The sequence below is a fragment of the Micromonospora phaseoli genome (assembly GCF_900109115.1).
Taxonomy (GTDB): domain Bacteria; phylum Actinomycetota; class Actinomycetes; order Mycobacteriales; family Micromonosporaceae; genus Micromonospora; species Micromonospora phaseoli.
Genome location: NZ_FNYV01000017.1, coordinates 56,023 through 103,478 on the forward strand (window position 1 = coordinate 56,023; position 47,456 = coordinate 103,478).

The window sequence follows — 47,456 nt, forward strand, 5'->3', positions numbered from 1 at the left end:
CTACGGCGGGAGGTGCCGCCGACGCGGTCGTCCGCGCCGGCGGCGTGGGCGGGTACTCAGCTCCCGGTCTGCCGGTCGAGCCCGTTCGCCCAGTCGGCGAGGACCCGGGCCTGGTCGGCGAGGGCGTGCTCGTCGGTGCCGATCGGATCCTTGAAGAAGAACCCCAACTGCTCGATCGGGCCGACATGGCCGGCCCGGTGCGCGGCGGCAGTCAGCCGGGCCAGGTCCAGCACCAGCGGCGCGGCCAGCGTCGAGTCGACGCCGCTCCAGGTCAGCTGCATGGACATCCGTACGCCGAGGAAGCCCTCGAACGAGACGTGGTCCCAGGCGGTCTTGTGGTCGCCGAGGTCGGGCACGTTGTCGATGTGCAGCGGCGCGGTCACGTCCTCACCGAGCAACGCCGGCAGCACACCCGCCTTGGAGCTCAGTTTGCTCTTGGCGTTCGCCGGGTCCTCCAGCGTCGCCCCGTCGCCGCCACCGAGCAGGTTCACTCCCGCCCAGGAAAGGACGTGCAGCGCCCGGGAGGTGAACATTGGCGCGAGCGCCGTACGCAGCAGGGTCTCACCGGTCTTGCCGTCCGATCCGGCGAACGGTACCTGCTGCCGCTGGGCCAGCAGCTCCAGGGCGGGCATCCGGGCCCCGGTCGACGGGGTGAAGTCGACGAAGCCGCAGCCGGCCTGGAAGGCCGCGTACGCGACGACCGAACTGGGCGGGAGCGCCCGGGCCTGCGGGTCGGCCAGACTGCGGGTCAGCGCATCCAGGTCGTCGTGCTCGGGCCGGTACTCGGCTGGCGGTTCGGTCGAGGACACGTTGATCACGACGACCCGGGCCAGGCCGTGCCGGCGGCGAAATTCCTCGATGTCGCCGACCAGCCGGTCGATCACCTCGGCCTGGGGCCCGGTGTCCGAGCGCACGTCGTAGCCGGTACGCAGGTTGCGCTCCACCTCGGGCAGGCTGCCCCGGACCGCGGCGAGAACCGGTGCCGGTATCACCCCGGAGTCGACGAGCGATTCGGCCTTCTTCTCCAGCGGCGTGTCGACGATGTCGTGTCCACCGATCACCAGGTCGGTCCAGCTCGCCAGCGGCGCGTCGCGCAGCATTCCGGTGTCGGTGACGCATCCGGTGGAGCTGGCCATGCCGGCGCGCAGCGCCAACAGGCCGGTGATCGCGGTGGTGGCGACCGAGCCCCGGGCACCGTTGAGCCACAGGCCGACGGGCGCCTCCGGGGCTCGTGACGGGGACGGGCTTTGCTGATTCTCGCTGTGCGTGACGGTCACGGGAAAGGTCCCTTCTCTGGGTGCGCCAATGGGTGGCGCGGTCGAGGTCAGCGGGCGCAGATCTTGCTGATGGCACCGGCGATGTCGTGCATGTCGCGTTCGCCGCCGAGAAAGGTGCTGTGGTGGGTCTGCACCGTGTGCGCGGCGAGCCACTCGGTCTTCGGGTAGGAGCGGTCGCGGTGGATTGCGGTGAACCGCTCGGCCAGCGGGGCGAGCAGCGGTTTGGTCCACGGTTGCAACAGGCGGCTGCGGTGCAGCGGCTCGTCCGTGACGTAGAAGCGCCTGCCCAGCTCGGCGGTGAGCGCGGTGGCCACGGCGCCGTTGTCCATGGCGGCAGGCAGCTCGTCGAAGATGATCGTGCCCTCGTAGATGGAGGTGCGGGTCTGCGCCGGGGCCGGCTGCAGCAGACGTACCTCGTCGAGATCGGCGACCAGCTCGGTCAGCAACGCGTAGTTCCGGTTGCGGACATCGTGCTGCTCGTCCAGGGCAGCCAACTGCGCACAGGCGACGGCGGCGGAGAACTCGCTCATGCAGAAGTTCGCCCCCTGTACGCCGGCGCTCTCCTCCAGATCCAGCTCACCCGGGGGGGTGGCCCGGCTGCGGTAGCGGCGGGAGTCGGCCCGCAGCTCCTGAAGGACCGGCGCGAGCGTGTCGTCGTCGGTGACCACCGCCCCGCCCTCCCCGCAGCTGAGGACCTTGCCGTGCTGGAAGCTGAAGCAGCCGAGCCGCCCGAACGAGCCGGCCTGGCGGCCCTGCCAGGTGGCGCCGTGCGCCTGGGCGCAGTCCTCCACGACGGAGATTCCGTGAGGTGCGGTGACCGCGTCGAGCGCCGGGATGTCGGCCATGTTGGAGGCCCAGTGAACGGCGACGACTGCTCGCGGTTCCACCGACAGGTCGAGGTCTTCCGGCCCGACGCATCCGGTGTCGAGGTCGACGTCCACCAGCACCGGCACCAGGCCGGCGCGCAGCGCGGCGGTGGCGGACGCGGTCCAGGTCAGGGCAGGGACGAGCACGGCGTCGCCGAATCCCAGGCCCAGCGATTCGAGGGCCACCACCAGGGCGCTCGACCCGTGATCCACGGGTACGCAGTGGCGGGTGCCGACGTAGCGGGCGAAGTCGGCGGCGAACCGGCGCTCGAAGAGTGCCGTGTCGCCGTACGCAGGGCTGCTGATCGCCCACCGCCCGCCGTGCAGCACGGCGGAAAGGTTGCGCTCGGCGTTCGGGGCGGGTACCGGCCAGCGGGGCCAGGGCGTCTCCGGCGGGCGGTACGGCCGGCCGCCGTCGACGGCGAGCCGCCGGTCGAGTGGGATCGAGGTCGTCATGCCATCGACACTGGTGCCGGTCAATACATTGTCCGTACACATCGGATACTGCCGCCGCCGGTGAGCGTGTATCAGCGCTGTATCGCGCTGGTCGAACCTCGGGACATGAGCCGATCCCCGCAGACACCCCGCAGCCAACCGACCGCACCCCGCGTCGCGGAACGCGGCGTCTCCGTCGTCATCCCGGTGAAGGACCGGGTGACCGAGATGCGCCGGCAACTGGGCAGCCTCCAGAGCGCCATCCGGAACTGTCCCGAGCCGGTGGAGGTGGTGGTCGTCGACGACTCGGGCCCGGCCGCCGCCGCCGCGCACCGGGCCGCCTGCGCCGAGTACGGCGCGCGCTACGTGCGCGGTCCCCGGCACGTCGGCGCCAAGCGCAACCTGGGCGTCCAGCACTCCCGCTACGACCTGCTGCTGTTCACCGACTCCGACTGCCGGGTGCCCGCCGACCTGATCACCCGGTACGCAGCCCGACTGCGGGACAGCGGCGAGGAGGTGGCCGGGGTCACCGGACCGGTCCTGGTGGAGCCCGGCAGCAGCGCCTTCTTCCGGGTGATGAGCCGCTCGTACCTGCTGCTCGGCGACCTGACCCGGCCGCTGCACCACGAACGGGTGTCCTGGGGCGCGACGGCGAACACTGCCGTGAAACGGTCCGCGTTCACCACGGTGGGTGGGTTTCCCGAGGACTCCCCGATGCCTCTCGGCGGCGAGGATCTGCACCTTGGCCTGGTGCTGACCGACGCCGGGTACGTGCTGCTCGCCGATCCGGACGGGGTGGTCACCCATGACACCTCGGTCGCCGACACGCTGGCCGCCGTGGCGTACCGGTTCACCACGTACGGGCGCTCCGAGCAGTGGCTCTGCGTCGTCCACCCGCACCGGCGCCGGTTCGTGCTGAACACCGTCAGCACCCTCACCCTCACCGCAGCGGTCGGGCTGCTGACCGCACGGCGTACCGGTGGTCGCAGCCTGCTCGCGGTGCCGGCCGTCGCGGCGGCGCTGGTCGCCGCGAAGACCCCGGGTCGGCTGGGCGGGGATCGTGGCCCCCGGGCTGTCGCCGAGTCGGTGGCGTGCGCCGCGATCGAGACCCTCTTCGACGGGGCCGCGTTCGTCACCGCGCTCCGGATGCGCCGCCCCGACCTGCTCTTCACCGGCTTCCGCGCGCCGGACGAGGCCGACTACCAGCCGGTTGCGGAACCGGTGGCGGCGTAGGGGGTGGCCATGTCGAGCATCCTGCCGCTGGCCCCGAGCCAGCAGATGATGTGGGAGTTCATGACCGCGCTGCACCCGGCACGCCCCGGCGCCACCCGGCTGGTGGTGGTGGAGTTCCGCCGCCTGCGGGGCACGCTGGACGCGGCGGCGCTGCGCCGGGCGATGCAGGACGTGGTGGACCGGCACGACGCGCTGCGGATGCGGTTCGACCGCATCGGTACCCGACCCGCGGTGCGGATCCTGCCCCGGGTCGCCTCCCCACTGGAGTACGTCGACCTGTCCGGTGAGCCGGCGCCGGTGCAGCAGGCCCGCATCGAGCAGATCGCCTACGAGCACCGCACGGTCGAGTTCGATCCCGGCCGGGCCCCGCTGTGGCGGGCCGCGCTGATCCGGCTCTCCGAGACCGAACACGTCCTCGCGCTCTGCTTCTTCCACATGGTTTCCGACGGGTGGTCCTGCCGGGTGTTCGTGGAGGACCTGTTCCACGCGTACGCCGCCCGGCTCGGCGCAGGCGCGCCGCAACCGCCGCTGGGCGTCGACTTCAGCGGCCTCGGCGCGATCCAGGAGGCGGAGTTGACCGGCGGCGGGCCCGACGCGGCGACCCGGGCCGGATACTGGCGAGACCAGTTGCGGCCGGTCTCCCCGTACCAACTGTTCCCCGCCTCCCCGCCCGCCCCGGACGCCGATCTGAGCGCCGAGGTGGCCACCCGGTTCGCCTTCCCGGCCGAGATCAACGCGCGGCTACGGCCGGCGGCCCGGCGCGCCCGGACCAGCCCCTACGTCCTGCTGCTCGCCGCCTACCTGGTGCTGCTGTCCCATCGGGCCGGCCGGGAGCGGATCGTGCTGGGCACCACCACGCTCGGCCGGGAGAGCCCGCTCTCCCAACGCCTGATCTGCCAGTTCACCAACAACGTGTACGTGCCGGTGACCATCTCGCCGGACGCACCGATCGGCGACGTGGTCGGCGCCGCGCACGCCGCGCTGACCGCGGCCATCGACCACGTGGCGCCCTTCCACCGGGTGGCGAGCGCGGTCCGGCCGGACTTCCCACGGTTACGCCCGTGGCCGGACAGCCATCTCTTCGACGCGTGGTTCCAATCCGCCGCCTCCGCATCGCCGGTGATCCACTGCCCCGGGCTGCAGGTCGAGCCGATCGACGTGACGGCCCGCCCCACCCCCGGTACGCCCGCACCGGTGGTCGCCGCCGACGTGCCGGCCGACTGCCTGCCGACCTGGCTGAAGCGGGGCTCCCCGATCGTGGTGGTGGACGACGACCGAACCGGCGGGGTCTTCATCCGCAACCGCAGCTTCTTCGACGACGAATTGGTACGCGGGCTGATCGACGACTACGTCGCCGTCGTCTCGACGCTCGTCACCGACCCCGGCCGGTGTCCGGGGCAGTTGCGGCTTCCTGACGGCGCGTGCTTCTTCGATCACGTCGCGGGGTAGGAGGGGAGAGGGCTGCCGGAGAGGGGCGAGCACGACGATCCAGGCCGACTCGGGAGAGGTACGAGACCATGACGGACACCTCGACGAACCAGGACACCGACGATCGGGCGGCACCACCGGTGTCACGCTCCACCGTCCAGGCCCGCTACTCGGTGGTGCTGCTCTTCGTCATCATGGGCCTGGCCATCGGCGGTTGGTCCGCGCGGGTGCCGGACGTGCGGGACGCGGTCGGCCTCGGCAACACGGGCTGGGGGCTGGCGAACATCGCCACCAACGCCGGTGAGCTGATCTCACTGGTGGTGGTCGCGGTGCTGATCAGCCGGATCAACACCCGCCGCCTGGCACTGGCCGGTGCCGCGCTGATCCTGGTCAACGCGCCGCTGCTGGCCGCGTCCACCACGGTCGTGGCGCTGGTCGGTGGGCTCGCGGTCTGGGGCTTCGCCGCCAACCTGCTGGCGACGCCGATGAACGCCCAGTCGGTCGAGGTGCAGAAGCAGTACGGACGGCCGATCCTGTCCACCTTCCACGCCGGCTTCAGCGTCGGCATGTTGGTCGGCGGGCTCTGCGGCACCGCTGCGGCAGCCGCCGGCCTCTCCCCGTCCGCCCAGATGGCGATCACCAGTGTCCTGCTCGGCGTGATGCTCCTGGGTACGCAGCGGTGGCTGCCGGATACGCCCCGCCAGGAAACCAAGGACGGTGAGGCCCGGCGGCGGCTGCGTGACCGGTTCACTCCCCAACTGCTGCTGCTGGCGGCGATCGCGTTCCTGGCGGCCTTCGTGGAGATGGCCGGCGCGCAGTGGAGCGCCCTGTACGCCACCGAGGTCGCCGCTGCCGGCGCGGTGCTCGCCGCGGCGACGTACACCTGCCTCTCGCTGGCTGCCACCGTCGCCCGGTTGTTCGGCGACCGGCTCGCCGGCCGGTTCGGGCGGGTGCGATTCGTCCGGGCCTCGGCCCTGGTCGCCGCCGGTGGCCTCGCGCTGCCGTTGACGATTCCGCATCCCGCCGCCGTGATGGCCGGATTCGGGCTGCTCGGCTTCGGCCTGGCGTGCGTGACGCCGACGGTGCTCGGGATCGCCGGTGAGCAGCCCGGCCTGACCTCGGGCGAGGGCGTCTCGGTCGTGGCGATGGGTCAGTGGCCCGGGATGCTGCTGGCGGCGCCCGTCATCGGCCTGCTCGCCGGCGCGATGGACCTGCGTTCGGCGTTCGTCGTGGTGGTCGTGATGGCGCTGAGCATCGTGGCGCTGATGGGCCGGGTACGGGCCGCAGCGCTGCCCGGCGAGGCCTGAGAACGGGTCGCGCTCAGCCGCCCCGGGCGACCGGGCCGATCAGTTGACGCTCGGTGCCGGTCATGCTGAGCATCACCCACTGCACCTTGCCCTTGGTGATCAGACCGACCATCTCCGGGTGCAGCTGGGTGAACCAGTTCTGCACGCTCACCAGCCCGAGGGCGTTCGCGGCCGTGGCGGCCTCGGTGCCGGTGAGCCGCTGGAGCACCACGATGTCACTGCGTACCAGCACCTCGACGTCCCAGCCGGCCAGGTCGTCCCGCACCACCAGGGTGGCCCGCCAGGGCGCGCTGAGATTGGTGTCCGGCCCGGTCACCGGACCGGTGTCGATCACCACGAGCTGCGGCTCGGTCGGGGTGGCCGGCACCGGGGGAGCGACCCCGGGCGGGAGGAACGAGGCGATCTCCCGGCCGATGACACAGCGGCGCAGGAAGGCGTCCCACTCCTGTTCCCGAGCGGTCTGGATGAACAGTCGGGCGCCGAGCGCGAGCGACCGGAAGGCGAGCAGTTCGGCCGCGCGTACCCCGCCGGTCAACATCAGCCGGGTCGGCTCGGCCCGGAACACCCGCAGCCCCACCGGCTCCTGCTGCCGGTTGCGGCCGACCACCAGGCCGCCGCCGCCGGCGACCAGGTTCAGCCCGGCGACCGTGGCCCCGTCGGCGACGTGCAACCCCATCCGGCTGCCGGGAAAGGCGACGCTGTTCACCGCAGGAAGCCTCCGAACGGCAGGGTGGCGGCCACACCGTGGGCGTGCTCGCCGTCGAGTCGTTGCAGGCGACCACCGTGATCGCGGATCGCCTCGTACAGTGCCCGGTCGGCGGCGGCGAGTGCGGTGGCGTCGGTGCCGATGAGCCGGAACGCCACCTCCACCACGGCATCGTCGGCACCTGGACGACCGTTCTCCCGCGCGACGGAGATGGACACCACGCCGGCCGCGGCGGGTAACCCGCGCAGCAGGGGATCCACCTCCCACGCCCGGCCCGGCCAGTCGACCAGGCGGTAGCAGCTCTGCGGGGTGCCCTGGGCCGACCAGCTCCGCCAGCTCTCCCGGGCCAGCGGCCGATCTCCGCTCACCGGAGCGGCGGTTAGGTGCGTCAGGTGGGCGACGGTGGCGAGCACCTCGTCCCGGTTGAGCAGGCGGGCCGCCGCCCGGTCCTGGCGTAGCTGGCGGCGGGTCCGCCGGATCGCCGCGGTGAGCGCCGGGCGCAGGTCGTGGTCGGCGTGGAAGTCAGGAGTACGCGGGGCCTGGAGCACCACCCAGGCCTGCCGGCTGGCGGGCACGACCCCGTTGGTCAGTTCCCGGTACGCCCGGTCCACCGCCGACGCGCGGGCCCGAGGCGCCGGGGTGACCTGGATCAGCACCTGCACCGTCACTGCCGGGGTCTTCGAGTCGGCGGCCGGCAGCAGCGACATCGGCGACGGCAGGGCCTGCGGCGCACCCATGAGCAGCGCACCCTCGGTCGGGTCGACCTCCAGCACCGCACTGAGCCCGTGGCGATGGGTCAGCAGCACGGCAGGCTGGTCGTCGATCTCGACCTGATCCAGCTCGACGCTGCGCTCCAGGTGGGTCAGCAGCTGCCAGGCGCTGTCGGAGCCGGTGGCAGCGAGTTGACGGCTTCGGCCCCGGAAGGCCCACCAGACCGCCAGCCACTGGTAGAGCCATCGGTCCCGGTGCCGCAACACGGTGGGGGAGAGCAGCACCACCGCGGCGGTGCCGACGGCGATGGTCAGTGGCATGCCGTGCGGTGTGGCCGCCAGCACCGCCGCCGCGCCGGCCTGCCAGGCCACCAGCGCAGCGACGTGGATACCGGCGATCCGGGGCTGCCGTCGGTGCGGGCGTACCACCGGGGTGGTCGCCACGGCCTCGTCGGCGGGCTGCTGCGTCGCGGCGGGCCCGGCCGGTGGAGCGGGCCGGCTCTGCACCGCCGCCCGGGCAGCCGGGACCGCAGCCTGAGCCGCCGCAGCGGCCTGACTGGTGTACGCGGTGCCGGCGGTGGCCCGTCCGTGCCCGCGCTGGGCCGCCCAGCTGTGCCCCGGCCCGGCGCCGCCGAGCGTCGGTGCGGGGGCCGGCGCGCCCGCCTGCTGCTGTGCCGTCCGTTGCTGTGGTGGCGGTGCCGCCGCGCCCGGGTGATGCTGCCAACCCGGCTCGCCCGGCTGGGCCGCACCCGGATGCGTCACCGCACCTCCCTCCCTGACCAGCACGGCATCGTCAACGACCGATCGCGGCGCGTACGTCGGCGACGGCCACCGTACGCAGTTCGTCGAGAGTGGGCCGCTGGCCGGATTGTCGCAACCGCTGCGCCTGCGTCTTGCGGACACCCTCGAACAGCTTGCGGGCCTCGCGGGCGTTGCCGAAGTTCTGGTCCCGCTCGATGCTGCCGAAGTGTTCCCGGAGCACCTCGGAGACGCCGTCGGCGAGCAGGTACTCGTCGCCGCCGGCCATCCGTTCCACGATGACGACCAACTGCTCGGGTGAGTAGTTACCGAACTCCACGGTCTTGGCGAAACGGGAGGCCAGACCGGGGTTTGCGTCGAGGAACTGCAACATCTCGCCGGTGTAGCCGGCGGCGATCACCGCGACCTCGTCGCGATGGTCCTCCATCAGCTTGACCAGCGTGTCGATGGCCTCCTGACCGAAGTCGCCGCCGGTGCCGGACGAGCGGGAGAGGGTGTACGCCTCGTCGATGAAGAGCACGCCTCCGCGCGCCAACTCGAACGCCGCAGCGGTCTTCTCGGCGGTGTGGCCGATGTACTGGCCGACCAGGTCGCGCCGGGAGACCTCGCGGAACGCGCCGCCGGGCAGTGCACCCAACGCGGCCAGTAGATCGCCGTAGATGCGTGCCACGGTGGTCTTTCCGGTACCGGGCGCTCCCGCGAAGATCAGGTGGTGGCTGACCGCGCCGACCGGTAGCCCGGCGCTGCGCCGCCACTCGTTGACCTGGATCTCGTCGATGAGGGCGCGGACCTCCGCCTTCACCGACTCCAGGCCGACCATCGCCTCGAGCTCGGCCAGCAGCTTCTCCACCTTTGCGGTGTCCTGCGGCGCTACGGCGCGGGCGGCGTCGGCACCGAAGGCGGCCTTCTTGTTCGCCGTGCCCGCCACGATGGTCGGTGTGGCCCCCTCGGCGACCTCGATCGCCGGTTGGGCGGTGTTCTCGGTGGTGCAATCATCGACGGTGCCGTGGCAGCCACGGGCGAAGGAGATGGCCGGGCCGCGGGTGTCGCGGATCCGGCAGCGGCGCAGGACCGGTGCGCTCTGGTGCACCACGACCACCCCGGCGTGGCCGGTCTGGGAGATGTCGCAGGCCTCGATCGTGGGCTTGCCGTACTGGTAGACGTAGATGCCCCGGTTGCCGCAGCGGGCCACGGTGCTGGTGCGAATCGTCGGAGCGGCTCCGATCCGCACGATGATGCCGTCCTCGCTGAGGTCGGTGAACTCGCACCCCTCGACGCTGCCGTCGGAGTCCTCCACCACCAGGCCGTAGCGGCCGCCGGTCACCCGGCAGCGGGCCAGGGTGAACTCCGATCGGCCGGCGACCTGGATCGCCGCGCCGAAGCCGGCGCTCAGCTCACACCCGGTCATGGTGAGCTTCGCCCGGTCGGCCACCACGACCGGCGCATCCCCCGCCTTCAGGACGAGGTCGCGTAGCTCCAGCCGCCCCGCATTGCAGGAGACCGTCGGGTACGCGCCCGAGGAGGCGTCGATGGTGACGGTGCCCGCGCCCTGCGCGGCGACCACAGTGACCGCGCGGTCGTTGACGAACAGCGCCTCGTGGTAAGTGCCGGGGCTGACGGAGACAACAGTGTCATCACCGGCCACCGACAGCGCCTCCCCGATGGACGGGTAGGCGCCGGGCTGATCCGCGGAGACGAGAAGGGTGCGCGTCATGGCTCCGGCTCTGGATGGTGAAGAGAGGGCTGGACCGACGATATCCCAGCCGGCCCACCCCACGCGTGCCCCCGCAACCCCACCGCTGTGGTCGATGCGACGAAACCTCGTCCCACAGAACTGCCACCCGGTCGACGCTCCGATTGGCTAGGCTCGTCGGATCTCTTGCGACGCTAGGGAGGACGGATGGCGGATCTGCGGATGCTGCCGCTGGCGGCGGGTGCGCTGCTGGCCGACGGCACCGTCCACACGCACACCTCGGTACGCGGGGATGTGGCACCCGATCTGCACCCGGTGGTCCGACGTTTCCTGCACGGGCTCCCCGCCGAACAGCGCGAGCGTTTCACCGGCTGGTGCGCCGAGCCGGTGCTGATCTCAGATCGGCTGTACGCCGCCGAGGGCAGCGGTCCACCCCTCGAAGCGGCCCAGGCTCGCGCGGCGTTGTGGGGCGCGAAGATCCGGGTGGCCCGAGTGCGGGAGGAAGGCGACCCGCGCCATGGCGAGACCCAGCCGCCCTGTCGGTCCTGCGCGGCGATGCTCGACTGGTTCGGCATGCAGGCGCTGACATGACCGAACGTTTCCCACCCCTGGTGGCCGAGACGCTCACCGCCGCCGGTTGGTCGCCCGATCGCCGCGACGAGGAGAAGGGTCGTGAGTGGGGGCTACGCATCGCCGCCCACGCCGCGCCCGGCGGTCGCCAGCACACCGTGACGGCCCCGGCAGTCGAGGCGTACGCCGAATTCGGCGGGCTGCGGGTCCGCCCGCAGGGCGACGGTGAGCAGATCGCGCCGAGCGACTTCCAACTCGACCCGTTCCTGGTGCGGCACTCGGTGGAGACGCTCGCCGAGCTGGCCGAGGCGACCGGCGCCGCGCTGAGCCCGCTGGGCGAGGAGGGGGACGGCACCGGGATTCTCGCCATCGACGAGCAGGGGCGAGTTTTCGCGTTGGACCACACCGGGGACTGGTTCCTCGGCGCGAGTATCGACGAGGCCCTCACCACGCTGGTGCTCGGTCGGTCACCCCGTCGGGTACGCGGGGACGGCACCTGGTGACCGACTGGCAGCCGACCACCGCGACCGAGCGGGCGTTGATGGCCGCCACAGCGGCCGACGACCGCGAGAGCTTCCTCACCGAACTCGTCGGCGGTCCGCTGCTACTGCCCGTGTCCCCGGCGGCGGCGGCCGGCCACGAGCCGGCCGGATGGCCGACCGGCCGGCATGACGGGGTCACCCATGTGGTCGCGTACACCTCGCCGGCGGCGATCGCCGCCGGCCTGCCCGGCCAGTCGGTCAGCTACCGCGTCACGGGGTTCGCCGATGTCGCCGCCGACTGGCCCGACGACGACTGGATGCTGGCGATCGATCCCGGGCTGCCGATCGCCGTCCGACTCACCGCCGACGAACTCCGTACGCTGGCCGCGCCGACGCTCGCGGCCGAGCGGCCGTTGCGGGATGCGATCCTGCGGGAGGACCCGGACGCGTTGATGTCCGTGCTGTTCCGGGCCGAACTGGTGCTGCCGCTGCGACCGGACGGCCCGACGACGCGGGACCTGTCCGACCCGGAGTTCCCGTGGTGGACCCTCCCCGACGAGCAGGGCCGGGCCAGCCTGCCGGTGTTCACCTCCGAGGCTCGCCTGCGCCAGGCGCTCGGCGACCGTGACCTCGTGGTGGTCAGCAGCCTCCAGCTCACCGATCACTGGCCGGACCTGTCCTGGCAGCTGCTACTCAACCCGGAGACGCCGCTCGCTGCGGCCCTGCCCGGCGCGGCGCTGCTCACGCTGCGCGACTGGGTGGCTGAGCTGCGGCAGGTGGTCACCGCCGCGGCCGAGCAGGAACGACGCCGTCGCGAGACGGCCGGCTACGCCGAGCCGTCGACGATGGGCCTGCCGGTGCCGATGCCGCGATCGGCCCCGGAAACCGCCGAGGACGAGGGGCCCGACCCCGACGTGCCGCTACTGCTGCAACTGGTCATTCCACACCGCTACCTCTCGTCCTACCTGGACGATGGCTACGACCGGGCGGCCGGACTGGTGCACGCCTGGCACGGCCCGGGGCGGGACACCCCGGTCCGGCTCTACCGACGCCTGGGACTGCTCGGTGAGGGTTCGCCCTTCGAGGAGTCGGACGAGTGGGTGCCGGTGCTGCGCTGGCCACCCAGCAAGGCCACGCCCGAGCAGTGGGGCCAGGGTCCACCCCGGATGGAGTCACTGGTCGTGCCGGACGGGACCGAGCTGCGCTGCCTGCACCAGGACGGGCGCGACGAGCTGCTGGCCCGCTTCGAGGCAGCCAGCCGCCGCTGGTCGCCGGCCTGAACGCCGAGCCGGCCTGAGCGGCCCAGCCTGCCCCGAGCGACCAGCCGGCCTGACGTTGCACCGCCGAACCGCTGTCGAGCGGTGCCGGTCCTCGGGCGGTCAGCGACGACGGCCGGTGAACCAGGCGCGGGCCGGCGGACTCTTGATCAGCGCGAGTGACACGCCGGCCAGCCCACCCACGACGAGTGGGGTGACCATCGTCGGGTGGTAGCTGAGCTTGCCCTGCACGAGCAGCACGACGATGACGACGACGAAGAGCCCGAAGGTGAAGCCCGCCGGCACCGCCAGCCCCTCCGCGCTGTCGCCGACCCAGGCCATGAGCATGCCGAGCGATCCGAGCAGCACCACCAGCAGGGCGATGCCGAGCCCGCCCGCGCCGATGCACACCACCAGGAACCTGCCGAGCCCGTCGCCCTCGGAGCGCAGCATCGCCCGGAAGAAGGCGAAACCGGCGATCAACCAGGTGACGATAGACGGCACCATCAGCAGCACGGCGAGGATCACGACGACCGGGCGGCGACGCGGCGGCAGCGTGGCTGGCGGCGTCCCCCATGCCCCGGTCGGCTGTTGGGCCGGTGACGGACCGAGGATCGGCGATGACGATCCCTCGGCTGGCGGTGTCGGCATGGACGCCTCCTCGAATCAGATCAGCCGGACGGCCGTCGCCACACCCCGTCGTCGGTCGGAGTGGAGGCAGGGAGCTGCTCGCTGGGCGCGTCCGGTGCCGGCGGTCCGGGCGCCCCGCTCGTGGCGAGCGCGTTTTCCGGGGCGATGGCCCCTGCCCTGCGCCGTCGCGAGCGGCGGCGGAGCCTGACTATGGCGATCACTATGCCGGCGAGGATGCCAAGGATCACGGCCCAGACCAGCACCACGATCACGATTTCCTCGATGTCGGGGCCGTCGCTACCCGCAGCGCGGGCAGCGGCCAATGGGTCGTCCACCTCCGGCCGGCCGGTGGACGCGGTGCGGCTGGCCCGCCCGTCGGGCTCGCCGGTCAATGCTTCGCGCAGGTCGAGTGCGCCCCATCCGTAGTACTCGTCGTGGCCCGGCTCGCCGGCGTCTTCGGCGGTCTCCATCAGGCGCAGGAACAGCTGGTACGCGCTCAGGTCGGGGTACTCGGCCTTGATCAGGGCCATGGCACCGGAGACGACCGCGCTGCTGGTGCTGCTGCCGGTCGTGGTGCGGTACCGGCCGCCGGGCACGGCCACCACCATGTCCTGGCCGGGCGCGGCGATGTCGACCCGCAGGTCCAGCGTGCCCGGCACGGAGGCCGCCTTGCTGATGACTCCCTTGCGGTCGACGCCGTTGACGCCGATGCAGCCGGGATGCGCGGCCGGATTGCCGACGAGGATGTCATCGTCGTTGCCGGCGGAGGCGACCACGACCACGTTGCTCTGGTAAGCGCGCTCGACGGCCTGGTTCAGCTCGTCGTTGAAGCTGCTGGAGAGCGACACGTTGATCACGTCAGCGCCGGCGTCGACTGCCCAGCTGATGCCCGCGGCGAGCGCCGTCGGCGCGATCGGCGCATTGCCTTCCTTCTTGATGGTCACCGGCAGGATCTTGGCCTTCGGCGCGACGCCGAGGATCCCGTCCCGGCCGCCGGTGCCGTGTCCGTGACCAGCGATCAGCGACGCCACTCCGGTGCCGTGCCCGATCCGATCGACCCGACCCTTGGCGTCGTCGTCGTAGAGGTCGACGCCGGGCAGGACGTTGCCCCGCAGGTCCGGATGCGTGGGGTCCACCCCGCTGTCGACGACCGCAACGGTGACACCCTCGCCCTGCGTGATCTTGTGGAGCTCGGCCAGCTCCAGGGCCTTGACGTGCCACGAGTCGTCGCGGACGGAATCCGCCAGGGCGGGTGCGGCCGGCAGGGTGAGGGCGGCCAGGACGCTCGTGGTGGCGAGCGCGGCGGCTGCCGCTCGGGTGAGGACACGCATGCCCGTCAGCCTTCCTCTGTGGGCCGTCGTGCCGGACGGCCGGGATTGGACGGTCACCGCATGGTACGGGCCGGCAACCCAAGGTTGGGTGACCGGCCCGCCCGCGGTCAGCTCTGGCCGAGCGTCCTGCCCTGCTCACGGGGCCGGTGCTCGGCAGGGGCCTCCACCACGCCGACGGCGGACGACTCGGTGACCCACAACTCGTCGTCGCCCTCGCCGTACTCCCAGGTCTCCTGATCCCCGTCGCGCGGGGCACCCTTGCGCGGGGGTGGATTGGCCGGCCCGCCGCGCCGGCCGCCAAGCGACGGTGCCGGCCCGGTGGTCGGTGCGGGGCGCCCGGCGCCCGCGCCGGCGCGTCCGCTCAGATCGGGCCGCGCACCGCCGGTCGGCTGCCGGCCGACCGGCGGCTGGCCGGCTGCGGGCTTGCCGGTCGACGGCTGGCCCGGCCGGCCGGTCATCGGCGAACCGGCCTTGGGCGGACCGCCCGGCCCGGCACCCCGCTGGCCACCGAGGCTGGGCGGCGGCGAGGAGGGACGGCCCGGCGCGGTGCCCCGCTGGCCGGAGCCGGCGGTGGAGCCCGGCAGACGCGGGCTCGACGGTGGTGGGGGTGCCGACCCGCCCGGCCTGCCACCCAGGCCCGGTCGGCCCCGGCCACCGCCGGGTGCCCCGGTGCCGGTGTTGCCGGGCAGGGTCGGACGGTTCGGCGCGGTACCCCGCCGGCCACCGCCCGGTGCTCCGGACCCGCTGCCCGGGCCACCGGCTCCGGGAAGCGTGGGGCGGTTGGGCCCCGGCCCACGGCCACCGGGTGCGCCGGGACCGCCAGAACCCGGCAGGGTGGTCCGGGGCGCGTTCGGCCGAGCTCCCGAGTTCGATGCGGTCGGACCAGGTCCGATCGGTCGGGGCCCGGCCACCGGCGGCACCACCGGACCGGGTGTCACGGGGGCGCTCGGTGCGGTGGTGACGGGCGGGGCGGCCGGCGGTGGGGCCGGCGGCGCGGCCGCGCCGCCGGCGAGACCGACGCCCTCCGGGAGATTGGCTGGCGGCGGGGCCACCGGCCCGGCCGGCCCATCGCCCACGTCGGGTTGGGTCGGCATGCCCGGTCGGTTCGGCATGCCCGGCCGGTTCGGGGCGGCTCCGGCCACGGGCGCGCCGGGCCGGGGTGCTCCCGGAACGCCCGGTCCGGGCACGTCGGACGGATTTCTGAAGACCGCATCGGTCGGGCCTTTGAACTTTCCGCCCCGGGAGATGTTGGAGATGTAGACGTCGATGTAGAGGTCGGCCAGCGGCTTGGCGATGTTCTTGGCGCGCTGGTGGAACTCGTTCTGCACGTCCTCGTACGACTTGGCGTCGTTGCCGGTGACGCCGGGGATCCAGTCGACGAGGTCGGAAGGCTGGAAGCCCTCGTCGTTCGTCCGACGTTCTCCCTGCCGGGTCTGCTCGGCCTGGTACTCCTGCCAGAGCGTCTTCATCTCCCGCTGGGCGGTCTCGATCTTGCTGGCGAGTTGGTCCAGGCCGGTGGCGTTGTTGGTGGCCACGTCCTTCCACTCGTCGAGCGAGTGCAGGGTGGCGCCCACCCGGGACATGAAGACCCGTGCGGCGGGTGACTGCCAGCGGGCATCCAGCGAGTCGGCGTGGCGTTTGAGGTTGTCCCGGGTGGTCTGCAGCAGGCTGGCAGCCCGTCGCCACATGTCGGCGAGCGCGGTGGTGCGCTCGTCGCTCTCCTTTCGGACGTACTCCCACATCTGCTCGACGTTCACCGAGTCCCACGCCGTGGGCTCGTACGGCGTGGAGTCGGCGGCCCGCTCAGCGGCGTAGTCGTCCGACACGCCGGAATACATCGGGTAGCTGATCGGCTGCCAACCGTAGTAGTCGTCGCTCATCCCCGCTCCTCAGATCCCGCCCCGTGTCACCGTCACCGAAGATCCGACTGGTCCAGATGGAGCTCAGGGTCGTGCATGAGCTCGCCGTCGCTGGGGATCAGGTAGGCGCCGGACCCCTCGCCGACGACATCCGCCTTGGCCCACGCCGGGGTCTCCTCGCGCTGTTCCCCGGTCGGGCAGGAGTCCATGCCGGCATAGGGGTTCATCGGCGTCGGGTTCAGGGCCTCCGCGGGCACCGCGTCCGCGGGGTTCTCGCCACTCTGCTCCCACTTGCCACTGAGGGTGTCCTGGCCGTCGACGGCGGTGAACGCGTTGTAGACGTCCTCATTTGTGGCCTGGGACAGCGCATCGCCGGTCAGGTATTCCGCCGAGATGGACATGGCGGCCATGCTCAGCGAGGTGAGGCCCTTCATCACGTCGCCCATCAGGGCGGACACCGCCACCCGGCTCTCGTCGTGCCGGCCCCGGAAGAACGCCGCCTCCTTGAGCCCGCCGCCGCCGAACGGCGCCTGCACGGTGAGCATGGGGCGCAGGCCGTTGTCGAAGCTGGGCTGGAAGTTGGTCTCCATCTCCTTGCGGATGGCGTCCGCGAAGTCCTTCAGCTGCTGAATATCGACGTCGATCTGCTCGTCGACGAGCCACGCGTCGCTCATGTCCCTCCCCCGTTCGCTCACACGGTGCCGGCGCGGCTGCTCTTCACTCGGGAAGGCCGAAGTCCGTAGCCGCGCACCGTAAGTCCACTCTGGCGGACAGTAGCCTCATCGGGCAACCCCGTACCGGGTCTACGAGCGCTGCGGAAGGTGCACCAACTGCACCAGTCGGGTGCCGCCGCGCCGGGAGACCAGCCAACCTCGGCCCGGTGGCAACGGCCCGGGCCGGACGGTGCCGAGCAGCACGCCCTCGTCCCGGTTGCCGGACATCACGATGCCCGGCGTGCTGATCTCCCGAAGCCGCATCAGCACCGGCTCGTACAGCGCGCGACTGGCACCGCCCGTCCGCCGGGCGATGACCAGATGCAGGCCGATGTCCCGGGCCTGGGGCAGGAACTCCAGCAGCGGGGTCAGCGGGTTGCTGCCGGCGCCGGCGACCAGGTCGTAGTCGTCGACCAGCACGTAGAGATCCGGGCCCTTCCACCAGTCGCGGGCCCGCAACCGATCCGCGCTGATGTCGTCCGGGGGCAGCCGGTCGCGCATCACGGCCGCCACCTCCGCGACGATGTTCTCGGTGACCTGGGCCGTCGAGCCGTACCCGATCAGGTGCGGCGTGGTGATGTCGCCGAGCAGGCTGCGCCGGTAGTCGACGAGAACGAGCCGGGCCTCGGTCAGATCGTGGCGGTCGACGATCGTCTGCGCCAGGGACCGCAGGAAGGTGCTCTTCCCGGACTCGCCGTCGCCGAAGAGGATGAAGTGCGGATCGGCGGCGAAGTCCAGATGCACCGGCTGAAGGTCCACCTCGGCGATGCCGATCGGCACCCCTGGGCGTCCGGTGCTGGGCAGGCTGCCGTAGGGGACCACCGGCGGGAGGAGCCGGATCGGCGGGGCACCCGGTCCCTGCCAGGCGGCGGCCAGATCGGTGACGAGCTTGCGGGACCCCTCGGCGAGAGTCTCCGCCTCCTGCGCGCCGTCGGCGCGCGGCAGCGCGGCCAGGAACTGCTGCCCGTCCGGGGTGATACCCCGACCGGGCGACTTCTCCGGCACGTTCATCGCCGCCCGGCGATCCAGATTGGAGTCGCTGGCGTCGGAGAGGGCCAGCTCCAACCGGGTACCGAAGACGTCCCGCACGGCCGGACGCAGATCCATCCAGCGTCCGGCGGTCACGATCAGGTGGATACCGAAGGAGAGGCCCCGGTTGGCGATGTCGTTGATCGTGGACTCAAGATCCTCGAACTCTGCCCGCAGCGTCGCCCAACCGTCGATGACCAGGAAGATGTCGCCGAACGGGTCGTCGTTGTGCTGGTCGTGCCGGCGGGCCCGGCGGTACTCGGCCATCGAGTCGACGCCGCGTTCGGCGAATCGCCGTTCCCGCTCGCCCATCAGCAGTTGCAGCTCGGCGATGGTACGCCGGACCAGGCCGGCGTCGAGGCGGGTCGCCACCGAGCCGACGTGCGGCAGGTCGCGCAGCGAGGAGAGTGCGCTACTGCCCAGGTCGAGGCAGTACACCTGGGCCTCGCGGGGAGTGTGGGTCAGCGCCAGCGACGTGACGACCGTCCGCAGCAGGGTGCTCTTGCCGCTCTGCGGACCACCGACGATCACGGCGTGGCCGGCCGCGCCGGCCAGGTCGAACCAGAGCACGTCCCGGCGCTGTTCGAAGGGCTTGTCGACGATGCCGACCGCCACCTGCAACTCGCCCAGCAGTCCGGCGTGCGCCACCGTCACCCCGCGAGCGGGGTCGGCGGTCATCGGAGGCAGCAGTTGGTCCAACGTCGGCGGTTCGGCCAGCGGCGGCAGCCACACCTGATGCGCCGGTTTACCTCGACCGGCGAGCCGGCCGACGAGGATGTCCAGGACGCTCTCGCCGACACCGTCGGCCGGCTCCGGCGCCTCCTCCTGCTTCGGCGTACGGGTCACCGGCGGGGCGACGTAGGTGGTGCTGTACTCGCGTACCCGGTCCTCGCCGTCGCCGGCCGCGACCGCCGCGGCGGTCTTGCTCCGGTAGGTGCCGGAGACATAGGCGGCCTTGAACCGGATCAACGGCTCGGTGCCGAAGCGCAGGTAGCCGTGCCCCGGCGACCGGGGCAGCTCGTACGCGTCGGTGGCCCCGAGCACCACCCGGGACTCCATCGCGGAGAACGTCCGCAGACCGATCCGGTACGACAGGTGGGTGTCGAGTCCCCGCAGTCGCCCCTCCTCCAGGCGCTGGCTCGCCAGCAGCAGGTGTACCCCGAGCGACCGGCCGACCCGACCGATCTGCACGAACATGTCGATGAAGTCGGGCTTCGCGGTGAGCAGTTCGGAGAACTCGTCACAGATGATGAGCAGGCTCGGCAGCGGAGCGAGTGGGGCGCCCGCCGCCCGAGCCTTCTCGTAGTCGCGTTGTGAGGCGTAGTTGCCCGCCGCGCGCAGCAGCTCCTGTCGACGCACCAGCTCACCGTTGATGGAGTCGGTCATCCGGTCGACCAGGGGCAGTTCGTCGGCCAGGTTGGTGATCACCGCGCTGGTGTGCGGCAAACCGTCCAGCCGGGTGAACGTGGCTCCGCCCTTGAAGTCGACCAGGACGAAGTTGAGGCTCTCCGACGAGTGCGTGGCCGCCAGCGCCAGCACCAGGGTGCGGAGCAGCTCGGACTTGCCGGAACCGGTCGCACCGATGAGCAGCCCGTGCGGGCCCATGCCGTCCTGCGCCGACTCCTTCAGATCCAGCTCCACCGGGCCGCCGTCGGTACCCACGCCGATCGGCACCCGCAGCCGGTCGCGGTTCGGGCGCGGCTGCCACGCCTGGTCGACCTCGAACTCGTACGGGTCACCCAGGTCGAGCAGCTCGGCCAGGCCCAGTTCGGTGGTGAGCGGGGTGTCGCCACCACCACGGGAGGCGGCCGACAGGCGCAGCGGAGCGAGCTGCATGGCCAGCGTCTCGATCTCCGTCACCTGGCAGTCGTCGGCCCGACCGATCTCCGCCGACCCGTCCACGGTGGTGCTGTTCAAGTGGCGGTCCGAGTTCACCTCCAGCACCAGCCGCGCCCGGTCGAGCAGGCGTGGTGCCGGGGTGGACAGGTCCAGCAGAGTGACACCCTCCACCCCGCCGTCGGTCATCAGGTGGTCCGAACCGGCGGTGTCGCCGCCGTCGACGACCACCAGCACGTGCGGGCCGGCGACCTGGGGCGGACCGCCGCTGGTGTTGAACCGGGGCCGGCTGGCCAGGACGTCGTCGAGCATCGCCTCCAGCCCGGTCACCGACGGTGCGACCAGTCGCAGCTGACCGAGCGCGTCGGTACGCGACGGGTGCAGGGCGTGTGGCAGCCACTTCGTCCACTCCCACTCGGACCGCCGATCCGCTGCCACGCAGATCGCCACGAGCATGTCGTCGGGAGCGTGGAACGCGGTGGCCTGGGCGATCACCGATCGGACCATACCCCGGGCGGCGTCGGTGTCGCCGCGCAGATGCACCCGGGCGAACCCGTTCAACGCCATCGTCACCGGAAGGTCCGGCACCTCGCCGTAGGTGGTCAGGAACCGGCGCAGCGCCAACGCGCACATCGGTTCGAGCTTCTCCAAGGATGTGGCGGGTGGCGGCACCAGCGGCGTGGCCAGTTCCTGAGGGCCGAGGCCGATGCGGACGGTGGCGAAGTCCACGTCACCACGGCGACGCTCCCACAGTCGCGGGCCCAGCGGCAGGGACCAGAGGGCGTCCGGGTCCGGATGCCGGTAGAACGCGGCCTCCCGCTGCCGGCGGATCGTCTTGAGTACCCGGCGGCGCTGGCGCGACAGATGCGTCATGTACTCGCGACGCTTCTGCAGCATCTCCTGCTTGCTGGGCCCGCCGGAATTGTTGGTCAGCTGGGCGCCGAGCATGCCGATGGCGGAGAGTCCGAAGAGGCCACCGGTGACGTACGCGAAGGTGCCGCCGCCCCGGCCGGCGAACATCAGCGCCATCGCGAGCGAGCCGGCGAGCATCGGCAGCATCATCAGCATCTGCCCCCAGGCCTTGCCGCTGGGTGCCGGCACCTCAGGCGGCGCCTCCAGCAGCACCTCACCGGAGGGATACTCCGGTTCCGGCTGCCGCGCAGGTCGCTTCACCACCACCGTGCTCACGTGACAGACCTCCGTCGCCTCTCCTGGGTCTGATGCGCCGCGTTGAACCGCCCCCGCGTCATCGGCACATGGTAGGTAGCCTTTGCCCGTCAGGACAGCCGCGGGCCCGCCGGCCCGCTCCTCGTACCGAGGGGTCGTCAGTGGTCACCCAGGCCGGAACCGGACTCGCGCGCATCGCCGTCGTCGCCCCCAACCGACGGCTGGATCTCGCCCTGCCCGAGCACTTGCCGCTCGTCGGTCTGCTCCCCGCCGTGCTGCGCCAAGCCGACGAGGATCCGTCGGACGGCACCAGCCACGGCGGTTGGATGCTGCGGCGCAGCGACGGCAGCGCCGTCGACCTCACCCGTACGCTCGCGGCGCAGAGCGTCCGCGACGGCGAGACACTGCACCTGGTGCCGCGGCGTACGGACTGGCCGGAGCTGGCGTACGACGACCTGATGGAGGCGGTCGCCGACGGTGCCCGGCGGCGTGGTGTGGCCTGGAGCCCGTTCGCTACCCGGTTGACCGGCCTGATCGTGGCCGGGGTGCTGCTGCTGCTCGGCCTGGTCGTGATCGTCACCTCCGCCGAGCCCGGCTGGCTCGGTGGAGCGGTCGCCCTCGGTACGGCGGGTCTGCTGCTGGTCTGTGGAATCGTGTTGTCCCGGGCGATGGCCGATTCCCTCGCCGGCGCGGTAGTGGCCGCCGCCGGTCTGCCCTACGCCTTCGTCGGTGGAGTGCTGGTCATCGGCAGCGGGGAGTCGGTGTGGGCGCTGGGCGCCCCACATGTGCTGCTCGGTTCCGCCGTGCTGCTGCTCTCCGGCCTGCTCGGTCTGCTCGGCGTGGGCGACGCGACCCGGGTCTTCGTGGCTGCCGTCTTCGTTGGGTTCTGGGGCATGGTGGGCGGGCTCCTCGCCCTCGGCGCGATGGACGCCGCCCAGGGCACTGCGATCGTGGTGAGCGCGGTGACCCTGCTGCTGCCGGCGATGCCGCTGCTCTCCGTCCGGCTCGGGAAGATGCCGATGCCGGCGATGCCGCGTACCGCCGAGGACCTGCTGCGTGACGAGCCGCAACCGAAGCGTGCGGTCGTCTACCAGGCCACCGCCCGCGCCGACGAGGTGTTCACCGGCATGGTCTTCGGCGCGTTCGTGGTCACCATCGGCTGCCTGGTCGTGCTCACTGCGACCGGCACGCTCTCCGCGTTGCTGCTCGCCGGGGTCGTCTCGCTGGGCTACCTGCTGCGGGCCCGGCTGGTCTCGACGGTCCGGCACCGGGTGCCGATGCTCGCCGTCGGCCTGGTCGGCCTCGGCCTGCTGCCGCTGATCGGTGCGGCGGACGCGTCGACTGCGGCGCGGGTGCTGGCCGTGCTGCCGGTGGCCCTGGTCGCCGCCGCACTCTCGGCCGCCGCCGGGCTCGCCTACAGCCGCCGTGCCCCGTCGCCCAGACTGGCCCGGCTCGGCGACATGCTCGACATCCTGCTCCAGCTCGCCGTGGTGCCGGTGGCCTGCAGCGTGCTCGGCCTGTACGCGTTCATGCGGGCCATCAACGGCTGACCGGCCGGCTCACCAGTCGCGGTCGCTCGCTTCGGAGAGGTCGCCGCCGCGGATCAGCTTGACGATGGCGGAGTCGACGTCGGGACCGACGAAGAAGTCGTCGGCCCAGTGCAGCATGAAGACCCGCCCCTGTGCGTCGACGACCAGCTCGGACGGGCCGTCCTCGTTGTTGCCGAGCGGGTAGACCGGGTTGTCGTACTCCTCGGCAAAGGCCCGGGCAGCCTCGGTCACCACGCCGCCCAGGGTGGGGTGGATGTAGCTGGTGAAGCCGCCTCCCAAGTGGCCACGTCTGCCGAATTGCGGCAGGCGCAGGCCGCCGAACTCGACCAGCGCGGCCCGGGCGACCGGCGGGCAGTCGAGCCCGGCCAGCTCGTCGGCGAAGCGGACCATCCAGAGGTTGACCGAGGCGGTGCGGTCGCGGCCCGGAAACCAGCCGGCCTTGTCCAACACCTGCCGCACGTCGGGCGGGAATCGTCCCTCGGCGGCGCGGTACTGCGCGTACTTCTCGGCGACCGTTTGCCAGGGCAGCGACGGCCACTGGGACACCTCGCCGGTCTGCCCGTCGATGACCGCCCGGGGGTATCCGGTGGATGGTGGTGGAACGGGCGGCCCGTCGGTGGGCGGTGGGGCGGGAATGACACGCCAGGCCACATAGCCGAGGTCGAACTCGCGCAGGTCCACCTCCGGCGTGGGCCCTGGCTGGCCGGCGGCGGCCCACTGACGCGCGATGGTCAGGGCCTCGTCGCGACTGATCATCGAAGGACTCCTCGGTCTGCCGTCGTCGATTCCACCGGCCGACGCCGGGTGCGGGCACCGGGCGGTTCGACGCCGTGCCTATGGTAGGCACCGCGGTCCGCCAATCGTGACCGTGCCGGCGTACGCCAGGGGGAGGGTGCCATGCCGTCGCGGCGGGACCAGGTCCAGTCGTACCAGTTCTTCGTACAACGGATGACCTCGGCGCTGGTGGCGCGCGAGCCCGATCCGGAGGCGGCGCCGTTCCGCCGGCTCGGTGGCGCCGGCTTCGCCAGTGTGATGGTGGCGGTGCTCTGCCTGGCGGCGGTGGGGGTGTACGGCCTGCTCCGCCCGGGCGGTGCCACCAAATGGAAGGAAGGCGGCTCGGTCATCCTGGAGAAGGAGACCGGCACCCGGTATCTGTACCGGGAGGGTCGCCTGCATCCGGTGCTCAACTACGCCTCCGCACTGCTGGCCATGGAGTCGTCCGCACCGACGGTCTCGGTCTCGCGCAACTCGCTGGTCGGCACGCCCCGTGGCCCACGCATCGGTATCCCGTTCGCGCCGGACGCGCTGCCGCCGGCCGATCGGATCCTGGGCGGCCCGTGGACGCTGTGCACCCAGCCGGCCCGGGACGCCGCCGGCGGGGTCGTCGCCACCACCGTGCTCACCGTCGGACGGGCACCCGACGGGGGACGGGACGCGGGTGACGCCGGGCTGCTGGTCCGCGACCGTAAGACTAGCCGGTTGCATCTGGTCTGGCGGGACCACCGGTACGAGATCCGTGACGAGGAGACGGTGCTGACGGGCCTCACCATGGGTGCCGAACCGGTGGTCGAGGTCGGCGGGGCGTGGCTGAACGCGCTGCCCGCCGGTGAACCGATCGTCGCCCGCCGGGTGACCGATCGGGGCGCACTGTCCACGGCGCTGCCGAACGCCCGGGTCGGTCAGGTCTTCATGGTGGAGAGCCAGAATCGCAGTCGCCAGTACTACCTGGCGGAGCGGGCGCGGCTGGTCCCGATCACGCCCGTGCAGGCGGACGTGCTCCTGGCCGACAAGGCGACAGAGACGGCGTACCCGGACGGGGCGAAGCCGGTGCCGATCGAACTCGCCGCCGGCGACGCCGCCGCCGCTCCCAAGGCCGCGGCGCCGGACCAGGGACGTTTCCGCGCACCGGAGCAGCGGCCGGAGATCGCCCGGCTGGTCGGCAACCAGCCGGCCATCTGCGCCGCCTACCAGCCGGGCGAGGACGAGCCGACGGTGCTGCTCGACGCCCAGGTCCAGCCGGTACGGGAGCCGGTGCGTAGCGGTGAGCAGACCGGTGACGGGGTTCCGTTGGCTGACCGGGTCGTCATCGAACCCGGCTACGGCGTGCTGGTCACCGCCGTCTCCTCACCCGACCAGGAGGCCGGCACCCTGAACCTGGTCACCGACCTTGGACACCGCTATCCGCTGGCCTCCGAGGCGGTACCGGCGATGCTCGGCTACGCGGAAGTGGAGCCGGTGCGACTGCCCGCCAGCCTGGTGGTCCGGCTACCCGCCGGCCCTGCCCTGGATCCGGCGACGGCGAAACTCGCCCTCGACCCGGAGTGACCTGACCAGCCACAATGGAAGTACGGGCCGGGCAACGGTCTAGCGCAGGTTGGACATGACCCGTTACCGTTCGTATGACACTGGTGCGTGAGCGCCGACTGACAGGCCGCCTCCGGCGAAGCGGGGCGATCGAACGAGGACGGGGGTGACTTCCGCCATGTCGATGAATACCGACACCGGCTTGATGCTGAAGACCGAGGGTGACGTCGATGCCGTCGCCGACCGGCTCACCGGCAACCTGAACCAGCTTATGGACCAGCTCGCACCGCTGTACGACCAGTGGAGGGGTGCCGGCGCAGGCTCCTTCCAGCAGGTCCGTGAGCGGTTCGACCAGGACATGGCCCGGCTCAACGTCGCGCTGCGGGCGATTGCCGAGGCCGTCGGCTCGGCCGGTAAGGACTACGACGTCAGCGACGAGGAGATTCGGTCCGACATGGACAGCGCCGGTGCGACTGCCGGCCAGATCACCGCGGCGCTGAAGCTCTGACGGGGGAGGACTCGAAATGGAGATTCGCTACAACTTCGCTGGCCTGAACGCGGCGGCGGACAGCTGCGGTGGCGCTGTCAAGAATCTGACCGGCGAGCTCGACGGACTCAAGTCCGGCATCGCCCCGCTGCTGGCGACCTGGGACGGCGACGCGCGCGAGGCGTACTTCCGTCGGCAGGCCGACTGGGAGTCCGCAGCCAACGATCTGCGCGACCTGCTCGGCCGGATCGAGAGGGCGTTGCGCGAGTCGGCCGCCAAAATGCAGGCCCGCGAGGCCGCGAACCGCGCCAAGTTCGGCGACTGACCCTCCTCGACCTGAACCATTCGATGGCCCGGCCTCTGCCGGGCCATCGTCGTCACCGCTGGTCGTCGGCCGTCCTCACCGCAGCCGCCAGCGGGCCACGGTCGTCCGGGTGCCGCCGATATCGCCGTCAGCCGCGTTGCATCGAGTTCGGTACTCGGAAGAAGGCCGCCTCCGGCTCGTCGAGCTCAGGTCCGGGAGGCGGCGGCGCCGACGGTCGGGTGGGCCGCCACCGGGTCCGGCGGCCCCGGGGGAGCAGCGCCGCCAGCACCGCCACGCCGACGGCGACCATAGCCAGCGCCAGACCGATCCAGAGCCCGAGCCGGCCGAAAACCTCCCACCGTTGGGCGCGAGCCTGCGCCGCCGCGTCGTGCGGTACCTCGGGCAGCGGCGGCTGTGCCACCGGCTTCGCGCTGGTCAGCCGCTCGGTGACCGCCCGGTAAGGATTGAGCACTCCGCTGCCGTAGCCGCGCGAGGCATCCCCTCGGGCCGGGTCTGCGGTGGCCAGCAGCCGCCGGGCGACCTCCGCCGCCGACAGGCCAGGCTCGGCCGAGCGGATCAACGCGGCGGTCGCGCTCACCATCGGGGCGGCGAAGCTGGTGCCGTCCCAGGCCTGATGCCCGGCCAGCCGAGTGGCGGCGACCACCGCTCCGCCCGGAGCGACGATGTCCACGTACGACCCGATCTGGGACTGCCGAAGTCGGGTGCCGTTCTGGTCGATGGCGCCCACACCGATCACGCCGTCGTAGGCGGCCGGGTAGGGCACCGGGTCTGGGCGGACGCCGTCCTGGTGTTCGTTGCCCGCGGCGGCGACCAGCACCACGTCCTTCTCCGCGGCGTACCTGATGGCATCCCGTACGTCCTGGTCCGGGTAGTAGAGGGTCACCGACATGTTGATGACGTCGGCGCCGTCGTCGACCGCGCGCCGGATCGCCTGCGCGAAGACCAGGCCGGTGACGGTCTCCCCACCAGCGCCCTGTGCGTCGTTGGCGTTGCGCTCGCTGACCCGGATCGGCACGATCGTGACATCGGGTGCGAGGCCGTGGAAGCCAACTCCATCCTGCCGGCCGGCGGCGATGATGCTGGCCACCGCAGTCCCGTGGGAGACGCAGTCCACATCGCCTCCGGGCGCGCCGCTCAGCGCGTCGAAGCCGGTGTCCACCCGCCCAGCCAACTGGGGGTGGCTGCTGTCCGTGCCGGAGTCGATGACGGCGACCCTTACTCCCGCGCCGGTGCTGAACGGCCAGACCCGTTGCGGTGCGAGCCACCGCTGGTGCCACGGGGTCTCAGTGTTGACCTGTCCCGGATCGCTCGGATTCTGGCAAATCGCCGGTGCGGCCTCGGCGGGATGCGCTACGGGAAGCGACATTGCCGTAGCCAACATCGCTGCCACCAGGGCGTGTGTCGTCAATGGGCGGTCCCGGACCATGCCTGCTGACCTCCCCGTCAACCCGTGTCGGTGAATCGTAACGGCGAGCGCTCGTAGACCGGGCGCCCCGATGTCGCATCAATTCAGTATGGTCGAGTCGTCACGCCCAGGCGCGGGCGGAATGTGGACGTGCACGGGGAGGACACGCCATGGACGTACAGGCGCTGCGCGCCCGTGCCGACGAGCTGATGGCCCAGTTCGAGCGGATGCGCTCCGGCGTGGGTGATCTCCAGCAGCAGCTCAAGGCGGTGGCGGCCACGGTCACCTCGGAGGACGGTCTGGTGACCGTCACGGTGGGGCCACGGGGCCAGGTGACGAAGGTCGAGTTCGACCCGCGCATCTACCGCCGCCCGAATTCGAAGGAGCTCTCCGCCACCGTCACCGAGACGATCCGGCTCGCGACCGAGAAGGCCATGGCCGAGGTCGAGAAGCTGGTCCGCCCGTTCGTTCCCGACAGTCAGTTCCAGGCCTACATCGACCATGATCTCGACGGCATCTTCCGTCAATTGGACAGCGACCTGCCCGGGGAGGACAAGCGATGACTGAGCTGCGGGAGACCTTCGTCAAGCCCGACGAGGCGCTGGAAGGGGCCAACCACCTCGGTGCCGCCGGTGCCCGTTTGGCCATGACCTGGCAGAACCTCGCCGGGACGATCGAGACGCTGAACGAGGGCCGCCCCTGGGGCGACGACGAGCCGGGCAACGAGTTCAACAAGAGCTACCTCGGCGGTGAGGACCAGCCCGCCGACAAGGTCCTCAAGCTGACTGCGGATCTCGTGCCGCTGGTGGAGGTGCTGGGACCGACGGTCAAGGGTGCGGTCGAGGGCACCGTCGACGTCGACGACATGGTCAAGACGCTGTTCGGCGGCGACGACAAGTAGTCGGCCGCCGGTCGCGGGTCATTCGGACAAAGGGGCACACGGGGTGGCGGTACCCAATCCCAGAGACTCGTTCGGCGAGTACACCTGGGTTTGGGATGCCATCTGTTGGGTGAGCGCGGGTGAGGCGTGGCCCAGCGGCGACGAGGACCGGATGCGCGACCTTGCCGACGCGTGGCAGGCGTTGGCCGACGCGGTCGGCGATACGTTGGGCCAGGCAGACCCGGCGGTCATGCAGATCCTGCAGAGCTGGGGCGGCGGGGCCGGCGAGGAGTTCGGCCGCCTCTGGAACCAGATCGGCGTCGACCCGAACACCGGCCTGCCGCTGATCCAGGAGATCGCCTCGGCGTACGCGGTCGGCTGTGACCAGGCGGCGCTGGAGATCGAGTACGCCAAGCTCACGGTGATGATCGCGGTCATCATCACCGTGATCGCGGTGTTCGTCGCGCTGCTGATGGCGTGGCTGGGCGGCGTGTCAGCCGGTGCCATCCCGGGCATCCTGGCCACCGGCCGGCAGGCGGTGACGGTGGCCTTCCGGCGGCTGATCGCCCAGATGGGGCGGCAACTGCTCACCCGGGCGGGAATGAGCGCCGCGCTGCGGCTGGCCGGGACCAGACTGGGGCAGATTGCCACCAGCCAGGGTTTCCGGCGGGGCCTCAACCGCCTCGGTCTCGAGTTGCTGGAAGAGATCGGCGAGGAGCTGATCATCGACGTCGGTGCCCAGGCGTACCAGATGAACAGCGGCGAGCGGCGGGAGTGGGACGGCAAGCGGACCCTCACCGCTGGCGCGGGCGGCGCCTATGGTGCGGTGCTCGGTACCGGCATGAGCTGGGCGGGCCGGCGGGCTGCGCCCCGAATGCCCTTCTCGTTCAGCCCCTCCCGGTTGACCTTTCCGGGCAGCGGCCTGGTCCGCTGGGGCAGCACCAGCCTCGCGTCCGGCGCGCGAAATGCGATCGTGTCGCCAGCCGCGAGCGTTCTCGCCAATGCCAGCGTCAACCAGCAGTTCGTCTTGCCTGGCGGAGACGCTTTCCTCGGTGGCTTCGCCAGCGGCGCCGGCCGCACCGGGGCCACCCTCGCCGGGGGTGCGGCCGGCAACCTGGGCGCCCGGGGCACCAACTGGACCCTCGACAAGATGGGTATCTCGCTTACTCCCGGCGCCGGCCTCGGCGCGGGTGGAGCCGGCCCGTCCCTCGGTGACCTCGGCGGTGCGAACGGTCTCGGTGACCTCGGCGGCGCCAGCGGCTCGGGTGCCGGCTCGAGCACCGGCGGTGCCACGGCGGGTGCCGGGTCGACCGGTGGTGCCACGGCGGGTGCTGGCGCCGACTCGGCGTCGGGCGCCGGCTCGGCCAACGGTGCCACGGCGGGTGCTGGCGGCGACTCGGCGTCGGGTGCCGGCTCGGCCAACGGTGCCACGGCGGCTGCTGGCGGCGACTCGGCGTCGGGTGCCGGCTCGGCCGCCGCCGGTGGTGGCAGCGGTTCGACGTCGGATGCCGGCGCCGCCGGTGGTGGCAGCGGATCCGGCTCGGTCGGTGCGGGCAGTTCCGGCGTAGCCGATGGCGCATCGGGCGCCGGGAGCACCGACACCGGCGGTGGCGCGACCCAGAACGGCAGCGGCACCGTGCCGGACAGCGGGGCAGGCTCGATCAGCCTCGCGCCGCCCTCCGTGGACACGGCGGTTGCTCCGGCGCTCGACGGTGGCACCCCGAATGGCGACACCGCCACGGCAGAGCGCACCTCGCGCGGCGACGACACGAGCGGAACCCCGGTCGGTGTCCCCGCCGATGGCGCGACCACGACTCCGACCGACCGCGCCACCGGGGAAGGCGGTGCTACCGACACCGCCCCCCAGCGCGTCACGCCGGACAGCCAGGGCACGCCGGTCACCGACACCCCCACCCGAGAATTCGCCGACGCCGCCCCGGCTGACGCACCGGGCGCTCCGGTAGCCACGGACGCGCCGCCGACGGTGCTGCCCGCCCCGCCGGTGGCCGCCTCGCCCACAGCGCCGGTCGTCGGTGCGCCGCCGGGCAACGTTGGCGCCCCCGGGCCGACCGCCCCGGCCAGCCCCACCGTCCCGACGACCCCGACGGCCGGCTCGCCTGTGGTGACCGGTCCACAGGTGGGGACCGCCCCCAACGCCCCGGCGTCGACCACGACCGGCACGCAGCCCACCACCACCACGCAGCCCACCACCACCACGCAGCCCACCACCACCACGCAGCCCACCACCACCACGCAGCCCACCACCGGCAACACCGCCACGCAGCCGGCGTCTGGTCGTACCACGCCGCCCACGCCGGTCGTCAATCCCGCTGCGCCGAACTCGGCCGGTTCGGTCTCGCTGACCCCGACCGCCGGTCCGACCTCGACCAGCCCGGCCCAGCCCGGCGGTCCCGCCCAGCAGGTCGGTGCCACACAGCAACCGGGCACCCCAGCGCAACAGAGCGCTCCGACCCAGCCGGCCGGCACCCCGTCCACTGGCCTGCCTGACTCGCGTACCCCCGTCGACCCGCCTGCCCCGACGGTGCCGGCACAGACGGCGGGCATCGAACCGACGACCGCCCCCGACAGCTCGCCCACCACTCCCGAGGGCGACCAGGATCCGCACTCGACCCGGACGGACCCGAACCAGCCGACCGTCACCGACGGGCCGGTCGTCGTTCCGGTACCGGGCAGCACCGGAACCCTGCAGGGTGGACCGAGCACGCCCGGCGTCCAGGGCGGTCCGGTCGACCCGTCGACCCTCAGGCGGTCGGACGGGCCGACGGGGCGCGGTACGTACAGCTGGAACCTGGATCCGACGTCGGTCGACGGCGATCCGACCGGTCCGGAAGCCGAACGCGCCGTGATCGAGGCGTCGCGGACGTTGGCGGAGACCGTCCGGACGGCGGTCAAGGCCAGCACAGTCTCCAAGGGCAAGCAGCCCGGCATGGCTGGCGCGTTGTTGATGCCCAACGGTGACATCACCACGCACACCAGCATGACGGCTGACAAGGGCACCAAGCCGCCGACGCAACCCAGTGTGCATCCGCTCGCACAGGCGGCCCTGGACCTGACGGAAGCGAGCCTGGTTGACGACGTCGGCAGTGGACACGGCAAGTGTGCCGAGGTTGCCCTGGTGTCCGACCAGCTGTACCTGCTCGAGCAGCAGTGGCGTCAGGTTGGCGAACCTGGCAACTTCGAGCAGTACGCGCTGAACGCCCTGCAAGGCGCAAAGATCGTGACGCACCAGGTCAAGCCGGCCCGGTCGGACGGTGTCACATATGAGCTCGGGCATTACCGACCGCCGTGCCGGTCCTGTGCCCACTTCTTGCCGCAGTTCGGCGTCGAGCCGATCACCGATCCGGATCGTGACGTCGCTGTCTACCAGCCGTCCGTGGCGGGACTGGTGGGCAACGGCCCGCCGCTGAGCGACAACCGGCCCTACGGACAGCCAGATGGTCTGGTGCCGCCCGACCAAGCCGACCAAGAGGCGCTGGACGCTGCGGTGCCCCGGGACCCGGCGACTGGGCGACCGACGGTCCATCCGGACCCGCACGTCGGATCATGGGTGGATCTGGTCAACGACGGTGGAACCACTGTCTCAGGGCGTAACACCAACTGTGCGGACGTCGGTCTTTCCGTTTTGTCTACCTGGTTCGGACGTCCGGAGGTGGCGGCGGCAACGGCCCAGCCGGCTGATTCGGAACGAGGTAGCACTGCCCGACAAGAGCAGGCACTACGAGCCAGCTTCGGCCACCAGGGCACCGGAGTCGCCGCACTCGATGCTGTCGCCGAGGCTCTTCGCGCGGCCGGCCCTGGCTCCGCGGCGTTGGTTGTCGGTGCCTGGCCGGGCCAGAACGGCGAGGCGCATACCTGGACTGCCGTCAACCACGAGGGCACCATAATCTGGGTCGACGGCCAGCGGAGAGAAATCTCCGACAGTGACCCGTTGTACGCCGATCGGGTGGGTGACGTCTGGGCGATCGTGCTCGACGCCGAAGGCGATCCCGTCAGACCCGCCGCACCCGAGGCCAGCAGGCCGGCCCCGCCCCCACCGGCCTCGACCGCCGACACCCCGCCGGCCACGCGGCCGCCGGACCGGGAGCCGGACGCCGGTCCGACCAGCAGGCCCGGCGCGGACGTGACGCCGCCGCGCGCCCCCAACGCCGAGGGCAATCCCAGCCCCATCGCCGAGAGCAACCCTGACTCGCTGCCCAGCGACGGCGTCGGACTGACGCCGAACCCTGGGTCGACGGAGGTGCAGCCCAGTTATGCCGATGAGCATGGAAGACGCCCGGCAGCTGATGACCAGACTGCTGGGGACGGACAACCCGGTGGCGATCTTCCCGTTCGAGTTCGGCTGGGCAGCCCAGGAGACGCTCTCCCCGGCACAACGGACACAGGGCCGACAGCTGGGCCAGGGGGTCTTCATCATCGACCAGACGGGCCTGGTGACGGCCCATCCCAGCCTGCCGCCACCACTGATCATGAAGCGGTACGCGGCGGCCCGACTGAAGGGCCAGATAACCGGCCGTCAGGTCTGGCCGGCACCGAATCCGACGGACTGAGCGACGCCGACGCGTCGAGGCCGGACGGTGACCGTGCCGAGACCCGCTACCTTGACGGGCTCTCGGAAACCGACCAGGCCACCCTGCTCGACGTGCTGACCGAGGCCCGGCTGGACGCCGACCAGATCCTGGCCGACCTGCAGAGCGTCAACGCGGAGGTGGCTGCGCGGCTCGGGCTGACCGGTGCGGACGCGCTGAGCATGCTCGGCGAGCAGCACCGGGTCAAGGGCGCGGAATCCCTGGCCCGCAAGTTCCGCAGCGAGATGGAACCGCTCGGCTACGACATGGCATCGGCGCTCGACACCGTCAACGACGTCGTGCGGTTCTCGGTGCGTGGGCCGGAGTCCGAGGCGTACGGGCCGGCGGTGGACTCGATCCTCTCGTCGTTGGAGGCCCAGGGTTACCAGGTCACCGACCTGAAGAACTTCTGGCAGCCCGGAAACCGGTTCTTCGGCCTGAACTGCACGCTGACGTCGCCGTCCGGACGTACCTTCGAGCTGCAGTTCCCGACCGCCACCAGCTACACCATCGGCACCCAGACCCACCTGCCGTACGAGGTGATGCGCGACCCGGCGCAACCCCCCGCCGCCCGGGTGAACGCGTTCCTCGACATCCTCGCCATCAACAAGGCCAACGGCATCGTGGCGAGCATGCCGGGTGGCATGGACGCCACGCGGTTCCCGCCGCCGAAGGACACCAGCTTCGCCAAGTGGATGGCGTCGCCGGGCCAGGCGAGCATCCTCCAGTCGTACCTCGACTCGCTGGCAGAGCAGGGCCGCACGTTCGCCGACGTGCTGGCCGCGCGAGGATTGACGGCGTCCGACCTGCCCGGTCTGGACCTTGACCTGATGGGGGGCGTGCATGGCGCAGCTGAGGTTCGGCTACTTCCTCCTGCGGAGACCGGACGAGCCGACCGGCCCGCCGGTCAACCTGATCGCGCAGGCCGAGAGCAGCGGGCCGACCCAAGCGGTGATCTGGGACCGGCCGAAGCAGGCGTGGACGTTCCGCCCGGACGTGGCGGCGGCGATCCTGTGGGCGAACCCGGAACGCCACGAGACCGAGGAGGTCGACCGGGCGACGGCGGAGCGCCAGGTGGCGCACTTCACGGCGGTCCCGCTGCCGACCGAGGCCGAGCTGACGGAGATCTGCCGCCGGTCGACCTGGCCGCCGACGCCCGAGGAGTGGAGGCGCGGCCCGGCGACCTGAGCGATGCCGGCCCGAGCGCACCGGCTGCGATCGGAGCCGGTCCGACGTCGGTACCGATCGACACCGACCACGGGTTGCCACAGACCCGCCGGCTCGGGCCGGGTGAGTTGGCGCCGTTGGAGGATCCGAGCTACCAGTGGGACGTCGAGCAGAGCCTGCGGACGCCCGAGGGGTACGCGCTCTTCGCCGACCCGTCCACGCATCCGTACGGCCGGTTGGTCAACGATGGTGGGCCCGCACAGCCGGGTCGTGGCAACAACTGCCTGGACAGCTCACTCTCGGCGTTGTCCAGCTTCTACGGCGACCCCCGGGTGTCCTTCCCACGGTGGGCCGACGTCCGGCCGGACGGCTCGATCGAGACCGTCACGGGCGAGGCGAGTGGGTTGGACCGCGCCGAGGCATGGCTCGGCGCCGACTGGTCCGGTGGCCCCACCGGACTGCCCACCACGCCGGCCGAGCACGCGGCGGCAGTGGCCGAGCAGTACGCGCAGCTCCATCAGCGTGTCGCGGAGGCAGGTCCGGGTTCGGCGGCGCTCGTCGTGGCCGAATGGGTCAGGACGGATCCCCGCACCGGCGAACTGGTCCTCGACGGTGGGCACGTACAGGTTCAGGATTCACACGCCATCGTCCTGGTCTATCCGGAGGGCGCCGACGGCCCGGTCTGGTGGGATCCGCAACGGGGAATGACGTGGCCGCAGCCGCCGGCCGCGTATGTGCAGCATACCTACGCACTGTGGTCGATGGTGCCTGCGGTGGAAGGGGTTCCGAATGACGGAGGACGAGGCGCTGACGTTGATCAAGCGCCTGCTGGGCACGGCGAACGAGATCGAGCTGCATCCGTTCGAGTTCGGATGGCTGGCGAAGGAGCAGCTGTCGTCGCAGGAACGGGCGGAGGGCAGACACCTGGGCCACGGGAGCTACATCATCGACCGGACGGGAGTGATAACGGCGCAGATGAGTCTGCCGGTACCACTGCTGATCACGGAGTACACGCAGGCCCGCCGGGAGGGCCGGATGACGGGTCGGCAGGTCTGGCCGACGGTGGAACCGACAGCCTGACCGACGCCGCCCCCCAGCCCTCGCTGCCGGAGAGCCGGCGGATCGGGCCGGGCGAGTTGGCACCGTTGGAAGACACCCGCTTCCAGGACGATCTTGCCGCGAGTCTGACCACCCCGGACGGGTACTCGGTCTTCGCCGACCCGTCCACCCACCCGTACGGGCAGTTGGTCAACGACGGCGGGTCGGACCAGCCGGGCCGGGGCAACAACTGTCTCGACTGCTCACTGGCCGCACTGGCCAGCTTCCACGGCGATCCCCAGGTGTCGGTGCCCCGCTGGGCTGACCGGTTCGACGACGGATCGATCGACCGCGTCTCCGGTGAGCGGGGCGGTCTGGAGCGGGCCGAGGCGTGGATCGGCGGGGAGTGGACCGGAGGGTCCGACAACCTGCCGGCTGACCTGTCCGCCCGCACGGACGCGGTCGCCCGGCAGTACGCCGAGGTCTACCAGCGGGTGGCGGACGCCGGTCCGGGAGCGTCAGCGCTGGTGGTGGCCGACTGGCTGTTCCTCGACGGCGCCGGGAACGTCGTCCTCGACGAGACCGGCCGACCCGAGGTCGACGGCTCCCACGCCTTCGTGATCGTCTTCCCGGCCGACGCCGACGCGCCGATGTGGTGGGATCCGCAGACCGGGACGACGTCGCCCGACATGCCGGACGCCGACGTGCGGGAAACTCATGCCCTCTGGGCGATGATGATGCCTGACGGGGAGGGGCGAGTTGACCGAGGACGAGGCGCTGGCGCTGATCAGCCGACTGCTGGGAACCGGGAATCCGATCGTGCTCCGGGAGTTCGAGTTCGGCTGGCTGGCCCGGGAGAGACTCTCGGAGCAGGAACGGGCCTCGGGGATACACGTGGGCCAGGGGAGCTACATCATCGACCGGTCGGGAGTGATCACGGTGCACTCCAGCCTGCCGCCCCGGCGGGTGATGGAGGAGTACGCACAGGCACGCCGCGAGGGCCGGACCAAGGGCCGGCAGGTGTGGCCCGAGGTGGAATCGACGGCCTGACCAACCTCGACGGCCCGCCGGGGCCGCCGAGTGGCCGCGACTCCACGAGCCACGCCGACGGGCCCGACCTGCGGCAGGCCGCCGCCGGTACGACCTTCGGTGGCGCGCTGCTCGACGCCGATCCAGCACGTACCACCCAAGCACTGGGGGCCGCGCTGACCGGCGGGCCGCTGCCCGACGCAGCGCACGTCGATCCCGCCAACGCCACCGTCACCCTGGACACTTTCGACGGCCCCTACCAGGTGCGCATCGAGCTGACCGACCCTCCGACAGACACGCCGCTCGTGCCCGTCGCCACCATCCAGTACACCGCCGACGGTGCTGTGGTGCAGGTGTCGACCGGGGCGCACCCGGATCATGTCCGCCGGGCGGTGGCCGCGACCCTGGCCGAGGTGGACACCGTCGCCCAGGAGCGGGCCGGCGGGTTGCGGACCGACGCAACCACTGCGCTCGCCGAGGGTGCCCGGCCGGAGCACGACGGAGCCCGCGCTCTCACCGCGCGAAACATCGGCCAGTTGGCCGAGCTGCGGGTGGTGCTCGCCGACAGCGCCGCCACGGCCGATGCGGTCCGGGCCGGTCAGCTCCGCGCCGAGGCGTTGAGCCTGCTGATCGCATCTGGCCTGCTGGAACAGCAACCGGCCCATCCGGTACACAGACTCGGGGATAACGTGCCGACGGTCGGGCCGGCGGCGGCTCAGGCCCGCCTCGACCTGATCCGGAACCAACTGGGATCCCTCGCCCCGGAGGTCGAGAGCCTGATCGGGTTCGCCCAGAGCGACGGGCAACAGCTCGTCGCGGACCTGCGGGCCGCACAGTCGGCTCTCCGAGCCGAGGCCCGAGCCTGGGCCCAGCAGGCCACCGCCCTGCGCAACGACGCCGACCTGGCCCTGACCGCCAGGGTGGACTCGGCCCTGGACGCGGCACCCGATCATGTCTTCGGCCGGCTGGTGATCGGCGGGGGCTGGGCCGCCACCGCCGACTTCGTCACCATGGGGGCCCCCGCCGACACCGGTACCGGCCTGCCGCCGGTGCTCTGCGTCTCGCAGGGACACGACCCGTGGGCGGAGCGGCAGACGTTGCTGATGGGGCAGGTCCCTTCCGAGTTGGAGCTGCCCGGGTTGCCGTTCCAGCCGGGCGACCTGGCCGAAGAGGGCACCCAGTTCACCCCGTCCGACGTCTTCGCCGACGCGGTGGGCGCCGCCCGGGCGCTCAGCGGGATGCCCACCTACCAGGGCCTGGCGACCTCGGTCACACCTCGCCCGGCCGACGCCGCAGGGTGGCCCGACGGCGCGAACTACCGGGTCACCATCGGTGGGCGGGAGGTCTTCACCGAATCCGTCGACATCGCGACCGGTCCGGGACCTTCCCGGGTACCGAGCGCGCCGGCGACCACCAACGGTCGTTACATCGACCCGACCACCGGCTACCGCGTTGACCGTTCCGGCGCGGTACCGGTGTTCCGGGATCCCGCCGGCGCCGTGGTCGACCCGGCCGACCTGCCCCCGACCGTACGAGCCGTCCTCGGTGGTCCTGGCACCGGCCGGGCTGATCTGCCGCTGCTCACCGACCTCACCGGCCGGCCGACTGATCCGCTGGTGGTCGACTCCGTCACCGGGTACGCCGTCGACACCCTGACCGGGCAGGTCCACGACCCGGCGGGCGGCCCGGTGGATCCACGGACGCTGCCCGAGGAGGTGGCCACCCGCCTCGGCCATGCCCCGGACGGCTCGTTCACCGATCCGCGCCCGGCCGCGCCGCCGGTCAACTTCGGCGGGCAGAACCTGGCCGACGCGTACCATCCGGGCGACCGGGTGCTGGTCTACGGCGCGGGCGCGTCCGGGGCGTGGGACATCGAGCAGGCCGCAGCCTCCCCGGCGGGGCGCATCGACTGGTCGGCCCTGGCCAGGCCCCTACCGCCGCAACGGGTGACGGGTGACCCGGCGGTCGACGCGCGGGCGCAGCGGGAGTACAGCTTCAGCGGTGGTTACAACCGGCGCAACACTCTGCCCGACCTCGGTGCGTACTCCGACACGGCCCAGGCGCGAGTGGCGGAAATGTCCCTGCGCGAGATCGTCGGCATCCGGCACACCGTCGACGGAGCGTTCCTGGTGCTGTTCAGCGACGGCACCGAGCAGGTCTACGACCGGGTAGTGCTCTCCATCGGGCAGGAGCCCCGGCTCCCCGGTGGCGTGCACACCCTGCTGTCCGAGGTGGAGCTGGCCGCGATGGAGGGGCCGGCCCTCGACGCGAACGACCGCCTCCCCGACGTGCTCGGCCTACGGGACGGCAGTGGTCAACTCAGAGTCCTCGGCGGTGCTGGCGTGGCTGGTGCACTCCTGGCCAAGACCGACGAAAGCGTGGTGGATTCGGTCCTACGCCAGGCAGCAGCGCTGCCGGACGACTCGCGGGGGATCCCGCCCAGCATCCGTTTCCATGCCCAACGGATCGCAGAGGCGAACCGCGACACCCCACCGATGTCGTCGCCCGATGACGGCGGAACCACACCGCTGGACTCGCCGTCAGACCTCATCCCAGAGGGCGGTGCTGTACAACCTCCAGCCCCACTGAAGGTCGAGCCAGGGCAGCGGCCCGTACCGGGCCACCAGTTCCTGGCCGAGCGGGGGCAGCTCGACCTCGGTAGGGCTCCCGTCGATGTCCTGCCCGTAGCCCCGGGGGGTGACCTCGACGGGGTTGCGCCGCAGGTCGACGAAGCGCAGGGCGGGCAGGTGCGAACTGGCGGCGAGGGCCTCGGCTCCGGCCGGGCCGATGCCACAGCGCGCCAGGCCGAGCCAGCGCAACCGGCCCAGATGGGGCGAGTTGACGAGGATGCTGAGCCCGTCGTCGCCGATCGGGTTGCCGCGCAGGTCGAGGGCGACCAAGCGGTCGAGGCAGGAGACCGCGGCGATTTCCGGCATCAGTCCGGCAGCGTCGACCAGCGCGAGGTGGCGGACGGGGTGGTGAGCCCAGACCTCGGATCCGTGGTCGATGAAGGTGCGGGCGGTCATGGTGACCGACTCGATGAGGCCGTTACGCAATCCCCATTTGTCGAGCAGGTGGGTGACCGGCTCGGCGAGCCGGGGATGGATCCGGCGGGACAGGAACAACATCTCCCGGGTGCGGTTGGCCCCGGCCAGGTCGAGGCGGATCAGCTCGGCCCGGTCGGGATCGGTGGCCTCGATGGCGTCGGCGTAGCGCCGTCTCAGGTCGAGGTCGTCGGGGTTGGCGAGGATGGCGGCGTAGAGGTCGGCGGGCGTGGCCATGACGCCAGCGTATCGACGGAGGGCTCGATCACCGCCGGTGCCGTTCCGGGCTCCACCTTCCACGGTCTGGGCCGACCGGCCGCCGACCCGGCGGCGGTGCTGGACCTGGCCCGGTCCGCGCTCCCGCAGATCGCCCCGTACGCCCAGGTGGACGCGGTGGTCCCGGTCGGACCGGACCTGTTCGAGATCCGTACCGCCGGGCAGCACCCGCTGACCGTCCGACTGACCGCCGGTCCGTTGACCGACGGCCTGGTGGCGCGGTCGACCCGTGAGCCGGACGGGACCTTCACAATCACCGTGTCGGATCGGGTCGCTGACCCGGTGGTGGCGCGGGCGCTCGCGCACGAGGTCGCCGAGCTGGCGGCGCTGCACGAATCCGGTCGGGCGCTGGTCGGCCCGCTGGACCCGGGCAACGTGCGGGGCCCGATCGACCCGGCCGGGCTGACCGCCCACGACCGGGCGCGGTTGGCGGAGCTGCGGCTGCTCGCCGCCGGGTACGCCGACGCCGACCCGGCCACTCGCCTGGCCGTACGCGGGGAGATCGACGCCCTCGCCGACCACCTCGGCCTACGGGTCGGTGACCCGGATGTGCGGGCCCGGTGGGCGCTGCTCCCCCGGGACGTGCTGGCCCACCTGATGCAGCTCAGCGTGCCGTCGATCACGCCCGACGCGGTCTCCGGGGTACTGGCGGGTGCGGCGACCCTCACCGAGGTCGAGCGGGTCAGGATGATCGACTACCGGGCTCGGCTGGCACCGGACTTCCAGGTGCCGCCGCAGGCCGACCTGGACGCCCGGCTGCGGGAACTGGCCACCGAGGCCGAGCACGCGCAGTCCGGGATGCCACGGATGCCCGCCTTCGCCGGCCAGATCGTCGCCCTACCCGCCAAGCATCTCGACCGGATCCGGGCGGTGGACCCGCAACTGGCCGACCGGCTGGCCGTCGAGGGGGTCTACGTCGACCTGACCGGCCGCTACGACCTGCGCCCGTACATGGTGGCTGCGGTTCCGGCGATCGATCTCGGCGCGGCCCGTCCGGCGTTCGACCTGACCACCGATGACGGTCGGCGGGCCCAGCTGCACGAGGACCGGCAGCGGGCCCGGGCAGCGCTGCGTGGACTGCGCGGCGACCAGGCGGCAACCCTGCTCGCCGGTCACGACTTCCACTACCAGGGGACGGCCCGGTGGATGGGGCTGGTACCCGACGTCCTGACCGAGGCGCTGCGAGGCATCACTCCCGCACCGGCACCCACCACCGCCATGGCGGAGACCGCCGCGACCGGCGACCCGTCCGGAAACGTCAGGGTCGTGGCCGACCGGGTGACCCTGCCGCCGGACAGCCCGAAGAAGCCTGGACCGGTCTACGGGCCGGCACTGGACGCTCAGACCGGCCAACCGCCGCCGTTGTTCGACGGTCCGCCGAAGCGGACGGACGTGCAGCAGGGCGCGCTCGGTGACTGCGGCATGATCGCCGTGATCGGCTCGGTCGCCGGTCACCTGCCGGACACCGTCGCGCAGATGTTCCACCCGAATCCGGACGGCTCGGTGGACGTGGTGCTGCACGAGACCAGCGGGCCCGGCCAGGCGGTCACCCCGACCGGACGCCAGCTGCGGGTGACCGTCTGGCCCGACGTGCCGTTGCACCCGAACTCGAACGGACGCAGCGCGTACGCCGACCAGTCGACGGTCGGTGCGGCCTGGGCGTCGCTGCTGGAGAAGGCGATCGCGGCGATCGACCGCACCTGGACCCAGCAGCGCCACGACCAGTGGCAGCAGCAGTGGACCGCCCGTCCGGGCACGGACGCCGCGCAGGCCGCCCCGCTCGGTTACGCCCGGCTGGGCAACGGCAGCAGTCGCCTGGTGCAGGCGGAGCTGCTCAGCCAGCTCACCGGGCTGCCGACCGGGGTGAGTCAGCTCGACCCGACTCCGGGACGGGAGGCCGAAGCCGAGACGCGACTGGCGAGGCTGCTGGCCGCCGGCAGCCCGCTGGTCACCGGAACCCGGCCGGCCGACGCGTACTCGTCCCAGCCAGGCGGCAAGCCGCCGTACGGGCTGGTCGCCGGGCACGCGTACGAGATCGTGTCGGTGGCGAACGGCGAGGTGCGGCTGCGCAACCCGTGGAACTCGCAGCACCCGTCGCCGATGCCGGTGCGCGCCTTCCTCGACCTGATGAGCCCCTGGTACGCGCACGTCGAGCTGGCACGCAGCACCGTTCCGGCGCTGCCGGGCTCCGACTTCCACGGTCACGGTCGGCCTGCCGCGGATGCTTCGGCGGTGGTCGACCGGGCCCGGACCGTCCTGCCAACCCTGGCCGAGCCGATCGGCGCGGACCAGGTCGTGGCCGTCGGCGCCGACACCTTCGAGGTTCGCTCGGCCGGACTTGAGCCACTGCGCGTCCAGGTCACCGCCGCCACTCTTCCCGACGGCATCGTGGCGCAGACCACCCGAAACCTCGACGGCACCTTCAACCTCACCGTCTCCGACCGTGCCGCGGACGCGGCGGTCGACCGCGCGGTGGCGCACGAGACCGCCGAACTGCTGGCCCGGCACGAGACCGGCGAGGCTCAGGTGGGGCTCTTCGACCAGGGTGCTGCCGAAGGCCCCATCGACCCGGCCGGCCTCTCCGCCCGGGACCGGGGCCGGCTGGCCGAGCTGCGCCTGATGGCCGCCGGGTACCCGCAGGCCGATCCCACCACCCGGCTCGCCCTGCGCGCCGAGATCGACACCCTGGTCGACCGGCTGGGCCTGCGCTGGGGTACGCCGCAGGTCGCTGCCCGCCTCGCGGTCCTCCCCGCCGAGGTGTGGACCCAGGTGATGCAGCTGAGCCTGCCGGTGATCACGTCCGATGCGGTGGCCGGGGTATTGGCCTACAACCCCAACCCGACCATGGTCGAACGGTTCCGCGCGATCGACTATCGCGCGCGGCTGGCCCCCGACTTCCAGCCGCCCCCGGCCGCCGAGTTGAACGCGAAGCTGCGGGAGCTGGCCGTGCACGGGGAGCAGAGCCAGTCCTCGCTGCCCCGGATGCCCGCCCTGGCCGGGCAGCTCATCGGGTTGCCGCCTGCCCTGCTGGACCCGATCCGGCAGGTTGACCCGCAACTGGCCGACCGGATCACCGCCGAGGGCATCTACGTCGACCTGACCGGTCGCTTCGACCTGCGTCCGTACACTCTCGATGGCGCTCCAGAGTTCACCCTGGACGTGTCGGCGCCCGCGTACGACCTGAGCACCGGGGCGGGTCGGGAGGCGTTGCTGGTCGAGGACCGATCCCGGATCGAGGCCGCCTTCAACGTCGAGTACGGGTCGAATCCCGCCGCCGTGGCGGTGCTCACCACGCACAGCTTCCACTACCTGTCCGACGCCCGGCGGATGGGGCTGGTGCCGAAGGCGCTGACCAAGGCGCTGGCGGCGATGATGCCGCCCGAGCCGGACGTCGATGCCGAGGTCATCCCGACCGTGACCACCGGCGAGATCGCCGTGGTCGCCGACCGGGTGACCCTGCCCGACCCAGACCCCGAGCATCCGATCGAGTACGGTCGCGCACTGCTTCCGGCAACAGGCGAGCCGGCGCCGCTCCTGGACGGCCCGCCCCTACGGACGCAGGTGCAGCAGGGCATGCTGGGCGACTGCGGGATGCTGGCCACGATGGCGGCCCTCGCCGGGCATCGACCGGAGAGCATTCCCCAACTGTTCCAGCCGAGACCGGACGGCACGGTGGACGTCCTGCTGCACGAGAGCGTGTTGCGCGGAGACGGGTCGACGGCGACCGGGCGGCGCATCCGGATCAACGTGCGGCCGCACGTCCCGGTGCACGCCGGCAGCTCATGGGCGGCGTATGCCGACCGGTCAGAGGTCGGAGTCGGGTGGGCGTCGGTGTTGGAGAAGGCGCTCGCTGCAGTCGACAGGACCTGGACCGGTGCGCGGCAGGAGCAGTGGCAGCGTGAGTGGCGCGGGTGGCATAGCAAGGACGACCCGCACCGTGCCGCGCCGACCGGTTACGCGCGGCTCGATGTCGGCAGCACTGCACTGATGCAGGCCGAGTTGCTCACCCAGTTGACCGGCCTACCGGCCCGGCAGACGCTGCTCGATGTAACGCTGGGGCGGGAGGCGGGGGTCGAGCGTCAACTGGCGGCCTTACTCGGGGCCGGCAGCCCGATCACCATCGCGACGTGGCCGAAGGAGAGTTATCCCCGGCCTACCACCCTGCCGCATGGGCTCAAGGCGAAGCACGTCTACGAGATCGTCGCGGTGCAGGACGGCCAGGTGCAGCTACGTAACCCCTGGAACACCGAGCATCCGTCACCGATGCCGGTGCGGGCGCTTCTCGACCTGATGGGGCCGTGGTGCGCACACCTGGACCAGACACGGGTCGCCGCTCCACCCTCGGCGGGGGGTGGACCGGCAGCTATCGGCCATTCACCCGTGCCGTCGCCTCGGACGTCCGCCGAGCCGGAGGTGAACCGTCCGCTGGCTGTCCCGAGTCCCGGCGTTCCGCTGATCGATCAGTCCGGTCCGCTGGCAGAGCCCGCGTCGCCACCGCGCACCCTCGGTCGCACTGACCTTGACGACGAGCGGCACGTAATCACCTACTTCGCCCTGCTCGCCGCCGACGGTAGCGTGGTCGGCCTGATGGTGTCGCAGGTTGGCGGCCCGGGACGCTCGCTGCACTGGACGGCTGGCGGTGTGGTGCCGGGGCAGGTGACGTCGGTGCCGGTGGACCGCGTGGAGGCCGAACGGATCGCCCGTGACGTGCTCGGTTTTGTACTTCCCGCCGAGCCGGCGCTGTACGACATGCTGGACACCTGATCGTGCCTGAGGGAGCCGGGAGAGGACCGTTGCGCTCGTTTACGAATGTGGCCGTCGTCCGGAACAACACGACGACGAGCGTCGGGCCGGCCCGGTTCGGGGTGCATTGGGTGGATGTCGGGCCGCCGGTGCGGGCCGAGATCATCGTGATGCCCTTCCGGAGTGACGAGAATTCCGCCCATGAGGTCACGCTCGGCGAGACCTTCCCGGTTGCCGGGGAGACCTGGCGCTTCGCGGATCTCGACATGTCCAGCGCAGACGACTGGAAGGTCACCGTCCGGCGGGTGGACGAGGACGAGGTGATGGAGCCGCCGACCGGACGCCTGTGGGAGAGGGCTCGGCTACAGCCCTACGGTCAGCTGGACGAGACCCAACTCCAGTCTTTGGAGACGGCGCTCGGGGCCCCGCTGCCGCGGGAGTACCGCGTCTGGCTGGGTCGGAACAACGGGGCGAAGCCGGAGGTGGCGCACCACATCCCCGGCATACCGTTCGCTCTGCTTCCGTCGGGTCCGCTGTTCGGCGTCCACCCGGAATATCCCCCGTTCGACCTGGTGCACGCCCAGCGCCAACACCGGGACCCTTGGCTCTCGCCGGCCTGGCTGGTCATCGCCGAACCGGCTGGTGGTCTGCTGGTGGTATCGGCAGAGCTGGGCAACGAGAGCGTCTACTTCGTGCACGAGTTCGACCTGGTGGGCCCGCCTGGCCCCGCCGCCACGGCCGCCCGGGAACGAAAGCTGCGGGCGGTGGCCTGGTCGATGTACGAGTTCATCGGCCGGTTGACCCCGATGAAACTGGACCACCTCCCGCCGGTCCAGATCCACCCGCCGGGGACTTTCACGGACCCCAGCAACTACGAGAATGGGCAGCTATGAGCAAGGCGCGGGCGGGCACGGTGCCTCTGCCGGTGGCGATAGCTGCCAGGAGGTAGCGCCGTTGCGTTCGTTCACCGCTGTCGCGTCGATCCCCAACAACGTGCCCGTCGACGTGGGCCAGGCCCGCCTTGGGGTCCGGTGGGTCGACGTGGGGCCACCGGTCCGCGCCGAGATTGTCGTCATGCCGCACCGGAGCGAGGCGTCCCCGCATCATGAGGTGATGCTCGGTGAGATCTTCCCGGTGGGTGAGGAGACCTGGCGCTTCGCGGATCTCGACATGGTCAGCGCCGACGAGTGGGAGGTGACGGTCCGTCGGGTAGATGAGAACGAGGTGATGGAGCCGCCCTCCGGCAACCTCTGGAAGCCGGCCCGGCTGCGCCCCTACGGGCAGCTCGACGAGGCGCAGCTTCAGTCGGTCGAAGCTGCGCTCGGGGTCCGGCTGCCGACGAGCTACCGCGACTGGCTGCGCCGCAACAACGGCGCGCGGCCCGAGGTAGAGCACCACATTCCCGGTGTGCCGTTCACCCTGATGCCGGAGCGTCCCCTGTTCGGAGTGCATCCGGAGTACCCGCCGTTCGACCTGGTGCACGCCCAGCGCGTACACCGAGATCCTTGGCTGTCACCGGCCTGGCTGGTGATCGCGAACCCATCCGGCGGCCTCCTGGTCACCTCGACACAGTCGAGTGACGGAAGCATTTACTTCGTGCACGAGTTCGACCTGGTCGGCCCGCCTGGCCCGGACGCTTCAGCGGCCCGGGAACGGAGGCTGCGCGGGGTGGCTCAGTCGACGGGACACCTCATCGGCCGGTTGACCCCGATGGAGTTGGACCATCTCCCGCCAGCCCAGATCCTCCCGCCTGGGGCTTCCACCGACCCGCGCGACTATGCGGGCGGGCCGACGTAGCCCAGCCGGGGGGCCCGAAACTGTGCCGCTCAGCCGAGTCGCGAGAGCAGGCCGGCGTACGCGTCGCGGATGGCGGCCAGCCGGTCCCCCCGGAACCGCCCGGGCTCGCGCTGGTGCAGCTGCCGTCCGCGGTCGCTGACGAATGCGTCCGGGGGGACGGTGTCACCACCGGTCGGGATGAACTTGCCCACCTCGTCGAGCGCGGCCACCGCCCGGCTCAGGGTTGCGCGCGCCCGTTGCGCGGCCTCGCTGGTCGCGGGCTGTGCCGGCACCTGACCGGCGTACGCGTCGGAAACGAGCAGCCACTCACCCGGGTCGAGCAACTGTGACGGCTCGTCGTCGCCGTAGCGGAAGCCACTGCCGGCGGTGGTGACGGTGGGCGGTAGTCGGAAGATGAACTCCCGCTCCTGTCCACATCCCGCGCAGCTGCCGGTGTAGCGGCTGGCCAGATCCCCGTCCGCCAGGGCGACGACCGCGCTCTGCCGAGGGAACCGCGTCTCCCCGCACGAGCAGGGGTGCAGATCCATGTAGAGGTGGGCCTCCGCATTGGTGCGGCTCAGCAGCGGGGTCATGCGGACCACCGTACCGATCGAATGCTTCCGGCACCGCCCCGCTGGTGCCGCTGGCATACTCGCCGACCATGGTGTTGTCGCGCGGCTGGGCGGTCTTCCTCATCGGGGTCGGAGTCTGGACCTGGGCAATCTGGCCGCGGTTCGCCCTCGCCATCTGGCGGGACCCGAGATCCTGGTCCGCCGGCGTCGTCGGGGAATGGCCGGCGACCGGCTTCCTGTGGGTGCACGCACTGCTGATCGGGGCGTCGCTGGCGATCGGCACGGCCGTGGGCCTGCTGGGTGTGCGCGGATGGCGGGCGTCCCGAGCAGGTATGCGCTGAGCCGGCCAGGACAGTCCTCCCAGCCTTCCGGCAAACGTTGCTGTGTGGATCCAGGAGCGAGCTGTCGACCGTCGAGCCCGGTGTGACGGGCGCCGCTCTCTCCGGATTTGACGATCAATCCGGTGGACGCGTAACTTTCTCTCTGCCAGCGCGGAACGGGCAAAGAGGGCGAAAGTCCTCACGCTCAAGAAGCAAGGGCGCCGGGTTCGCGAGGATTCTTCCTATGTGGACGCGGCCGGGAGGTGCTCGACTGGGCCGCCTAGGGGGCGGATTTGGTGGAGCGAAACCGACCGGGTAATGTTTACGACCGGCAGGGCACCGGGCGAGTTCGCGGGAGACCGCGGCGGCCGGCCTGCTGAATCCGATGATCGAGCGAGGTGGGCGACCGCCGCGCTGGTTCGCTGGTGCCGAACCGCCTGAAGCGTGACGGACCGGGACACACGGTTTGACGCGGAGCAGATGGTAAGGTAACGTAGTAAAAGTGCCCGCTGCGAGGTGGGTGCGGGTTGGGCCCCGGAGGGTTGCCTGCTTGGGTGGGTTTCCTGATGGTGTGTGGTTGTTCTTTGAGAACTCAACAGGGTGCTTGATAAGCCAGTGCCAATTGTTTTGATGCCTTGTGCTGGGCAGGCTTTGGTCTGTTTGGTGT

29 protein-coding genes and 2 pseudogenes are annotated in these 47,456 nt (G+C 71.7%); 17 read left to right on the forward strand and 14 right to left on the reverse strand.

Features of this window, described 5'->3' with window-relative positions:
• Positions 1-56: 56 nt before the first annotated feature.
• Positions 57-1,277: an inositol-3-phosphate synthase gene (locus tag BMY89_RS28110; protein WP_092383266.1), complete on the reverse strand. Its 1,221-nt coding sequence runs from the start codon at positions 1,275-1,277 to the stop codon at positions 57-59.
• Positions 1,278-1,324: 47 nt separating this feature from the next.
• Positions 1,325-2,599 (reverse strand): DegT/DnrJ/EryC1/StrS family aminotransferase, encoded by a 1,275-nt coding sequence (locus BMY89_RS28115; RefSeq protein ID WP_232521593.1) that lies wholly within the window; start codon positions 2,597-2,599, stop codon positions 1,325-1,327.
• A gap of 105 nt (positions 2,600-2,704) precedes the next feature.
• On the opposite strand from BMY89_RS28115, the gene BMY89_RS28120 reads away from it, so the two are divergent.
• The 3 genes from BMY89_RS28120 to BMY89_RS28130 all read left to right on the forward strand — a co-directional run bounded on the left by BMY89_RS28120 (position 2,705) and on the right by BMY89_RS28130 (position 6,546).
• The gene (locus tag BMY89_RS28120; RefSeq protein ID WP_092383270.1) at positions 2,705-3,811 is read left to right on the forward strand and encodes a glycosyltransferase; all 1,107 of its coding nucleotides are present in this window, start codon (positions 2,705-2,707) and stop codon (positions 3,809-3,811) included.
• 9 nt (positions 3,812-3,820) lie between these two features.
• Positions 3,821-5,260 (forward strand): condensation domain-containing protein, encoded by a 1,440-nt coding sequence (locus BMY89_RS28125; RefSeq protein ID WP_092383272.1) that lies wholly within the window; start codon positions 3,821-3,823, stop codon positions 5,258-5,260.
• A gap of 68 nt (positions 5,261-5,328) precedes the next feature.
• On the forward strand, positions 5,329-6,546 hold the full coding sequence (locus BMY89_RS28130; protein ID WP_092383274.1) for an MFS transporter: 1,218 nt from the start codon (positions 5,329-5,331) through the stop codon (positions 6,544-6,546).
• 13 nt (positions 6,547-6,559) lie between these two features.
• On the opposite strand, the gene BMY89_RS28135 is transcribed toward BMY89_RS28130, so the two are convergent.
• The 3 genes from BMY89_RS28135 to BMY89_RS28145 are packed head-to-tail and all read right to left on the reverse strand — an operon-like array spanning position 6,560 to position 10,435.
• Positions 6,560-7,252, reverse strand: coding sequence for a hypothetical protein (locus BMY89_RS28135; protein WP_092383276.1), 693 nt, complete (start codon positions 7,250-7,252; stop codon positions 6,560-6,562).
• Positions 7,249-8,724 (reverse strand): type VII secretion protein EccE, encoded by a 1,476-nt coding sequence (gene eccE / locus BMY89_RS28140; RefSeq protein ID WP_170147672.1) that lies wholly within the window; start codon positions 8,722-8,724, stop codon positions 7,249-7,251. Before eccE ends, BMY89_RS28135 begins: the two co-directional genes overlap by 4 nt.
• A gap of 31 nt (positions 8,725-8,755) precedes the next feature.
• Positions 8,756-10,435: a right-handed parallel beta-helix repeat-containing protein gene (locus BMY89_RS28145; protein WP_092383280.1), complete on the reverse strand. Its 1,680-nt coding sequence runs from the start codon at positions 10,433-10,435 to the stop codon at positions 8,756-8,758.
• Between the two features lie 186 nt (positions 10,436-10,621).
• On the opposite strand from BMY89_RS28145, the gene BMY89_RS28150 reads away from it, so the two are divergent.
• The 3 genes from BMY89_RS28150 to BMY89_RS28160 are packed head-to-tail and all read left to right on the forward strand — an operon-like array spanning position 10,622 to position 12,746.
• Positions 10,622-11,005, forward strand: coding sequence for a YwqJ-related putative deaminase (locus BMY89_RS28150; RefSeq protein ID WP_092383282.1), 384 nt, complete (start codon positions 10,622-10,624; stop codon positions 11,003-11,005).
• Positions 11,002-11,487, forward strand: a complete 486-nt coding sequence (locus tag BMY89_RS28155) for an SUKH-3 domain-containing protein (RefSeq protein WP_092383284.1) — start codon at positions 11,002-11,004, stop codon at positions 11,485-11,487. The genes BMY89_RS28150 and BMY89_RS28155 overlap by 4 nt, the downstream gene beginning before the upstream one ends.
• Complete coding sequence (locus BMY89_RS28160; RefSeq protein WP_092383286.1) at positions 11,481-12,746, forward strand: SseB family protein; 1,266 nt, start codon at positions 11,481-11,483, stop codon at positions 12,744-12,746. The genes BMY89_RS28155 and BMY89_RS28160 overlap by 7 nt, the downstream gene beginning before the upstream one ends.
• A gap of 99 nt (positions 12,747-12,845) precedes the next feature.
• Here BMY89_RS28160 and BMY89_RS28165 read toward each other — a convergent pair whose 3' ends face one another.
• From BMY89_RS28165 to eccCa, 5 genes are all read right to left on the reverse strand, one after another.
• Positions 12,846-13,373, reverse strand: a complete 528-nt coding sequence (locus tag BMY89_RS28165) for a hypothetical protein (protein ID WP_139218035.1) — start codon at positions 13,371-13,373, stop codon at positions 12,846-12,848.
• Positions 13,374-13,393: 20 nt separating this feature from the next.
• Positions 13,394-14,683: a S8 family serine peptidase gene (locus BMY89_RS28170; RefSeq protein WP_092383290.1), complete on the reverse strand. Its 1,290-nt coding sequence runs from the start codon at positions 14,681-14,683 to the stop codon at positions 13,394-13,396.
• Positions 14,684-14,790: 107 nt separating this feature from the next.
• A complete protein-coding gene (locus BMY89_RS28175) occupies positions 14,791-16,563 on the reverse strand; it encodes a WXG100 family type VII secretion target (RefSeq protein ID WP_092383292.1) in 1,773 nt (590 codons plus the stop codon).
• 32 nt (positions 16,564-16,595) lie between these two features.
• Positions 16,596-17,216: a hypothetical protein gene (locus BMY89_RS28180; protein WP_092383325.1), complete on the reverse strand. Its 621-nt coding sequence runs from the start codon at positions 17,214-17,216 to the stop codon at positions 16,596-16,598.
• A gap of 129 nt (positions 17,217-17,345) precedes the next feature.
• Positions 17,346-21,308 (reverse strand): type VII secretion protein EccCa, encoded by a 3,963-nt coding sequence (eccCa, locus tag BMY89_RS28185; RefSeq protein WP_092383294.1) that lies wholly within the window; start codon positions 21,306-21,308, stop codon positions 17,346-17,348.
• A gap of 140 nt (positions 21,309-21,448) precedes the next feature.
• Between eccCa and eccD the strand changes: the two genes are divergently transcribed.
• The gene (eccD, locus tag BMY89_RS28190) at positions 21,449-22,837 is read left to right on the forward strand and encodes a type VII secretion integral membrane protein EccD (protein ID WP_092383296.1); all 1,389 of its coding nucleotides are present in this window, start codon (positions 21,449-21,451) and stop codon (positions 22,835-22,837) included.
• A 9-nt stretch (positions 22,838-22,846) separates the two neighbouring features.
• Here eccD and BMY89_RS28195 read toward each other — a convergent pair whose 3' ends face one another.
• Positions 22,847-23,593 (reverse strand): SUKH-3 domain-containing protein, encoded by a 747-nt coding sequence (locus BMY89_RS28195; protein WP_092383298.1) that lies wholly within the window; start codon positions 23,591-23,593, stop codon positions 22,847-22,849.
• A gap of 141 nt (positions 23,594-23,734) precedes the next feature.
• Here BMY89_RS28195 and eccB point away from each other — a divergent pair, with 141 nt between their 5' ends.
• From eccB to BMY89_RS28210, 3 genes are all read left to right on the forward strand, one after another.
• The gene (gene eccB / locus BMY89_RS28200; protein WP_092383300.1) at positions 23,735-25,162 is read left to right on the forward strand and encodes a type VII secretion protein EccB; all 1,428 of its coding nucleotides are present in this window, start codon (positions 23,735-23,737) and stop codon (positions 25,160-25,162) included.
• A 157-nt stretch (positions 25,163-25,319) separates the two neighbouring features.
• Entirely contained in the window at positions 25,320-25,649 is a 330-nt protein-coding gene (locus BMY89_RS28205) for a WXG100 family type VII secretion target (protein ID WP_092383302.1), read from the forward strand.
• A 16-nt stretch (positions 25,650-25,665) separates the two neighbouring features.
• A complete protein-coding gene (locus BMY89_RS28210) occupies positions 25,666-25,953 on the forward strand; it encodes a WXG100 family type VII secretion target (RefSeq protein WP_092383304.1) in 288 nt (95 codons plus the stop codon).
• A 127-nt stretch (positions 25,954-26,080) separates the two neighbouring features.
• Here BMY89_RS28210 and mycP read toward each other — a convergent pair whose 3' ends face one another.
• Positions 26,081-27,319: a type VII secretion-associated serine protease mycosin gene (gene mycP, locus BMY89_RS28215; RefSeq protein WP_092383306.1), complete on the reverse strand. Its 1,239-nt coding sequence runs from the start codon at positions 27,317-27,319 to the stop codon at positions 26,081-26,083.
• Positions 27,320-27,528: 209 nt separating this feature from the next.
• On the opposite strand from mycP, the gene BMY89_RS28220 reads away from it, so the two are divergent.
• The 3 genes and pseudogenes from BMY89_RS28220 to BMY89_RS31615 all read left to right on the forward strand — a co-directional run.
• Positions 27,529-27,921, forward strand: a complete 393-nt coding sequence (locus tag BMY89_RS28220; RefSeq protein ID WP_092383308.1) for a YbaB/EbfC family nucleoid-associated protein — start codon at positions 27,529-27,531, stop codon at positions 27,919-27,921.
• On the forward strand, positions 27,918-28,259 hold the full coding sequence (locus BMY89_RS28225) for a hypothetical protein (protein ID WP_092383310.1): 342 nt from the start codon (positions 27,918-27,920) through the stop codon (positions 28,257-28,259). The genes BMY89_RS28220 and BMY89_RS28225 overlap by 4 nt, the downstream gene beginning before the upstream one ends.
• A gap of 43 nt (positions 28,260-28,302) precedes the next feature.
• A pseudogene (locus tag BMY89_RS31615) lies at positions 28,303-35,691 on the forward strand (toxin glutamine deamidase domain-containing protein); the annotation flags it as partial.
• Between the two features lie 2,907 nt (positions 35,692-38,598).
• Here the strand turns inward: BMY89_RS31615 and BMY89_RS31620 are convergent.
• Positions 38,599-39,339, reverse strand: a complete 741-nt coding sequence (locus tag BMY89_RS31620; protein ID WP_203980581.1) for a hypothetical protein — start codon at positions 39,337-39,339, stop codon at positions 38,599-38,601.
• A gap of 1,413 nt (positions 39,340-40,752) precedes the next feature.
• Between BMY89_RS31620 and BMY89_RS31625 the strand changes: the two are divergent.
• The 3 genes and pseudogenes from BMY89_RS31625 to BMY89_RS28260 form a co-directional block, all read left to right on the forward strand.
• Positions 40,753-44,142, forward strand: a pseudogene (locus BMY89_RS31625) (C2 family cysteine protease); the annotation flags it as partial.
• Between the two features lie 47 nt (positions 44,143-44,189).
• Entirely contained in the window at positions 44,190-45,014 is an 825-nt protein-coding gene (locus BMY89_RS28255; protein ID WP_232521595.1) for an SMI1/KNR4 family protein, read from the forward strand.
• Positions 45,015-45,075: 61 nt separating this feature from the next.
• Positions 45,076-45,918, forward strand: coding sequence for a DUF6406 domain-containing protein (locus BMY89_RS28260; RefSeq protein WP_232521596.1), 843 nt, complete (start codon positions 45,076-45,078; stop codon positions 45,916-45,918).
• Between the two features lie 29 nt (positions 45,919-45,947).
• Here the strand turns inward: BMY89_RS28260 and BMY89_RS28265 are convergent, their stop codons facing one another.
• Positions 45,948-46,490, reverse strand: a complete 543-nt coding sequence (locus BMY89_RS28265) for a hypothetical protein (protein ID WP_092383314.1) — start codon at positions 46,488-46,490, stop codon at positions 45,948-45,950.
• Between the two features lie 68 nt (positions 46,491-46,558).
• Between BMY89_RS28265 and BMY89_RS28270 the strand changes: the two genes are divergently transcribed.
• Positions 46,559-46,810, forward strand: coding sequence for an SCO4848 family membrane protein (locus BMY89_RS28270; RefSeq protein WP_092383335.1), 252 nt, complete (start codon positions 46,559-46,561; stop codon positions 46,808-46,810).
• Positions 46,811-47,456 lie beyond the last annotated feature (646 nt).

Bases quoted from the DNA above. Each gene is read 5' to 3' on its own strand.
- BMY89_RS28115 (WP_232521593.1), bottom strand. From the start codon at position 2,599: ATGACGACCTCGATCCCACTCGACCGGCGGCTCGCCGTCGACGGCGGC.
- BMY89_RS28120 (WP_092383270.1), top strand. From the start codon at position 2,705: ATGAGCCGATCCCCGCAGACACCCCGCAGCCAACCGACCGCACCCCGC.
- BMY89_RS28125 (WP_092383272.1), top strand. From the start codon at position 3,821: ATGTCGAGCATCCTGCCGCTGGCCCCGAGCCAGCAGATGATGTGGGAG.
- BMY89_RS28130 (WP_092383274.1), top strand. From the start codon at position 5,329: ATGACGGACACCTCGACGAACCAGGACACCGACGATCGGGCGGCACCA.
- BMY89_RS28145 (WP_092383280.1), bottom strand. From the start codon at position 10,435: ATGACGCGCACCCTTCTCGTCTCCGCGGATCAGCCCGGCGCCTACCCG.
- BMY89_RS28150 (WP_092383282.1), top strand. From the start codon at position 10,622: ATGGCGGATCTGCGGATGCTGCCGCTGGCGGCGGGTGCGCTGCTGGCC.
- BMY89_RS28155 (WP_092383284.1), top strand. From the start codon at position 11,002: ATGACCGAACGTTTCCCACCCCTGGTGGCCGAGACGCTCACCGCCGCC.
- BMY89_RS28165 (WP_139218035.1), bottom strand. From the start codon at position 13,373: ATGCCGACACCGCCAGCCGAGGGATCGTCATCGCCGATCCTCGGTCCG.
- BMY89_RS28170 (WP_092383290.1), bottom strand. From the start codon at position 14,683: ATGCGTGTCCTCACCCGAGCGGCAGCCGCCGCGCTCGCCACCACGAGC.
- BMY89_RS28175 (WP_092383292.1), bottom strand. From the start codon at position 16,563: ATGAGCGACGACTACTACGGTTGGCAGCCGATCAGCTACCCGATGTAT.
- BMY89_RS28180 (WP_092383325.1), bottom strand. From the start codon at position 17,216: ATGAGCGACGCGTGGCTCGTCGACGAGCAGATCGACGTCGATATTCAG.
- BMY89_RS28195 (WP_092383298.1), bottom strand. From the start codon at position 23,593: ATGATCAGTCGCGACGAGGCCCTGACCATCGCGCGTCAGTGGGCCGCC.
- eccB (WP_092383300.1), top strand. From the start codon at position 23,735: ATGCCGTCGCGGCGGGACCAGGTCCAGTCGTACCAGTTCTTCGTACAA.
- BMY89_RS28205 (WP_092383302.1), top strand. From the start codon at position 25,320: ATGTCGATGAATACCGACACCGGCTTGATGCTGAAGACCGAGGGTGAC.
- BMY89_RS28210 (WP_092383304.1), top strand. From the start codon at position 25,666: ATGGAGATTCGCTACAACTTCGCTGGCCTGAACGCGGCGGCGGACAGC.
- mycP (WP_092383306.1), bottom strand. From the start codon at position 27,319: ATGTCGCTTCCCGTAGCGCATCCCGCCGAGGCCGCACCGGCGATTTGC.
- BMY89_RS28220 (WP_092383308.1), top strand. From the start codon at position 27,529: ATGGACGTACAGGCGCTGCGCGCCCGTGCCGACGAGCTGATGGCCCAG.
- BMY89_RS28225 (WP_092383310.1), top strand. From the start codon at position 27,918: ATGACTGAGCTGCGGGAGACCTTCGTCAAGCCCGACGAGGCGCTGGAA.
- BMY89_RS31620 (WP_203980581.1), bottom strand. From the start codon at position 39,339: ATGGCCACGCCCGCCGACCTCTACGCCGCCATCCTCGCCAACCCCGAC.
- BMY89_RS28265 (WP_092383314.1), bottom strand. From the start codon at position 46,490: ATGACCCCGCTGCTGAGCCGCACCAATGCGGAGGCCCACCTCTACATG.
- BMY89_RS28270 (WP_092383335.1), top strand. From the start codon at position 46,559: ATGGTGTTGTCGCGCGGCTGGGCGGTCTTCCTCATCGGGGTCGGAGTC.